Here is a 57671-nt window from a genome sequence, read left to right on the forward strand (position 1 = left end):
CAGGGGAAACCGGTGAGGAACCAGCCGCGAAAGGCTTCCTGGACCACCCACAGCGCCGCAAACGCCAGCGTGTCCGCCAGTGGAGCTTCATTGCGCCGGATCCAGCGTGCCCAGATCCAGGCTGGCAGGGCGAAGAACCAGGCAATTGCCGCCGTAAAGGCCAGCATCAACAGTCCCGCCAGCAGCACGGATGCGCCACCAAAGTGGTGAATGCTGTAGTAAATCCAGCTGGTGCCGGCGCCGAAGAGGCCAAAGCCATAACACCAGCCACGGCCCAGCGCCTGTTTTGGCGACAGGTCGCGCAGACCGAGATAGAACAAGGCCAGGGCTACCAGTGCCAGTGGCCAGATATCGAAGGGGGCCAACGCCAGGGTTGTCAGTGCGCCGGCCACCACGGCCAGCAAGTTACCGGGCCAGCCGGGGGGTGTTATCCAGCGCATTTCAATCCTTAGGGTTTGGGTTTAGCGGGCAATAGGCGTCAGACGAATCAAATGAATCCGGCGGCTGTCAGCATTCAGGATGCGGAAGCGGTAAGGACCTATTTCAGTGATTTCGTTGCGTTTTGGCAAGTGCCCGAATGCACTCATGACCAGGCCGCCCACGGTATCGAATTCATCGTCGGAGAATTCGCTGTCGAAGAACTCGTTGAAGTTCTCGATGGGGGTCAGGGCCTTGATCAGGAAGTCGCCGCTGGGCAGCGGTTTGATATAGCTGTCTTCTTCAACATCGTGCTCGTCTTCGATATCGCCGACGATTTGCTCCAGCACGTCTTCAATCGTCACCAGACCGGCCACACCGCCGTATTCGTCAATCACGATGGCCATGTGGTTATGGTTGGCGCGGAACTCGCGCAACAGTACGTTAAGGCGCTTGGACTCAGGGACAAAGGTCGCCGGACGCAGCAAATCCTTGATGTTGTACTTGTCGCCGTTCTCTTGAAGGATCAGCGGCAGCAGGTCTTTGGCCAGGAGGACGCCCAGGACGTCGTCGTGACTTTCGCCGATCACCGGGTAGCGCGAGTGCGCCGCATCGATGATCGCCGGGAGAAACTCGCGGGGTGTCTGGGTCGCCTTGATGCTGATCATCTGCGAGCGCGGAACCATGATGTCCCGTACCTGCAGGTCAGCCACCTGGATGGCGCCTTCGACGATGGCCAGTGCTTCACTGTCCAGCAGTTTGTTCTGGTGTGCTTCGCGCAGCAGCTCAAGCAGCTCCTGGCGGTTTTTCGGCTCATGGGCAAAGGCCTGGGTCAGTTTACCTAACCATGACTTTTGCCCGTTGCTCGATCGGTCTTCGCTCATAGCGATTTACTCGTATCCCTTGGTAGTTTTAGTGGGTGTTAATCAGCTTCGTCGTCTGCATAGGGGTCAGGGTGACCCAGCTCTGCAAGCAACGTTCGTTCCAGCGCTTCCATCTCTTCGGCTTCTTCATCTTCTATATGGTCGTAACCCAGAAGATGCAAGCAGCCGTGAATCACCAGGTGAGCCCAGTGGGCGTCCAGCGCCTTGCCTTGCTCTGCCGCTTCGCGCTCAACCACCGCAACACAAATCACCAGATCACCGAGTAACGGAATATCCAGGAATTCGTCTGGCACGTCGGCCGGGAAGGACAGAACGTTGGTTGCGTAGTCTTTCTGGCGCCAGGTGCGATTGAGTTCACGGCCTTCGGCTTCGTCGACCAGGCGAATGGTCATTTCCGAGTCGGCAGTACGTTGGCGCAAAGCCAGTTCGCACCATTGGCGGAACCGGGCTTCGTCGGGGGCAGGCGCATCAGTGGCCCGTTGCAGGTCAAGCTCAAGCATCGCGGCGGTAATCCTTTGCAGCGGGCAGTGCGGCCAGCTTGTCTGCAGCTTCCTGTTCATAGCGCCCGTAGGCTTCTACGATGCGCTGCACCAGAGGATGGCGCACGACATCTTTGGACTGGAAGTGGGTGAAACTGATGCCCGGTACATCCTTGAGCACTTCGATGACATGGTTGAGCCCGGACTTGGTGCCTTTTGGCAGGTCAATCTGGGTGATGTCACCGGTGATCACGGCGGTAGAGCCGAAGCCGATACGGGTCAGGAACATTTTCATTTGCTCGACGGTGGTGTTCTGGCTTTCGTCGAGAATGATGAAGCTGTTGTTCAGCGTGCGACCGCGCATATAGGCTAGGGGCGCCACTTCAATGACCTGGCGTTCGATCAGCTTGGCCACATATTCAAAGCCCAGCATCTCGTACAGCGCGTCATACAACGGGCGCAGATACGGGTCGATTTTTTGCGACAGGTCGCCGGGCAGGAAGCCGAGCTTTTCGCCCGCTTCGACCGCCGGGCGCACCAGCAGGATGCGGCGGATTTGCTCGCGCTCCAGAGCATCCACGGCACAGGCCACGGCCAGGTAGGTCTTGCCGGTACCGGCCGGGCCAATGCCGAAGTTGATGTCGTTGCCCAGGATTTCTTTGACGTAGCGCTGCTGGTTGATGCCGCGAGGGCGAATCATGCCCTTTTTGGTGCGCAAAGCGATGCTGGCTTCAGCCACCGGGTTGCTGTCCAGGTCTTCTACTGCTGATTCTTGCAGGAACAGATGCACCATGTCCGGCGAAAGCTCGGAAGCCTTGGTTTCGCGGTACAGGCGGCGCAGCAGGTTTTCTGCGGAGGAGGTCAGTTTGGGGTCGCCGATCAATTCGAATTGATTGCCGCGATTGCGGATTTCGATCGTGAGACGTTGTTCGATCAAGCGCAAATGCTCGTCGAATTGTCCGCACAGATTGGCGAAGCGGCGAGCCTCAAAAGGCTCAAGGAGAAAACGATGTGGTTCGATGGGTGCGTTCAAGGTCGTATTTAGCCGCCCTTAGGCAATTGAGATGAGTTGAAGGATAACGCTAGCAGACCTCGTACGAAAGGACTTCGCTAAATGTTTGACCTTCACTGCAGGAGCGAGCTTGCTTGCGAGCTTTTGAAAGCCAGCAGCTCGCTCCTGCAATATGGAAGGGTTGCTTAATTCAGCAGCGAGCCCCGCAGCGAGTGCGGCTGGGCGGCATCGATGTGTACGTCGGCAAATTGCCCGATCAGTTGCGGGTTGTCGCAGCGGAAGTTGACGATACGGTTGTTCTCGGTTCGGCCTTGCAGTTCACCGGGGTCTTTCTTCGAGTAGTCGGTGACCAGGATCCGCTGGGTTGAACCCACCATCTGTCGGCTGATCTCGAAACCCTGCTGATTCAGGCGATGCTGCAGCGCGTTCAGACGCTCTTTTTTACGCTCCTCCGGCGTCTCGTCAGCCAGGTCAGCCGCCGGAGTGCCGGGGCGCTGGCTATAGACAAAGGAGTAAGAGAAGTCGAAGCCGACGTCTTCGATCAGCTTCATGGTCTGTTCGAAGTCTTTTTCGGTTTCGCCGGGGAAGCCGACAATAAAGTCAGAGCTGATGCAGATGCCCGGTACCGCAGCGCGTAACTTGCGCAGCTTGGACTTGTACTCCAGCGCCGTATGGTTGCGCTTCATCGCAGAGAGAATGCGGTCCGATCCCGACTGCACCGGCAAGTGCAGGTGTTTCACCAGTTCCGGTACCTCGGCGTGGGCCTGGATCAGGCTGTCGGAGAACTCCAGCGGGTGCGAGGTGGTGTAACGAATGCGCTCGATGCCGTCGATCGCCGCCACTACGCGAATCAGTTCGGCAAGGTCCGCCAGGCGGCCGCCTTCGGTCAGGCCGCGATAGCCATTAACGTTCTGACCCAGCAGGGTCACTTCACGTACGCCGTTTTCAGCCAGGTGCAGGACTTCGGCCAGCACGTCGTCGAACGGGCGGCTGACTTCTTCGCCGCGGGTGTAGGGCACCACACAGAACGTGCAGTACTTGCTGCAGCCTTCCATCACCGAGACGTAGGCGCTCGGGCCGTCGATGCGGGGCTCCGGCAGGTGGTCAAACTTTTCTATTTCCGGGAACGAAACATCGACCTGCGGCAGCTTGGTGAGGCGTGCGGCGTCGATCATTTCAGGCAGGCGGTGCAAGGTCTGCGGGCCGAAAACCACGTCGACATAGGGGGCGCGATCACGGATCGCCGCGCCTTCCTGGCTGGCGACACAACCGCCCACGGCAATCACCATGTCGGGATTGGCCAGTTTCAACTCGCGCCAGCGGCCCAGCTGCGAATACACGCGGTCCTGGGCCCGTTCCCGGATCGAGCAGGTGTTAAGCAGGATGACATCAGCGTCTTCAGCGCGCGCTGTGACTTCCAGGGCCTGATGTTCACCCAGCAGGTCGACCATGCGCGAGCTGTCGTACTCATTCATCTGGCAACCGTGGGTTTCGATGTAAAGCTTCTTGGCCATGGGTGTTCATCAAGTGATTCAAAGAACCGCACATTATAGGGGGCATGGCCGCTGCTTCCTAGGGTGGCTATGCTATAGTTTGCGCCCTCTTTTTTATCCTTAGATGTTTACCCGCCCACCATGACCAAACGTGAAGCTCCAATCTACAAGGTGATTTTCCTCAACCAGGGCCAGGTGTTCGAAATGTACGCCAAGCAGATCTATCAAAGTGATCTGTGGGGTTTCCTGGAAGTAGAGGAATTCGTCTTCGGGGAGCGTACGCAAATGGTCGTCGATCCGAGCGAAGAAAAGCTCAAGGCTCAGTTTGAAGGTGTTGTGCGCAGCTTTGTGCCAATGCACTCGATTGTGCGCATCGACGAGGTTGAGCGCCTGGGTACGCCAAAGATCAGCGAAGCACGTGGCATGAGCAACGTGATGCCGTTTCCGTTTCCGATGCCGGAGAAGTAGGGCTCAGGAACCTGTGCCGGCCCTGGAGTGTTGCGGGCAGGTCAGGGTAGCGGTGAGAACGGCGAGCGTCCGTCCGCCGATTGCAGTTCCAGCAAGTACTTGCGGAAAATCTGTCCCAGCACCTGGGTCGCGGTTTCGAGTTGGTCGCGGGGCATTTGCTCCGCCACCAGGTCGGCAGTGTCCAGTGCATCTTCGGCGCCATTGACGGCCGCCATTTTCAGCACGATATACGCCTGAATGTTATTGGCCGGTACGCCTTCGCCCTTGTAGAACATGGTGCCGAGCTGGAACTGGGCCATGGCGTGGCCTTGCAGCGACGCTTGCTCGAAGTAGCTCAGAGCCTTGTTGAGGTCGCGCGGGGTGTTTTTACCGTCGTAATAGAACTCGCCTAACTCGTATTCGGCTTCTGCATCCCCGTCTTTTGCCGCAGCTTCGCATGCAGCCAATGCCTCAGCCAGGTCTTCTGGTTGAGTATTCAGGGTGCAGCGACCCATTGCTGGGATCAACAACGAGTTACCGCCTGCCTGGACAAGCAGCGGCTGTAGGAGCAACAGGCAGCCCAGAGCAAGGGCGCGGCCGGTGCGGTTCATGGGAATCGACGTACCTCTGAAAGGCGGGCAAGCCCGGCCATGGGATGTATAGGCGCGCATTATGAAATAAGCGGAGGCAACCTTACAAAGTCTTTACTCGTTTTTCTGCTGCCTGAGCGCGATATCCATTGATTTAAGACGATTTTGGACAGGCGGCATAAACGAATGAGCCATAACCGGGATAAAAAACCGGCAAGGGGCTAAACCCTGCCGGTTTTGCGGGTTACTTCAGCGCGGCAAATGCGCGTTCCGCAGCATCCAGTGTCAGTTGCAACTCGGCATCGCCATGGGCGATCGAGGTGAAACCTGCTTCAAAGGCACTCGGCGCCAGGTACACGCCCCCTTCGAGCATCAGGTGGAAGAAGCGTTTGAACAGGTCGGCATCGCTGGCCATGACGTCTTCGAAGGTGACGATGTCATCGGCGCTGCTGAAGTACAGGCCAAACATGCCTCCGGCCTGGGTTGTAACAAATGGAATGCCGGCGGCATCGGCACGTTGCTGCAAGCCGTCGAGCAGGCGGGTGGTGTAGTCGCTCAGCTCGGCGTGGAAGCCCGGACGGCTGATCAGGCGCAGCGTGGTCAGGCCCGCAGCCATGGCCAGCGGGTTTCCGGACAGGGTGCCGGCCTGGTACACCGGGCCCAGTGGCGCGATGTGCTGCATGATTTCGCGTTTGCCGCCGAAGCAGCCTACTGGCATGCCGCCACCAATGATTTTGCCAAAGGTGCTCAGGTCCGGGGTTACGCCGTAATGGGCTTGGGCACCGCCCAGGGCGACGCGGAAACCGGTCATCACTTCGTCAAAAATCAATACCACGCCGTGTTTGTCACACAGGCTGCGCAAACCTTGCAGGAAGCCCGGAGCAGGTGGCACGCAGTTCATGTTGCCGGCCACCGGCTCGACAATGATGCAGGCCACGGTGTCGCCGACTTCGCTCAGCAGCTGTTCAACCGCGTCGATATCGTTGAAGGCAGTGGTCAGGGTGTGTTTGGCGAAGTCTGCAGGAACCCCGGCCGAACTCGGTACGCCTTGGGTCAGTGCGCCGGAACCGGCCTTGACCAGCAAGCTGTCCGAGTGCCCGTGATAGCAGCCTTCAAACTTGAGAATGTTGTCGCGACCGGTAAAGCCACGGGCCAGACGAATGGCACTCATGGTGGCTTCGGTGCCGGAGCTGACCATGCGCACCATTTCCATCGACGGCACAATCGAGCACACCAGATCGGCCATTTCGGTTTCCATGGCCGTCGGAGCGCCGTAGGACAAACCGTGCTCCAGTTGCGCCCGTACCGCATCCAGCACGTCCGGGTGGCTGTGGCCCAGAATCATCGGGCCCCACGAGCCGACGTAATCCACGTAGCGCTTGTTGTCTTCGTCGGTGACGTAGGCGCCTTCGGCGTGCTTGAAGAACAACGGAGTGCCGCCCACGCTTTTGAATGCACGGACAGGCGAGTTAACGCCGCCCGGAATGTGTTTTTGGGCGTTGGCAAACAGGGTTTCGGAACGAGACATGATGGGCTCTCTCTGAATCAGGATTCGGTATTTAAATGCGTAGCAAAGCGTTGAAGGCGCGAGCGCGGCGGGTCACTTCCCGGGTGCTGTCAGCACCAAACAGGCCGTGTACCACTGCCAGCAAATTGGCGCCGTGTTCCACCAATGGCGCTGCGTTATCCAGGGTGATGCCGCCAATCACACAAATCGGCAGGGCCAGTCGCGAGCGTGCCTGATCAAGCACGTCCAGGGTCGCGGTGGGAGCCCCGGGTTTGGTGCTGGAATTGAAGAAGCGGCCGAAGGCGACATAACTCGCGCCTTCCCCGGCGGCCTGCTCGGCCAGTTCAACCTGACTGTGGCAAGTGGCGCCAATGATCGCCTGTCGGCCCAGCAGGGCGCGGGCGGGTGTCAGCGGGCCATCGGTCTGTCCGAGGTGCACGCCGACGCCAAGGCGCGCCGCCAGCTCGGCATCATCATTGATGACCAGGTGCGCCTTGTAGCGCTCACACAAAGTGCGCAAGGCCTCGGCTTCGCGAAGGCGGCGGGCGTCGTCGCTGCTTTTGTCGCGATATTGCAACAGCGTCAGGCCGCCATCGAGGGCCGCCTCGACAAAAGGCAGCAGCTTGCCAGCCAGCAGCTGGCTGTCAGTGATTGCATACAGGCCGCGCAGGGTCATAGGTCGAGCCTCATGGTTACGAACAGAAGTCCAGCGGCAAGCGACGCGGGACAAACTGTCCCTGCCCCAGCTGCTCGGCATCACGCAACGTGCGCCACGTGTAATTGAGTGCGGTTTCTACTGCGCTGACCAGATTTTCGCCGATGGCCAGGCGCCCGGCCAGGGTGCTGGCCAGGGTGCAGCCCGAGCCGTGATAGCTGCCAGGTAAGCGATGGCAGGTAAAGGTGTGACGGCTGCCGTCGCGGCTGTAGAGGCGGTTATGGACTTCGTGTTCATCGCCGTGTCCGCCGGTGATGAGCAGGTGCTGGCAAAAGGGCAGCAGCTTTTCGGCGCATTCATCGGCGCTGCCGTCGGGCAGTTCGGCGAGGATGCGGGCTTCGGGGAGGTTCGGCGTGGCGATGGTGGCCAATGGCAGCAGTCGCTCGCGCATGGCATAGCCCACTTCGTCCTTGCCCAGTCGTCCGCCACCGCCGGCCCGCAGCACCGGGTCACAGACCATCGGCAAGTGCGGGTGGGCCTGAAGCAGTTCGACCACGGTGTCGACCATTTCCAGTGAGCCGAGCATGCCCAGCTTGACGGCCGCAACCGTGGAGTCACTGAGCACGGCATTGGCCTGGGCCAGTACCCACTCGCGATCCAGCACGCGGAAATCGCTGACATTGACGGTATTCTGCACAGTCAGGGCGGTGACCACGGGAGCGGCATGACAACCTTGAACCAGCAGGGCTTCGATATCTGCCTGCAAGCCGGCACCCCCACTGGGGTCATGGCCGGAGAGACAGAGGACAACGGGGCGAGAACTGTAGATATTCATGGTGCGCGAGCTTACCACCAAACGCTTTTTTGGGGCGGCTTGCTCCGCGTCGGTCATCTGGCAGCCAGCAGATTTCATTTGCTGGTAAAAACATCCGGATAAATCGCGCCATGTCCTCTGTAATGGCCGTAATAGAGCCTTCTCTCATAATTTTACGGTGATGTGCATCTGCCACTAATGGCTATGCTAGAGTGACGTCAAATTAATAACAGGTCGTCGGGTCGACGTGCTCTCCAAGGGAACAGGAGCTTGCGCACGTCACCGGGGGCTACCGCTGGGGCTGTATGCGCTATTTGTTCGTGATGTTATTGGGCTGGCTACCGATGCTGGTCAGCGCAGTGGACTTCGATGAAACCACCCAGAGCCTGCCCTTGGGCCGGGTAATGCAAGTATTCGAAGACGTTGACGGTCAGGCGACGCTGGCAGATGTTATCGCCCGGGACGGTCTGTTCCGCAACCATGAGAAAGACTCGTTGAATGCGGGCTACTCGCACTCGGCTTTCTGGCTCAAGGTGGACTTGAGCTACCTGCCGCAGAACCCGAACATCCATCGCACCTGGCTGCTGGAACTGGCCTACCCGCCAATGGATCACATTGATCTGTATCTGGCCGACGCTTCAGGCAACTATCGCCTGGCCGAGCGCACCGGCGATGCACTGCCTTTCGACAGCCGACAGATAAAAGAAAACAATTACCTCTTTGAGCTCAACTTCAGCCCGGGGCAAAGCCAGACCGTGTATTTGCGTCTGGCCAGCCAGGGCTCGGTCCAGGCGCCGCTGACGCTGTGGTCGGCGCAGGCATACCTCGAACAGCAGCCGGTACGGATTTATATCCTGGGCCTGATTTACGGCGTATTGCTGGGGATGCTGGTCTACAACCTGTTTATCTACCTCAGTGTGCGGGACACCAGCTACCTCTATTACATTTTCTATATCGCCTCGTTCGGTTTGTACCAACTGTCCGTCAACGGCGCGGCGGTGCAGTACTTCTGGCCGAACAATCCGTGGTGGGCCAATGCCGCCACGCCATTTTTGATTGGCTCGGCGGCATTTTTCGGTTGCCAGTTCGCCCGCACCTTTTTACACACCGCCTCCCACAGCCGCTGGCTGGACCGTGCCCTGATGTTGCTGATGGCCGTGGGCGTACTGGTCATGGTGCTGGCCCTGACCACCAGCTATGCCGTGTCGTTGCGCCTGGCAACCGGCCTGGCCCTGGCATTCATCGTCACGATCTTCACCTCCGGCGTCGTGGCCTGGGTGCGCGGCTTGCGGGTGGCGCGCTACTTTGTGATCGCCTGGTCGGCCTTTTTGCTCGGCGGTCTGGTCAATACCCTGATGGTGCTGGGCTATCTGCCCAATGTATTCCTGACCATGTATGCCAGCCAGATCGGCTCGGCCATCGAGGTCGGCCTGTTGTCGCTGGCGCTCGCGGACCGGATCAATGCCATGCGTGACTTGCAGGCGCGGACGTTGCAAGAGTCCGGGCAGAAACTGGCCGCGATGAACCAGCAACTGGCCCACACCAACCAGCTTAAAGATGAGTTTCTGGCAACCGTCACCCATGAATTGCGCACGCCAATGAACGGTGTGATCGGCTCTCTGGAGTTGATCAAAACCCTGGACATGGGCCCTGAGCTTGAACTCTACACCCAGACTGCCGAGGGCTCGGCGCGAGAAATGATGCATATGGTCAATGGCATCCTGGCCCTCACAGAGCTGCAGGCCGGCCGGCTTGGCATGCGCGCGCAGTCCTTTGCTTTGAGCGAGCTGGTGCAGAGCCTGAGCGATCAGTACGGGCCGACTGCACGCAACAAGGGGCTGCAATTTTCCTATGAGATAGCGCGCAACCTGCCCGATCAATGGGTCGGCGATGTCGACAAGATTCGTCAGTGTCTGGAGTGCCTGCTGGATAACGCCATCAAGTTCACTCGCGTCGGCGGGGTGATTCTACGGGTCACCGGCAAAACCGCAGGGCCGGGACGCTGGGCGCTGGCCTTGAATGTGATCGACAGCGGAATCGGCTTTGTCCACATTGAAGAGGCCGAGCTGTACCAGAACTTCTTCCAGGTCGATGGCTCCATGACCCGCAGCTACGGTGGTCTGGGTATCGGTCTGGCGATCTGTCGGCGTTTGGTGGAACTGCTGGGCGGGCGCCTGACCCATCACTCGCAACCGGGCCAGGGTTCGCAGTTCCAGCTGTTGCTGGAGCTTGAATCGCCGCTTGAGAGCACGCAGCAGGCTGAGGGCCTGAGCCGAACCCCGAACGAGTGCGTGGTCTTGCTGGTGGAGGACAGCAGCCCCGGCCAGGTAGTACTGCGCGGCATGCTGCTCAAGCTGGGTTATCGGGTGCTGAGTGTCGACAGTGGCGGGGAGGCAATCGATGTTCTGCGTCGCGAACGGGTAGATGCCGTGGTGCTGGGATGCCCGTTGAACCTGGTCTCGGGGACGTCGATGGGCGGCCAGCTGCTGACCCTGGCGGCCTGTGCGAAGCTGCCGGTACTGGCGCTGTTTGAATCTGAAACCGAGGCCCGGCAAGCGCTGCAGCAGGTCGATGGCATCACTGACTACCTGATCAAGCCCGTGCGTTATGAAGACGTGCAGCACCTGATGTCAGAGTGGTTGCTGCAGGGGCCTGAGGGCAAAAGCGCCGGACTTTAGACGCTTATACCCCTTGTGATGATGGTCATGCGTGCTTCACTGGGTCCACCAGATTGATTCTTGGAGCCCGCACCATGAACCTGCATCAGTACGCCGAAACTCACCAGGTCACCAATCAGCCGCCCTCCCTGGACGGCGTCAACCTGTACCGCATCGACCTGCCGCTCCAGCACTGGGGCCGGCACTTCGGTGCGGGCTGGGCGCAATCGCGGATCGATGATTACGGCGCACTGGCAGGTGGCCCCTTGATGGCCGCGGGTTTTCTGGCCAATGAAAACAAACCGGTATTTGTCAGCCATGACCGTTTTGGCCATCGCATTGATCTTGTGGAGTTCCACCCGGCCTATCACGAGTTGATGCGAACCGCGATCGAGCACGGTTTGCCATCGTTGCCCTGGACCGACCCACAGCCCGGCGCCCATGTGGCACGGGCCTGCATGACCTACCTGCACAGCCAGGCCGAAGCCGGCAGCGGCTGCCCCCTGACCATGACCTTTGCCAGCGTTCCGGCCTTGCGCCTGCAGCCGGACATTGCGCAAATCTGGTTGCCGAAAATTCTCGCGACCCATTACGACCCGCGCAATGTCGATATCAGCCACAAAGCCGGTGTGACCATCGGTATGGCCATGACCGAGAAGCAGGGCGGGACCGACGTTCGCGCCAACACCACTCGTGCCTACCCCGTGGGCGCGGCCGGGCCGGGGGAGGCTTATGAACTGCTGGGGCACAAATGGTTTTGCTCGGCGCCAATGTGTGATGGCTTCTTGACCCTGGCGCAAACCGACAAGGGCCTGACCTGTTTCTTGTTGCCGCGCCATCGCCCGGACGGCAGCCGCAACGAGTTCTATATCCAGCGTCTGAAAAACAAACTGGGCAATAGCTCCAATGCCTCCAGCGAAGTCGAGTTTCGCGGCGCGCTGGCGTGGATGGTTGGCGAAGAAGGGCGCGGCGTACCGACGATTATTGAAATGGTTGCCATGACCCGCTTCGACTGCATGGTGGGCTCCAGTGCCTTGATGCGTCAGGCGCTGACCCAGGCCAGCCATCACTGTGCCCACCGGCTGGTGGGTGGCCGGGTGCTGGCCGAACAACCCTTGATGCAAAACGTCCTTGCGGACCTGGCCCTGGAAAGCGAGGCCGCCCTGGCCTTGAGCCTGCGCATGGGCCGCGCGCTGGATCACCTGGATGATGGGCAAGAAGCCCGATTCTCGCGTTTGGTAACGGCGGTGGGCAAATACTGGATCTGCAAGCGGGCCCCGGCCATGATCAACGAGGCCGCCGAATGTATGGGCGGTGCGGGGTATGTCGAAGACAGCATCCTGCCGCGTCTGTATCGCGAGGCACCGGTCAACTCAACCTGGGAGGGATCGGGCAACGTGCAGTGTCTGGACGTGCTGCGGGCCCTGTCCAAAGAGCCGGGGGTGCTGGATGCGTTGTTTGCCGAGCTGGGGGACGGGCATGGCAGCGTGCATCTGGCGCAGCACATCGGGCAGTTGAAAAAAGCCTTCACGGACACCGATGACATTCAATACCGGGCGCGGCAACTGACAGAAGATATCGCCCTGGGCCTGCAGGCCAAATTACTGCTGGAGGCGGGTGACAGTGACGTCAGCGACGCATTTATCGCCAGTCGCCTGCAAGGCAGCGGCCGGGCCTACGGAACTATGCCCCGGGGCCTGAACGTCGCCGCGATTGTCGCCCGCTCAACTGCGCAGCTGTGACGCGCACCAATCTGGTAGTAGTTGCCGCAGGCTGCGATGGGCTGCGTAGTGGCCCTTAGCGCAGCCTGCACCCGCGACGACAAGGCCCTGTGCTTTGATCTGCGATGCAGGCAAGATAAAGGCCTGCCAGTTCAGAAGACAGGATGCTTATTGTGACCGAAGCTTTTATTGTCGTTTCAACCGCTGAAGAGGCCGTAGACCGGCTAGCGGCCCTGCACGAACGCGCAACCGTTGCGTTGAGCCAGGCACTCAAGCGTTACCTCAAGGATCGAGTCGAACCCAGCGCCGAAGAACGAGCCCTGTTCCGCTACCCGGAGCTGCGCCTGACCAACACCATCCATGGCGAAATCCCGACCATTACCCGGGCATACGCCAAGGTTCAACTGCCAGGCACTTACAGCATCACCGTGACCCATCCCGGGGCGTTCCGAAACTACTTGCTCGAGCAACTGGTGCCCTTGATGCGCGACTTCACGGTCGAAGTCGAAGTCGGGGTCAGCCAGCAAAATATTCCTTACCCGTATGTGGTCGAACAGGGCGATGAGCTCGCCGGTTCCGGAGTGACTGCCGCCGCACTGGCGCGGGTATTCCCCAGTACCGACCTGTCTGCCGCGACCGATGCGATTGCCGACGGCCTGTACGACTGGGAAAACACCGATCCGCTGCCGCTGGCCCTGTTTGACGCCGCCCGTGTCGACTTCTCGCTGCGTCGCCTGGTGCACTACACCGGCAGTGACTGGCGCCACGTCCAGCCGTGGATCCTGCTGACCAACTACCATCGCTACGTTGACCAGTTCATCCTGCATGGCCTTGAGCAACTGCGCGACGACCCGCGGTTTGTGCGCATGGTGATGCCGGGCAACGTGATCATCGAAAAATCCATGGACTACGGCGAAGCCCAGGCCATTGCGGCAGGCGTGGTCTGGCATCGCTATCAAATGCCGGCATACCACCTGCAGGCCAATGACGGCCATGGGGTGACCCTGGTCAATATCGGCGTGGGCCCGTCCAACGCGAAAAACATCACCGATCACCTTGCGGTACTGCGACCGCATTGCTGGCTGATGATTGGTCACTGTGGCGGTCTGCGTCAGTCGCAAACCATTGGTGACTACGTGCTGGCACACGCCTATATGCGCCGCGACGGAATCCTTGACCGGGTGGTACCGCCCAATATTCCGATTCCGGCCCTGGCGGAAGTACAGCTGGCGCTGCAGGAAGCTGCGGCCCAGGTCACTGGCGAGCGCGGCGATGAACTGAAAAAACGTCTGCGTACCGGGACTGTCCTGACCTACGACGACCGTAACTGGGAACTGCGCTGGGCCCAGGAGCGTCCGCTGATCAACCTGTCCCGGGCCGTGGCGGTGGACATGGAAAGCGGCACCATTGCCGCCCAGGGTTATCGTTTGCGCGTGCCTTACGGCACCTTGCTCTGCGTCTCGGACAAGCCGCTGCACAGTGAAATCAAGTTGCCGGGCTCGGCCAATGCGTTCTATGAACGGGCTGTGAGCCAGCACTTGAAAATCGGTATCGCTGCCGTGGACTTGATGCGCTGCCAGCTCAACTCGCTGCACTCGCGCAAACTGCGCAGCTTCGACGAGCCACCGTTCCGCTAGTGGCGGCGGGTCATTTAGCGATCAGGGGCCAGGGCTGTTGCACTGAAGCGCCAACAGCCCCTAGCATTGTCTGCCCTGATCGCCAGATGTCCTGTTTGCCATGTCCCGTCCTGTTCGCCCCGCCCCACGCCGCCCGGCACAAAAAGGTTGTGCCCCTCAAGCTGCCAGTCGTCGTGTGGCCAAAGCGCCGCCGGCTGATCCCAAGCTGTATCTGTTCAACAAGCCGTTCGACGTGCTCACCCAGTTCAGTGATGAAGGCGGGCGGGCGACGCTCAAGGACTTTATCCCCATTCCCGGCATTTACCCGGCAGGGCGACTGGACCGGGACAGTGAAGGCTTGCTGCTGCTGACCAACGACGGCCAGTTGCAGGCGCGAATTGCCGACCCCAAACACAAACTGCCGAAAACCTACTGGGTGCAAGTGGAGGGCGAGGCCACGCCCGAACAGCTGCAACAGCTGCGTGACGGCGTGCAACTCAATGACGGCAAGACCTTGCCCGCCGAAGCACGGGCCCTTGAGGAACCGCAGCTATGGCCGCGCAACCCGCCCGTGCGGTTTCGCAAAAGCGTGCCGACTTCATGGCTGGAGCTGGTGATTCGCGAGGGTCGCAATCGTCAGGTGCGGCGCATGACGGCGGCGGTGGGTTTGCCGACCTTGCGCCTGGTGCGCGTGCGCATTGGTGACTGGACGATTGAAGGGCTGGACCAGGGGCAATACAAGGAAGTGCCGGCGCGGCTATAGCGCGCCCGACTCGATCAAACCGATAACCACACTCTTGATGATGAACGCAGCAACGCCCAGGCCCAGCACGAAAAACAGGATAAATGAGCCGAAGCGCCCGGCTTTGGATTTCTTCGCCAGATCCCAGACGATAAAGGCCATGAAAATGATCAGGATGCTGACCAGAATCGTCATCATCCACTCTTCAAGCAGGGCAGGGTCCATCAGTGTTCTCCAGCGTCATCGGGGATAAAAACCGGGAACAGTATACGCCAGGGCATTGCAGCGGATATTGATCCAGGTGCAGACACTTGATCTGCTCCGGGAGCCGGCATGCCAGCTCCCGCAGGCTTTCAGGTGCGCAGGTGGGTCAACGGCAACTCAGTGCTGTTGAGCACTTGATTGAGCACAAAGCTCGAGCGCACGCTGGTCACGCCATCAATGCGGGTCAGGTGGCCCAGCAGCAGTTTTTGATAGTGATCCATATCGGGCACTACCACTTTCAATTGATAGTCCGCGTCCATCCCGGTTACCAGGCTGCATTCCAGTACCTGGGGCAGGCTGCGGATCGACGCTTCAAAGTTCTCGAAACGCTCTGGCGTGTGCCGGTCCATGCCGATCAGCACGTAGGCAGTCAGGCTTAACCCGAGCTTTTTTCGATCCAGCAACGCGACCTGACGCGCGATATAGCCGTCATCCTCCAGTTGCTTGACCCGCCGCGAGCAGGGAGAGGGAGACAGGCCGATTCGCTCGGCCAGCTCCTGGTTCGAGATGCGCGCATCGCGCTGTAATTCCGCCAAAATACTCAGATCGTACCGGTCGAGTTTGCTCACGAAGACACCCTTTCTCATAACTATTGCGTGAAAGTATCCGCTGTAAGTTAAAAATTGCGCAAGTCATGTTTTATTGAGCAATATTAGCAATCCTTTGCTGCGGTCGCGGGCCTATTCTTAACACCAGAATCACTGCCCGGACATACAGTCCACTGCGGCCCGCCGAATCAGGCCAGCCGCGGCCGCCAGCCCCACAGGGGTGTACCGGCCCCCGGGCTACGCACTGTCCAGAAGACGGCGCGAGGTGAGCCAACATCACGAGTGTTGAGCCAGGACAGAAAAATTCAAAGGGCGACCGACGGGTCGCCCTTTTTTATTGTCCGAAAAAAAGGCGCGCAACTGATAGTCTTTCGCAGAACCGGTTCCCGGTTTTCCAGTCTTATCTATACGCCCTATCCCTCCGCGAGAAACAGCATGAAACCGCACATCTGGCGATTGGCTACAGTTGGCTTGCTTTGCGTGAGTATCAGCGGCCAGGTGTTGGCCGAAGAACAGCGAGGCGATGAAGGTTCTCAGCACGCCCGCCCCGGTAACGGGCAGCAACACGGACAGCCACACGGGCAACAGGGACAGGGCGGCAATAATCAGCCGCGCCCGGAACACAATCAGGGGCGACCCCAGGGCAACCCGGGCAATCAGCCGCGCCCCGAGCACAACCAGCCCCAGGGCGGGCAGTGGCAAAGCCGTCCGCATCAAGAGCCCAACGGTCCCGGCCGACCGGGCCAGCCCGGCCACAACCTGCCGATCCAGCCCCGGCCCGATGCCGTACACCAGAGCCAGGCGCCGAACCGTGGTGGCAATCAGAACTGGCAAGGCGGCGGGCATGGCTCACGGCCGGGTAACAATTTTGGCCCCGGCAACAATCATCCCAACGATCAACGCTGGGCAGGTCGGCCCAGCGGCCATGGCAATGGCTGGGGCGCCGGGCCGCAATACCGGCCGGGTTATATCGTCGACCGATTCCCGGGCCAGCACTGGCAGGTACCTTATCGCGGTCAGAACTACTTCTTTTCCGGTGGTTACTGGTATCGCCCACAAGGCCCGCGTTACATCGTGGTGCAACCGCCTTACGGGATTCGCGTAGGGTATTTGCCCGACTATGCGCGGGAACTATGGATCGGCAGCACCTTGATGTTCCTGGCGGCGGGGGCCTATTACCAGTATCAGCCTGCAACCCAGGACTACATCGTGGTTCAGCCGCCCGTGACACAGCCGCAACCGCAGCCGGTAAGCAATGGTTATGACGTGGTGGCCTACCCGGCGAACGGCCAGAGCCCTGCGCAAATCAACCAGGATCGCTACGACTGTTACCGTTGGGCTGTGCAACAAAGCGGCTTTGACCCGGCCCAGGTCACCTATGCGCCTTCACCGGCAGTGGTTCAAACCTACCGGCAGGCGCAAGGCAACTGTCTGAGCAGTCGCGGCTACCAGGTCAACTACTGAGGGGTTGCCCTGGGCTTGACCACTTCCTGGGGGTCGGCGTGCACCAGCACTTCGGCCCGCGGGTAGGCTTTTTCGATTGCCGCTGCCGCTCTGTCACTGATGGCGTGAGCCTCTGACAGGCTCAACTCTCCCGGCAATTCCAGGTGCAGCTGCACAAACCAGATACTGCCGGAAATTCGCGTGCGCAGATCGTGGGCGCCCAGAACCCCGGGCACGCTGCAGGCCAGCTTCAGCATGTTATCGCTGACGTCGGTCGGTAACTCCTGGTCCATAAGCACCGCAAAACTCTCACGGGCGATCTGGATAGCGCTCCAGAGGATGTACACCGCAATCCCCAGACCAAACCAGGCATCAAGCTGCGGGAAACCGACGCTGGCCAGCACCAGTGCCACTAAAATACTGCCATTGAGCATCAGGTCGGAGCGGTAGTGCAGCGAGTCCGCCCGCACTGCATTGGAGCCCGTGGCCTTGATCACGCGGTGTTGCAGGATCAGCAGGGCCACGGTCATCACCAGGGAAAATATAATCACGCCAATCCCGATCCACGGCGCGCCCAACGGCTCCGGATTTTTCAGGCGCTCGAAGGCCTGAAAAGCGATCAGCACCGCACTCACCCCGATAAACAATGCCTGGGCCATGCCCGCCAGCGATTCGGCTTTGCCGTGGCCATAGCGGTGATCGTCGTCAGCCGGGCGCAACGCGTAATGCACGGCGAGCAGGTTGAGAAACGAGGTCACGCCATCGAGGAGTGAGTCGGTCAACCCGGCGAGCATGCTGATCGAGCCACTGAGCCACCAGGCGATGGCCTTGGTCACGATCAGAAGACTCGCCACCGCCACCGAAGCGCGGGTGGCCAGGCGTAACAGGCGAGCGTGTTCCGGGCTACTGGTCATGGGCCATCCTTATCTACGGGCTTCAGGCTGCGGGGATCAAACCGTACATGGCCAACTGTTGCACGCTGCCTTTGTGCTGGATCAGGCGCGGGTCGTCCAGCGGGAAGCTGCGGCCCAGTTCACTTTCGAGAATGGCCTGGAGCTTGCTGTTGTCCACTTTGCCATCTGCGCCTATGGCTTCGCGCAGTTTTTCCGGAGCAATTTGCGCGGTTTTACCCGGCGGGAAATAAATCGCTCCGGTGGCGAAGTCGACCCCGAAAGCGATCAGGCCCGGAATCACATAAAACAGCAGGCCCACGGCATCGAGCACGGCAATCATGGGATCGATCTTGCCGTCGATCTGGCCGCGTCTGTCAGGGAAGAAAATACTGCCGCAAGCAGTTAATTGGCTGAGCAGGGCTGCAACCACCACGCCGCCAATCACACGGGAAGACATACGCATACAAAAGACCTCGAAGAAGCTTGAAGAGTCGAAACCGGGATTAAGACCGTGCTTAATGCCGAACTGTTCGCCGTTATACTCGTCGCTCTGTTCTGGAGCCACCATGATTTCTCTGCCGATTGATGAAGTTTTACCCGCGCTGCGCCAGGCCTTGCGTGAACGCCACGAAGCGGTGCTCGAAGCACCCCCCGGCGCCGGTAAAACCACCCGTGTTCCGCTGGCCCTGTTAAACGAGCCCTGGCTCGCCGGGCAGAAGATTCTGATGCTCGAACCCCGGCGTCTCGCGGCCCGTGCGGCAGCTGAGCGTCTGGCCAGCGAACTGGGGGAAAAGGTCGGCGAAACCGTCGGATACCGGATCAGGTTAGACAGCAAGGTGGGGCCCGCCACCCGCATCGAAGTTGTCACCGAAGGCATCCTCACCCGCCGCTTGCAGCACGACCCGGCGCTGGAAGGCGTGGGCTTGCTGATCTTTGACGAATTCCATGAGCGTAGTCTGGATGCCGACCTGGCCCTGGCTTTGAGCCTCAACGGCCGCGAGCTGTTTCGCGATGAACAGCCGCTGAAGATCCTGCTGATGTCCGCCACCCTTGACGGCGAGCGGCTGGCCAGTTTGCTGGACGACGCGCCGGTGCTGCGCAGCGAAGGGCGGATGTACCCGGTGGCCATGCGTTGGGGGCGGCCGTTTGTGCCCGGTGAGTTTATCGAGCCGCGGGTGGTGCAAACGGTGCTCGATGCAATCAATGATGACAGCGGCAGCCTGCTGGTGTTTTTGCCCGGTCAGGCCGAAATTCGTCGGGTCCATCAACAATTGGCTGACGCGCTGGCTTCGCGCAGCGACATCCTGCTCTGCCCGCTGCACGGTGAACTGGACCTGAACGCGCAACGTGCGGCGATCGAGCCCGCTCCCGGGGGCATGCGCAAAGTGGTGCTGGCGACCAACATTGCCGAGACCAGCCTGACCATCGATGGCGTGCGGGTCGTGATTGATGCCGGGCTGGCGCGGGTGCCGCGCTTTGATCCCGGCAGCGGCATGACCCGTCTCGACACCCAGCGCATCTCGCGGGCCAGCGCCACCCAGCGCGCCGGCCGGGCCGGGCGTCTGGAGCCCGGCGTCTGTTATCGCCTGTGGTCCGAAGACCAGCATGCACAATTGGCCGCCTATGGCAGTGCCGAAATTCTCCAGGCCGATCTGGCCGGGCTGGCGCTGCAACTGGCGCGCTGGGGGGTAAACCCGGAGCAACTGATCTGGCTTGATGGGCCACCCGCGGCAAGTTATGCACAGGCCCGGCAATTGCTGGAACGCCTGGGCGCCTTGCGCGACGGGAAACTCACGCCCCACGGCGAAGCCATGGCCGAGCTGCCTGCGCATCCGCGCATTGCTCATTTGTTACTGCGCGGGCAAGACCTGGGACTGGCCGACATGGCCTGCGATGTAGCGGCGCTGCTGGGCGAACGCGATATTTTGCGCGGCGCCGGGGCCGATGTGCATAGCCGGCTGACCTTGCTCTGGGGCGAAAGCCGCGCCGCGCGGGGCGGGCAGGGCGGTGTGCAGCGGGCCAAACAACTGGCCCGGCAGTATCGGGGCTACTTGCGCGGCAAAGCCACGCAACCGGTCGCAGATCCCGATCACCCACGCTGGCTGGGGGCCTTGCTGGCGCTGGCCTATCCCGACCGCGTCGCGCAACAACGCAAACCCGGGGGGGCGGAGTATCGGCTGGCCAATGGTCGGGCTGCGTTGTTCAGCGAGGTCGACGGCCTGATGAAGCAGCCCTGGCTGGTGATCGCCGACCTGGGCAGCCGTCAGGGGCAACGTGAAGAACGGATCTACCTGGCGGCCGAGTTTGATCCCGGGTTGCTGGACAACGTGCTCAGCGAGCAGGTCAGCGTTGTCGACCAGCTCGACTGGGACGAGCGTGAAGGGGTGTTGCGTGCCGAACGCCAGCGCAAGGTCGGTGAGCTGGTGCTCAGCCGTGAGCCGTTAACCGGGCTGGACGCAACTGCGCGCACCCGGGCGCTGGTCAATCTGGTTCGGCGCAAGGGGCTGGAGTTGTTGCCCTGGAACCCTGAGCTGCGCCAGTGGCAGGCGCGGGTAATGCTACTGCGCCAGCTGGATCTGAGCGCCCAAGGGCAAAGCGAATGGCCGGATGTGAGTGATGCAGCGCTGCTGGCTTCCCTTGAGGAATGGCTGGCGCCGTATCTGGAGCGCGTCTCGCGTCTGAGTCATTTCGCCAGCCTCGACCTGTCCAACATAGTGCATAACTTGCTCAAATGGCCCTTGCCCCAGCGGCTGGATGAGCTGGCGCCGCATCACATCAAAGTGCCGTCGGGGTCGTCGGTACGGCTGGACTACAGCGAACACCCGCCGATTCTGGCCGTGCGCCTGCAAGAACTGTTCGGCCTGGCAGATACTCCGCGCATTGCCGGTGGCCGGCAGGTAGTCAAGCTGCACCTGCTGTCGCCGGCGAGGCGTCCGGTGCAAGTGACTCAGGATCTGGCCAACTTCTGGCGCAGCACCTACATCGAAGTAAAAAAAGATTTGAAGGGGCGCTATCCGAAACTATCACGCGACGTTCGCCAAGCAGCTTGATCGCGCAACGTTCACTTGTTGACATTTTTATTGAAAATCAATCGCTTAACGTTCATCATTGACACTTATTCTCATGAGGTGTTTTTGTGGCTGCGTTCGAAAATTTGGCTCACCTAGGCCGGTTGGTGGTAATACCGCACGTTCCAGAAGCTTTTGCGGATCTTCATTTTGGCCAAAAGCCAGCTGGTTCACTACCTGTCACAATCATTGGCGTAGATAGTTCAGTTCATGGCTACCAAGCAAACGAGTTGCTAGGTGACGCAGTATCCCGAAGCATCTTCAATCTGCCTTTTCTGTTTCATCGCAATGGTGAACCTTGGATCGAAGCTAACTCATACATGCTCAAACTTGTTAAAGACAAGCATGAGAAAAGCCGCCCTACAGACGAGGCGAGGCGTAAAGCAAGTCGTCTGCTTGATTATTTGATCTTCTGCGAAAGCAATAATATTGATTGGCTAAATTTTTCTGGAAAGCGGATCACTCAAAGACCAACCTATCGATATCATCGCCACCTTATAGACATGCCAGAGCGCGGTGCGCAAGTAGCGAACCAGTATACCGGGGTGGTTTATAGTTTTTATAAGTTTGTAGCTAGTAACTGGCATGAGATTGATATCGCGCGTGTGGATACGGTGCGGGTGATAAATTTTTATATCGAAAATGCATACGGTATATCTAGAAAAATTACCGTGGAAAAAAGAAGCCAAACCCAAAGCTATAATCGAACCAAAAATGTCCCAATGGGATTTGTGGACGATGAAGGTGAATGTTTGAGGCCTTTGACAAACGTTCAGCTCGCTAATTTAGTTGATGTTATCACTGCGGATAGTTGGAGTGCCCAGGAGCGTTTGATAATGCTATCCTCGTTGATGACCGGGGCCAGAAAACAAACTGTGTTAACTCTTCGCGTCAAGCATGTTGAGGCTTTGGAAAACAGCAAGCCTCAATCTGATGGGTCTTATCTTCTGAATGCCGGGCCAGGAACAGGGATTGATACGAAAAATAGTAAGTCTCAGGCTTTGTACGTACCGAAGCAGTTGGCCGAAGACTTAATAGCATACGTCAGAAGTCCATATGCAAAAAGACGACGGCAAAAGTTCCAGGCGGCTTATGCGTTGAAATACCCGAATCTTGAAGCTATTGCAGAAGATGAGATGTACGTGTTTCTTTCCGAGCAGAGCAATTGCTATTACATGGCAACCACTGACCCTCGCTATCCTTTTGCCAAATCTCGGCCCCTGGGTGCGGTGACCGACAATCTAAAAAAGAAACTCATGCGTAGTACTTCTTCGGAGTTTCCAAAGGACTTTACATATCACTGGCTGCGAGCAACATTTGCGTATCAGTTGTATCAGCATTTAACGCCAAGGTTAAAAGATGGAACATTACAACCTGGAGACGAAATTTCGATTATTCAGTCGCGCTTGCATCATGAGCGCCGAGAAACGACGGAGAACTACCTGAAGCTCTTTCTGATGACCCCTGAAAAAATTCGCGCTCAAGAAGATTACGAGGATTCCTTGTTCAAACTCTCTAGCTATAGTGATTTGATACTGGTTGATAATAATGGTAAATAACTTAAAAGCCAGAGAAATCCAAGTCATTGATTTATCGTACATGGGTAATCAGGCAGACATTCTCCACCCTGAATTGCTAGCGCTCAAGCTTACTCATCGAGTAAGCCCATTCGATATAGGTGTGTGCGCTTATACTGTTCGAGGGAAAGTGAGTAAACTCACTGGGGGAGTTTCTGTAGATCCAGATTCGCTCGTTGCCAGCAGACGGAATCTAATAATAGCCTTGCTTGATAGCTATTATGTTAAGGGGCTAGGGCACAAAAGTATCGAAACCGATTTCAAATACGTTTATTACGGAATTATCTGGTGTGACGCGAATGGGCACAGCGATGTATTTTGTAATCCCGAGTCTGCCAGACTCTCATATTTTGATTATACGAACTATCTCTTCCAGGCGATTCTCAAGCCAGGGGGCATGGCTCCCTTAACCGCTGGGCAGCGACAGCAAGCGTTAAGGCGGACGATTCAACTGCAGTTTCCTAACGATTACGAATATATCATAGCGGGAGTTTCGAGTGTCAAGCATCGAAGGGAGGGCTTAGAGCCTCCTGAGGATGATGATGTGAAAAAATACATCGATATTGTCCTAAATATCGCACTGACTTTTTCTAGATTCTTAGTGAGCGTGACTCCATTCCCAATGCGATTTGAAACCAAGGAATACCATACTCATTTTTTTCCTGGTACTGGTAGGTATATTACGCCTTATTCAGAAGGGGAGTATGGTTATTCTGCGTATAACTATCGCGATGGGCGGCTCTTATCGCTTGAAGAACTACGACACGCTAAGCCAGGCGCGAGGTTACCCGATATTCGCGAAACGCTTGATCGTGCACAAAAACTTATCGATAGCTGCAATGCTGACTCCCATCATTATTTCCGGATGCGTCTAGCAGCACTCGCGATGAGAGCATATGCGTGCCTGATAAACCTTGTTGTAGGTGCCAACTCTGGAGAGGTAATTAAGTTTCTTTACGATGAGGCGGTTGAACTTGTTAAGTCGCCACTAAAAAAGGAGCTTACCGCTACTAAATTGAGGGCGAAGGGGCTGAAGGTTAAGTATTCCATCGGGCGGGGGCCGGGTATGCAGCTCTTGCGTGAATATCTAAAGTTTCGAGACTGGATTCTGGATGGTTGCGAATGCGAATATCTTTTTTTCAATGTGCTGGATAGATCTGGTAATTCCTCCGACGATTTTGCAATGTTAGAAGGCAATTTCTCGACTAAGTTTTACAATCAACTTCAAGGAGTTTTTGTTCCTGAGGATTCCAAGAATATTCCTCCACTATTGGTTCGGAAATTCAAAAGCCTCACGCTACACCAGCTCAAACACTCGCCACTGTTGGTGAGTGCGGTAATGAATCACAGTGAGGGCACAAATGCACAGTCGTACTCCGGAACGACGGCGACCAATCAGAAAGCAGAATTCGGAAATTACTGGGCTGCAGTGAAAAAAGCTGCCGAAAGGGTCAAAAACGCAGGCCAGAAGGTAGGAACGCCAATCGCGGTTGGTCACTGTGATGAAATGAATAATCCACGCAAAGACATCCCTATCGTTGCGATTGAGCCCGATTGCAACACCCAATATGGATGTTTGTTCTGTATTCATTATCTTGTTCACTCTGACGAGACTGATATCCATAAGCTAATGAGTTTTAAGTATGTTATCGACGTAGTTAGAGAGAATGCGCCAAATTTTGAATATTCAGAGGAAACATTCAAAGATGTGGCGATCCGCATAGACGCTATTCTGAATGCAATTGCTGCAAGGTCGGAAGCGTCAGCTAAATTGGTCTACTCAATGAATGAACGAGTTTTTGATTTGGGAAGAATCACTCCCTTCTGGGAAAGACGCCTGCAGCGTTACGAAAAAATGGGAATCTATATCTGATGGCCGAGTTTTTTGATGATCTGGATGCGAGCGTATTGAATTTCGAGTCAGTATCGCGGATTCCGGTCGACCCTACCTGGCGACCAGCCGACGATTTTGTTATTTGTCGAGACTCGAGTGGAAAGGTCACGGCTGCCTATGGCTGGACTAATTGGGATTTCAATCCTATACGATTGAAAGCAAATACGGTTTCAACCATCGGCTTTGATACAATTTTTGAAAGATATGATCCAGATCAGCAATCGCTCATTCATGAAGTACGGTATCTCTTATTTTGTCTGCTATTCTACGTCAACAGCGGGCAGCTTGGCCGAATAAGTGCGGGCATGCTTTATTCATATTTTATGACTTTGCGTACTGCTGCGCGTTTTTGCTATAGCATGAAAGACAATCCGTTAGTAGGTATCATTAGTCTGCAAGAGTTGTTCACTAATCCGGCGTATCTGAATGCCTATAAGCATTGGATGGACAAGGATGATGTAGGCGCAACTCGTCGCAAATTGACTAGTGCCCTAATTTCCCACATGGTTGCTGTTGGTGAGGAGCGGCTGGGTTACAAACTTCATGGAGTTTTCGACATTGATTTTGGGGGTGATTTTGATACTCAGCAACACCCTGTGATTCCTACTAGAATTTATCTTGATGTGATTAACTCTTTGGGGGAGTGGATGGATGTTCTGTATATCCATAGATATCCCCTTGAGCAGTTTTTGAACTGTTTCGAACATGAAGGTTATGGGTATACGGTAAATCATCAAAAAGTAATTAATAAGGATGTTGCATTTTTTCAGCCGGAGTTTGCCCAAGCAATAAAGCGTCATAAACTTAAAAATGTGTTTACTGGTGACTTATCCTGCGAGGGTCGGGGCGTCCTGTCATCGGCTATTCTGAAAATTCAGTGGATTTTGAAAAATGTCATACACGTTTACACGGGTATGCGTGATCAAGAAGTAATGCGCTTGCCTTATAACTGTCTTGCGGAAGAGGAAGTAGTTCCCGCTACTGAAGACGAGGAAGGCATTGTTCGTGATAATCCTATGATGGTAAATGTGATTTCAAGCACCACAAAATTTACGGGATACCGTAAGTCAGCGGCTTGGTTAGCTACGGATGAGGTCGTACGAGCTGTGGAGGTTGCGCGCGCCCTTTGTCGCTCAATCTCTCGTCTGTTTGGGGTAAATCACGAGGATATGCCGCTATTTCTTAATCCAGCGATTATTAATAGAGCTGATACGAAAATCGGTGTGCCGACATGGAACGAAGTGTCCAAGCCTAAGTTTTTGCTGACCCGCTATATTATTCAGGCACATGATATGGAAGAACTGCAGGCTAGTGATCCCACTCGGCATTTTGCAGGCGATAATCGTTTTAAAGTCGGAATGCCTTGGCGGCTTACCAGTCATCAGTTTCGCCGATCACTGGCTTTCTACGGAAGCAGCAGTGGTTTCATTTCACTTCCGAGTCTTCGCAAGCAATTCAAGCATTTGTCTACTCAGATGACACGGTATTACGCAAATAATTTTGAAAGACTGAAAACCATCTTCGGTTATTACGACGAGAAATTAGACGATTTTGTTTTGCCAAAAAACCACGTCCTGTTTGAGTATCAGACAGGCATCCCAATGAATATTGCCTACGATCTGCTATCTCATGCATTTGGTGATGAAGCTCCGTTATTCGGAGGTGTTGGTACCTATATCTCAAACCAGCGTGGGAAAATGGCAAAGGGGGAGATTCATCTGGTTGATCTTAGAGAAGAAACTGAAAAGCAGGCTGAAGATGGAAAGATCTCCTATCGGCCAACCTTTTTGGGTGCATGCACCAAAAACGGTAAATGCGAGACGTATCTCCTCGGCGAAATCACCCCCTGCCTGAGCTGCAAGGACGGGATCCTTGAGAAGGATAAGCTGGAGAGTGCTATCCGCGATGATGAAGCAGATCTGGCAATGTACGAGCTAGGTTCGGGTGAATATCAAGTGGTTGAGGCTGAACTGCTTAGTTTGAAAAAATTCCACCAGCAGTTTATTCCCCTGCGTGAGGTGCATTGAAATGGCGGGTGAAGGAGTTGAAGCTTGTGTCCAGGCATTTGAGCGTTTAAAGACAGGCAAACCGAATCTCGCGGTTCATGTAGGTCTCGACCCCTCGAAGATCACGGCAGGAATCGTCAGCTTCGAAGCTGGTTTTGATCGAGGTTATTTGAAGAAGAAGCGTCCCAGTCATCAGCCGCTTATTGCCCAAATCGAAGCTTATCGCACCAGTTTCGGAACTGTGAGTGCCTCAAAGTCGCAGCAGATTAAGCGTGCAAATGAGAAAGTGGACAAGGCTCGTAGCGAGCTTGAAATTGTCCAGGAGCAGCTATATCACGTTATGTCGCAGAACGTACAACTCGTTGAAAGGGTTCGATTCCTGGAAGTCCAAGCGAAGAAGTACAACAATGTAAAAGAGATCAAAACCTGACCGAAGCGCCGTAAAGCTGTTTTAGGTCAGCCTGAGCATCTATGCGAAACCGCCCCCGCCGTCCGGTTGAGCTATGCAGCGTATTCACTGATCACCTTCTACTCGCGTTCTACTATTCGGAGTCAGCATGACCACGTTGCCAATCGATGCCGCCCTACCGGCCCTTCTAAGCGCGTTGAATGATCGAAATGAGGTCGTTCTACAGGCTCCTCCTGGAGCAGGTAAAACGACTCGAGTGCCGCTTGCTCTTCTTGGCGAGTCATGGCTAGAAGGTCAGACCATTGTCATGCTTGAACCTCGACGTCTCGCGGCGCGCGCGGCTGCTGAGCGAATGGCGGCTGAACTTGGGGAACGGGTGGGCGAAACTGTGGGTTACCGTATTCGGCTTGAGAGCAAGGTAGGGCCGAAAACTCGTATCGAGGTCGTGACCGAAGGCATTCTTGCTCGAAGGCTGCAAGAGGATCCGTCACTTGAAGGCGTGGGCCTGGTCATCTTCGACGAGTTCCATCTTCGTAATCTTGATGCAGATTTGGCCTTGGCGTTGACGCTCAATGGCCGTGAGATGCTACGAGAAGATCTCTCTCTCAAAGTATTGCTGATGTCCGCAACGCTGGAGGGAGAGCGGCTCTCTCGATTGCTCGACGATGCCCCTATTGTCACCAGTGAAGGCCGTATGTACCCAGTTACGACGATCTGGGGAGCTCCGTATCAATCAGGGGATTATCTGGATCAGCGTGTGGTTTCGACATGCTTGGATGCTTTGGAAGGCCAAGGTGGAAGTCTCTTGGTGTTTCTCCCTGGGCAGGCCGAAATACGACGGGTATATCAGTCTCTGAAAGATAGCTTGGGTGACCGAGCAGACGTGCTGCTTTGCCCTTTGCATGGAGAGCTCGAGCTAGGCGCACAACGAGCTGCGATTGACCGACCTCCTGCAGGAAAGCGAAAGGTTGTGCTGGCCACCAACATTGCTGAGACCAGTGTGACAATCGAAGGTGTTCGAGTAGTAATCGACTCGGGACTCGAGCGTGTGCCTCGGTTTGATCCGCGCAGCGGTATGACCAGATTGGACACACAGCGGATATCGAAAGCGAGCGCGACTCAACGAGCGGGACGTGCAGGTCGCCTCGAACCTGGAGTTTGTTATCGCCTGTGGTCAGAGTCCCAGCACGATCAACTGCCGAGCTACGGTTCTCCTGAGGTACATCAGGCCGACCTTGCTGGATTAGCTCTGCAACTGTTCAGATGGGGGGTAAAGCCCACTGATCTGAAATGGTTGGATGTTCCACCTGCGGCTGCCTATTCCCAAGCCTGCGACCTTCTAGTTCGATTAGGGGCTCTGGGTCACGATTGGAAGCTCACGAAGCATGGGCAAGATATGGCGGAACTGCCTGCGCATCCGCGCATAGCCCACCTGCTTCTGCGAGGTCATGCTTTCGGCCTTGGGCATCTTGCATGTGATATCGCCGCTTTGCTGGGGGAGCGTGATATCAAGCGTGGCGCCGGAGCTGATATCCACAGTCGCATTGCAATCGTCTCTGGAGAGCAGCGTGCAGAGCGTTCCGAGCAAGGTGGTGTGCAGCGAGCTAGGCAGCTTGCCAAGCAATACCGTTCATATCTGCGAGGCCCCATTGCTAACCCGGTGACTGATCCTGAGCATCCTCGGTGGGTGGGCGCTCTATTGGCTCTCGCATACCCCGACCGTGTCGCTCAACAACGTCGGCCTGGTGGTGCTGAGTACCGTCTCGCCAATGGCCGTGCAGCTATGTTTACCGAAAGCGATGTGCTGATGAAGCACTCATGGTTGGTGATCGCTGATCTAGGTAGTCGTCAAGGCCAACGTGAAGAGCGTATTTATTTGGCGGCGGACTTCGATGAGGGGCTCTTTAAATCTGTTCTAAAAGAGCAAGTCCGTCAGGTGGACGAGCTGGACTGGGATGAGCGGGAAGGCGTGCTTCGAGCAGAGCGACAGTTGAAGGTCGGAGAGTTGTTACTTTCCTCTGCACCTCTGGCAAACCTTGATGACGAATATCGCGTCCAGGCTTTGATCAATTACATCCGGCGCAAGGGAATTGAACTTTTACCTTGGACTCCTGAGTTGCGTCAGTGGCAAGCGCGTGTGGCGCTTTTGCGGGATCTGGATTTGGAGAAGGGGAGCACAAGTGATTGGCCAGATCTTCGTGACCAGGTGCTTCTGGAATCTCTAGGGGAGTGGCTTGCCCCCTACATCATGAAGATAACCAGGCTCAGCCACTTCGGGCAGATAGATCTTCCATCAATTCTGCGTACTCTTTTGCCCTGGCCATTGCCGCAACAACTTGAAGCGCAGGCGCCTCAGACAATCTCTGTGCCCTCTGGATCGAATATTCGAATCGACTATAGCGAGCGGCCTCCCATATTGGCTGTGAGACTCCAAGAGTTGTTCGGACTAGCAGACACACCGCGAATTGCCAACGGACGGCAGGTACTTAAACTCCATTTGTTATCGCCAGCGCGACGTCCTGTGCAAGTCACCCAGGATTTAGCGAACTTTTGGAAGTCGACGTATGACGAGGTCAAGAAAGACCTTAAAGGCAGATACCCCAAACATTTTTGGCCTGATGACCCTTTGATCGCGGAAGCTACCGCACGAGCTAAACCGAGAGGAACATAGCTAGGCATCAGGCAATTTATAGGTATCGTATTTTAACTCTGCGAAATGAGAGCTTGTTTACCGGTTGGCAGTTGATGGAGCGTGGCGCAGTCAAAGGTCAGCCCCCGAAGGATCAATCCTTCTGCCAATACCGCTGAACCGTCGATGTGGGCAGGCCTAGTTCACGGGCAGCTTCCGCTTGGGTCTTGCCCTGCTTTCTCAGGTTAATCACGGCACTGACGCTCTGGGCGTTCGCTCGAGTGCCACGACCGCGCTTTTTCAACGCGCCATCCTGCATTTGATCCTCCATGATATTGAGCCCCCCCGACTCTATGAAGCAAAGGAGTTCCTTTTGCGCCTTTTTCAACTCGGACTCGGGAGATTCTTTGTCACGGATCGCCAAGCACAACGCCATGAGCGTAAGAAGGTTGATACCGAGCGTCTCGGCCACTTTTACAAGGGTCGGTAGCGTAGCCTGAATTTTCCCTTGTTCCAGCAAGCTTAGGTTGCTCTGGCTGATAGTCCCTGCTAGGGCTTCATAACCTAATCCTTTCAGTTTCCGGATGGTGCGTAGGGTGATGGCTAGCTCTTCCTTCACGTTCAGTATCTCAAAAGGAAGAATAGAGCCACAGTCGTGTAGGCCTACCAAATATCATTTGTTGTTATTGGTGGGCTGCTTCCTTATCATGTCCATTCAATGGGCGGCGCGCTGACCCGCAAATTGGGGATGCTTCAGCAGCTTCCCTATCTGGCTGCCAAATGTATTAGCAGCGTTTATCTAGAGGATCGCCTTGAGCTAAGCCGATCAAAGGTTTGGCAGGGCAAGGACTGGGTTTTTTGCCGTGTTTGTAACTTATAACAGTGAACTGCAGGGGCAATTTAAAGCGCCGGAGAGTGTTCGGATGCTCTGGAGATCAGTGGACATCAGTCGTTGTGAATACTCATTTCTGATCGAAGGCATGGGATGGGAGGATGGATGCATAGGCCCGGTTGCGCATCTCGTCACGGATGTGAGCACCATCCAAATGATGCGCGCAGCAGAGGTTGGTAATTTCCTGAGCGTGAGCAAAATCCATCTTATCCAGCCGCCTGCAAAGAATAATCAGGGCTCATACACCATGGAGCCTCTATCCGATATTCGGATTCAGGCCGGTACCGAAAGGAATCCGGTCTACGAGTTCGTAACGGATGTAGGCCGGATCTACACGAGCGCAAGGCAATGAAGTTCCATGATCAGGAGGACACATGGCTGTGACTCTGGATGATGTCACTTAATCTTTTTACGGCGCATCAGCGGTCGCACTAGGCTGGCATGGAACTGCGAGTGGGCTCGTTAGCTACTGCTGCTACATAAAGAGAAAAATGCTATGAAGCTGCAAATTTATTCAGATTTGCATAACGAATTCTCGCGATTCGAACCTCCTACCAGCGACGCGGACGTAGTGATTCTCGCCGGCGATATTGATATCAAATCGCGTGGAGTCTCATGGGCGAACGACACATTCCAGTGCCCTGTTATCTATGTGTGTGGCAATCACGAATATTACGGCGGCCACATAGGTCACACACTGCGAAAGATGAAAAACGCTGCATTGCCCCATGTGCATGTACTCGAAAACGAGATGCTCATTCTCGATGGCACACGCTTTTTGGTCACAACGGCCTGGACGGATTATTCGGCTACTGGTGATGTGGTTGCGGCAAAGCGCGTTGCTTGGGATTCGATGAACGATTTCTTGGTGATTCGAGCCGACTTGGATTACAGACGCCTGCGTCCAGATGACCTAGTCGCGAAATCAATGAGGGCTCACCGATGGTTAACCCAAGAGCTTAATAGACCTTTCGACGGCAAAACAGTGGTGGTCACACACCATGCACCAGTGTTGGATCATCTGGGTGACGATCACCCCGGACATCTGGCTGCAGCCTATGCGAACGATTGGTCAGAGCTACTTAGTAAGGCTGATCTGTGGATACATGGACACACGCATTTTGCAGCAGACTTCCTTAAGAACGGGTGCCGAGTGTTTTCAAATCCGCGCGGATATCCGGGGCAAAGTACAGGCTTCGATCCTGAGTGCTTGGTAGAGGTTTGATGGTGAGTATTTCTCTGCAGTTCCATGCTTTAGGCTCGTAGTCGCTAGATCAAAACTAGCGGGTATGAGATTGCTCGAACGGTCGATATTTAGAGCGAATTTGAGGGTTGTGGATGGTCACTTTAAATGAAATCTCGCAGCTGCTTTACGGCGTAGGGGAAGAGATGCCTGGCTGGCAGGGCACCCAGGACGAACTAATTGCATTGGCCGCAAACGCCTTCCCTGGCAAAGCCTTCTGTGTTGTGGAGCAGTGGATCCTGATCGACCTCACTGTGACACCTGCGGAGAAGGAAAAACTCACCGGGCTTGGTCTATTGCCCGCGACCCTGTTCGCCCATGAGGTCGTGCTCGATAGCCGTAATCGATTTCAACCCACCATGTGGGTACGCAGTAATTTCGGCGTGTCTTCCAACGCTTACATGTTTGAAACCAAAAATACTGTCTATCTCCTGCTTGGGCCTGGACTGAGAAAAGAGGCTGGCATTGGTGCCGCTTTTTCAATGAAGGTAGGGTGAGCGATGCTGGCCGACGGTGTATTCATGGTCGTTTTGGAGCTTGAGTTGGATGCCTGAAGTAATTGAGCTGGAATTTCATAGTAAAGATGTCAGCGAATTTCAGCTGCACCGTTTGGTGCGAGCAAGCTTTCGCAAATACACGGTGCCTGTCACGGCATTCATCAGCGACGCTTTTATTGCAGATGACACATGCGTCGGGGTGTCCTTCGACCATTCGAAGCGTGACGATGCATACCACAGGGTGGATGGTTCCATTCTTCTCACAGGTAAAATTCAGTCAGCGAGAAAAGAGGGCCGGTTTTGGTTGCTCGAGACTCAAGATGGTAATTACGTCATCACTAGCTTCAGGCGAGACCTGGGCAGAGCTAGCTTTTTGAAGCTTCTCCAGTCCGCCGATAGATCCTAATCGGTAGTATGAAAGCCATCATTTGATAACCTGGTAGGGCCGTGTCATATGCCAGATGAACGATGGTCAGTCGTTAGGGCAATAGCCCATTTTGACGAGTTGCTCGACCAGGTGATCACGACTCGCAAACCAGTTTTCGTTGATGGAGAACGCAGGACTGCGGTGTTCATTTCAATGGAGGAGTGGCTGTCGATTCAGGACAAGCTCATTGCTCGAGCTCCCTCAAACCTCTGAACTTTCGCTTGCTAGGCCTCTTACGGTTTTAGTCTGCTGCGCTCCGAGTCCACCATGCGGAGCGCTTCAAGCGGCATCTGTCCTGTAACGCTCGCCTTAGCTCAGTAACCGAGCTCGTTCAGCAGCTGTTGCAAAAAACCACGGCGCCTACGAATCGCGCACAGGATTAGATAGTCGCGGTCGGTATCGGTTGTTGAAATATGCGTATGCGTCCGGCCAAGTCATCTACCCAGCCCCGCAAAGCTAAGACATGGTGTGCACTTAAATTTAAGTGGGCACCAGTTCTAGCCTTTTAAGCGGGTATTTCATGCAGCCAACACGCCGTTCCTATTCCAAGTCCTTCAAGGCCCAAGTCATTCAAGAGTGTGCACAGCCCGGCGCTTCGATTGCCAGCGTCGCGCTTGGCCATAGCCTCAACGCAAACCTCGTCCACAAATGGATTCGGCTGCAAGCGCAGAAAAGCCCTGCGCTCCCACCTGCATTTATTCCGTTACCCATGCCGCTGGCCGGGGCAAACTCCCATCCAGCATCATCGAATATCTGCGTTGAAATACAGCACCCGCGCGGCACCATCAAAGTGAACTGGCCGACTGAAAGTGCTGCCGCCTGTGCGACTTTTCTTCGAGACCTTTTGCGATGATCCGCATTGACTCCATCTGGCTCGCCACCGAACCGATGGACATGCGCGCAGGCACCGAAACGACGTTAGCCAAGGTGATCGCCGTGTTCGGTGCGGCGCAGCCGCACTGTGCTTATCTGTTCGCCAACCGCCGCGCCAATCGCATGAAAGTGCTGGTGCATGACGGCTTTGGAATATGGCTGGCGGCGCGCCGGTTGAACCAAGGCAAGTTCCATTGGCCTGGCATTCGCCATGGTTCTGAGATGGAACTGGATACCGAGCAACTTCAGGCATTGGTGCTGGGTCTGCCATGGCAACGCGCAGGTTCTGGAGGCTCGATCACACTGCTTTAACGGCTGCCATTAGTCTATCGGTCTATCGCCGCGAAGCGCCTGCTCTGGCAAAATCCGGCGCATGACTTCTTCTCCCAATCTCGACCAAATGTCCCCCGACCAACTGCGTGCTTTGGCAGCGCAGTTGCTGTCGCAAGTCGACACGATGGGCAAGAAAATCAACCGCGACCAAACGCTGATCGAGAAACTGACCCACGAGATCGCCCAGCTCAAGCGTTTGAAGTTTGCCAAGCGCAGCGAGCAGATGAATCCTGAGCAGGCCAGTTTGCTCGATGACCTGATCGATACCGATATCGCAGCGATTGAAGCAGAGCTTCAGGCCTTGCATACAGTGCCAGCTGCGACCGAGAAAAAGCAGAAACCCAAGCGCACTGCATTACCGGCTGAGTTTCCACGCACACTGATGCATCACGAACCGGACAACACTCACTGCCCATGCGGCTGCGCACTCAAGCGCATCGGTGAGGACGTTAGTGAGAAGCTGGACTACACGCCCGGCGTGTTCACCGTCGAACGCCATGTCCGTGGCAAGTGGGTCTGCGATGACTGCGAAACGCTGATCCAGGCACCGGTTCCGGCGCAGGTTATTGATAAGGGCATCCCGACTGCGGGCCTACTTGCACACGTCATGATTGCCAAGTTTGCTGACCATCTGCCGCTTTACCGTCAGGAATCGATCTTCGGTCGAGCAGGCTTGGAGATTCCACGTTCAACATTGGCTCAATGGGTTGGCGTGACGGGCGTGCAGTTGCAACCTCTGGTCGACGCGCTGCGCGAAGTAGTGCTTGGGCAACAAGTCATCCACGCAGATGAAACACCGGTGCAGATGCTCATGCCGGGAACAAAGAAAACTCACCGTTCCTATGTGTGGGCCTACGCCACCAGCCAGTTCTCGGACTTGGCAGCGGTGGTTTATGACTTCAGTCCCAGCCGTGCCGGTGAGCATGCTCGCAACTTCCTGCAAGACTGGAGGGGCAAGCTGGTCTGCGACGATTTTGGCGGCTACAAGGCCAGCTTTGAACTCGGTGTGACCGAGATTGGGTGCATGGCCCATGCACGGCGCAAGTTCTTCGAACTGCACGCCACGAATAAAAGCACGCTCGCCGAGCAAGCCTTGCGCTATATCCAGTTGTTGTACGAAATCGAGAGCGAAGTCCGCGATCTGGGGCCGGATTTACGGCGCCGAATACGGCAAGAAAAAGCCGTCCCAGTGATGAATATGTTGCATGCCTGGATGATCGCTCAGCGTGACCTCGTGCCCGAAGGCTCAGCCATCAGCAGAGCACTCGATTACAGCCTGAAACGCTGGGCAGCGCTGTCGCGCTACCTTGATGACGGGGCCGTACCCATAGATAACAACTGGTGTGAGAACCAGATCCGCCCTTGGGCTCTTGGACGTAAAAACTGGCTCTTCGCAGGGTCGCTACGCAGCGGAAAACGGGCAGCGGCGATCATGAGTCTGATCCAGTCAGCGAGACTGAATGGTCATGATCCGTATGCCTATCTGAAAGATGTACTCACGCGCCTGCCGACGCAGCGCGCAAGTGAGATTAGCGAGCTGCTGCCGCACAGGTGGGCCCCCGTTTAATCGCGCAAGGTGTTTTGGGCTGATGCCTTCCTTGGCATCTACATTTTGCGCCACAACAAAGCAGGAATTGCCCGGATGTAAATTAGCTCGCTGACCAATTCAATCAGCGTTTGAGTAATGACTGCTGCCGCCGCGAGCCCTCTGATTTCATCGGGCAAGGCCAGTGCCAGTGGCAGAACTACCAGTGAATTTCGTGTCGAGCTGCTGAAAGCGACTGATCTTGCCGTGCTGGCCGGCAATTTAAAGGCGCCGGCCACCAGCGCGCCCACCAACGGTGCCAAGAGCATGAAACCAATGTAGACGGGAATAACGGGCAGCAGCTTGTCCATGTCTCTGACCACCGCTGAAATCTGAGAGCCGATCACAACGACCAACACAGCCGCCATAGCCGGTACAGGCATCCAAGTCCATGCATCATTCCAGCCCTCAACGATGCTGGATCTCTTTGCCCCGGCAGCCGTTGCTACCGCCAAGACCAGAGGCAAAGCGATCAGCACTACAAAAGCCTCAATAAATGGGCCGATAGATATGGCTACCGCTGAGTCGTTACCCAGCATGAAGGCCAAGTAAAGCGGCAACAACACAAGCTGTAGCAAAAGTAGCAATGGCGTCGCCGCCAGAGTGAGTTTGGAGTCACCCTTACCGATATGGGTAAACACCACCACATAGTCGATACAAGGCGTCAGCAAAACCAACAGGGCACCCACCAAAATCGCAGGGTGATCGGTTAGCCCCATCGTCAATGCCCAGACCAACAAGGGGATGGCCACGAAGTTGGCAGTCAGCAACGCCGCCATGAAACGCTTATTCGCAAGCCCATTACGGAGATCCAGGAACGGAATCTGTAGAAACATGGCGTACATCAGCACTGCGATGGCGGGTGTCACCATCGCCCCTAGAGCTTGAGACGCATTGGGTGCGAGCAGGCCTCCGATGGCCGCGACAATGACCGCGACGAAGTAAACGGGAATCTGGTTCTTCTCTAGCTGTTCTCTGTCCACGAAATGCCCTTCAAACGCGTGAAATTATTTTCTGAAGACAGGTTAATATCTGTAGCTACTACAGGTTCAAGAAAATGCTTGGGGAGTTTGCATGTCAGGAATCGGGGCGCTGTCGAAATCAACGGGTTGCCACATTGAAACGATTCGCTACTACGAGAAAATAGGCCTTCTACCTCCAGCTCTGCGGTCGACAGGGCGGCATCGAATCTATACCGAAAAGCATCGTTCAAGACTCGTCTTCATCCGGCAGAATCGTGAATTGGGCTTTCCACTCGACGATATCCGAGAACTCATTGCGCTCGCAGCAGATGCTGATCGTCCGTGTGCTGATGCGCTGTCGGTGGTCAAGAAGCACTTGGCAGAAGTAGAGTCGAAGGTCGCCAAGCTCCAGCAGATCCGTATAGAGCTGCTATCAATGGCAAGCAAGTGTGAGTCAACATGCCTAGGTTCGAAAACTCCAGACTGTACGATTGTTGAGTCACTGTTCGAACCTGCTGCTGGGGCTCGCTCTGGTTGCTGCTCCTAAGCAAATCAAAATGCTGGGCGCCCACTGAATTGCGCAAGGTGTGTTGAGCGGACGCTTACCTACGATCCGTGGATTAGGCGGATCGAACGCAATCGCGCCTTACACGCTAGGTATGGGGACAAATTCGATCCATGGGGAGACGACAGACCTTCATGAGGGCTTCGGCGAAGCCCGTATAGCGGTTCGTTCCAAGGATTATGGGGGCGGCTACTGTTGGCTGGAACGTGCGCATATCCTTACGTAACGTCGTACCCTCCTGCATACATAATCCCATGTTTGGATGTTGCGCGTAGGCATCATGACAGGTGGGGTTTCGGGAAGTTTTGGTACAAATAATACGCGTATTTGCAGTGCTGCTATTTTCTAGAGTATGGGTGCCTTGGGGGAACACAGGTCGTGCCAAAATAAGCGCTTTTCAGTTGATGCCTCTCTCCAAAACCGAAATCTCTTCTTGACGAAGATTGACCCGCTGACGATCTTTTGAGTAGTTGCCGCATCCTTTCACCCGCATGGAGAGTCATATGAGCGCTGGTCATAGTCACGGTCAAGCTCGTGCAGGACACGAGAAAAAATTGTGGATCGCTTTGGTGTTAACGACAAGCTTCATGATCGCGGAGGTCATTGGGGCTTTTGTGACAGGCAGCTTGGCGTTGTTATCCGATGCGGCTCACATGCTAACCGATTCCACTGCCTTGGCTATTTCATTGATAGCTATTCAAATTGCCAAACGCGCTGCGGATAAAAAGCGGACATTCGGCTATGCACGATTTGAGATCCTCGCAGCTGCTTTTAACGCGATTTTGTTGTTCATGGTGGCGGTGTACATCTTGTATGAAGCTTATCAGCGGTTTAAAGCCCCGACAGAAATCCAATCGACAGGGATGCTGATCGTCGCAGTGATCGGACTAGTTGTGAACCTTGTTTCAATGCGGTTGCTAATGTCTGCCAGTGCCGAAAGTCTTAACGTAAAAGGCGCGTACCTAGAAGTATGGAGCGACATGTTGGGCTCCATGGGCGTAATAGGGGCGGCATTGATCATTCGTTTTACCGGATTCACTTGGGTTGACTCGATCGTTGCCGCAGCTATCGGCCTGTGGGTGCTTCCCAGAACCTGGGTTTTGCTCAAAGAAAGCATGAACATCCTGTTGCAAGGGGTTCCGGATGGCATCGATATCGCTGAAGTGGATGCGTGCATCAGGGCGGTTGAAGGCGTTGAGGATATCCATGACCTGCATATCTGGGCCCTGACCAGCGGCAAGAATGTCATGAGTGCTCACCTTGTAATCTTGCGTAGCTCCCGAGCTGAGCAAGATATATTGGCTGAGGTGACTCGGCTGATGAGCGAGGTATTCCATATCAGCCATACGACTCTTCAACTGGAAAACTTGCAGTTTCATGCAACGCTTGAAGAAAACGAAGGCATGCAGCACTAGAGCGGGATCTTGCAAACATCTCATGTCGGAGTAGGGGTTGCTGCGATTTACTCAGAACTCAGCGGACATTAAAAAACCTGACCACAGGCGCATGTCCAGTGGTGCAGGGAGGGTTGCACAGGTTTGTTGCGGGAATTTACCCTTGAACCTTTCTAGCCTGTTGCCAAGTGGTCTGTCCGTCGAGGTTTGGGAAGCTCAGCCTGAAAACGGTCATGCTGCCAGGCATGCTTTGAACATCCGCAGTTCCCTGGTGGAGGCTCATGATCGATCGAACAATAGCTAAGCCAAGACCAGTGCCACCTTCAGCACGCGAGCGACTTGTATCAATCCGATAAAAGCGGTCAAACAAGTGCAACAGATGCTGAGGTTCGATTCCTGCTCCAGGGTTGCCTACAAGTAGCGATACCTGTTTGGCATAGTTTTCAATAACAATTGAAATAGATTGTCCCGCAGGGCAATGGCGAATTGCGTTGGACAATAGATTGGATATTGCTCGCTGTATCATTAACCTGTCGCCAATCGTCTTGCCAGTTCCGGTAACATTCAGGGTGATACGTTTCTCTTCCGCAGACAGTGAAAACAGATCGACCACCTTAAATGCTTCATCTTCTAAGGTAATTGTTTCGAACGGGACAAGTGCCGCGGGATGGCTGACCTGAGCTAAGAAGAGCATATCCGAGACAATTCGCGTGACACGCCCCAACTCCTCGGTGCATGACTCCAGCACAGCTTTGTATTCTTCTGCCGGACGCTCCCGAGAAAGGGTAACCTGGGCCTTGCCCATCAAATTGGTGATCGGGGATCGTAATTCATGGGCTAAGTCATCTGAAAATTGCGACAACTGCTGAATACCGCTGTCGAGCCGGTGCAGCATGAAGTTGATGCCATGAGCCAACTCACTAAGCTCCTGAGGCATTTTAACAACAGAAAGTCGATGGTTGAGATCTTGAGCCGAGATCATGGCGGCGACCTTCCGGAACTCTCTCAGTGGAGAAAGTCCTTGTTGTACTACGGCCCAAGCACTTGCTCCGATGAGTATTAGTAAAAGCGGTAGTGCAATAATCGTCGACCTAAGGTACGCGCTGAGCAGCGCTTCATCGTTCGCACAATCCATCGACAGCAATACGGGAACGCTTACACCGTTCTTTAATGGGATGAGCTTGGATGCGGTAAGGAAGTGTCGACCTTCACCATCTGAATTGGTGGAATAGGACACCTTGTCAACGGCAGCAGTCGCAGCTTTCAACTCAGTCCGCGGATCCGACAATCCAGGCCCAAATTTCAGTAAGGGCGTCCTGAGGTTTTTCAGATCATAGATGGTCAGATTCAGATTGTCATGTCCCATGACTTGATCCAGTAACGAATGCGGTTTTGAATTTACGTCGGCCGTGTCATCGTATAGCGAGAGGCTATGTTCAACCTGCTCCATCTTATTGATCAGGCTGTTTTTTGCCAACTTATCCAGCTCATGCGTCAGCGCAAAAAAGGCCAAGACAGCCAAAAAAACTACCAACAACGCCCCCAAGATACTTACTGTCAAACCTAGTCGCATTGACAGGCTGACCGGCTTCATACTCGCGCCTCTAATACGTAACCAACACCGCGAAGGGTGTGGATCAACTTGTTATCGAAGGGGTCATCTATTTTGGCCCTCAGCCTACGGATTGAAACCTCGACAACGTTAGTGTCGCAATCAAAATTCATATCCCAGACCAGTGAAATGATTTGGGTGCGAGAAAGCACTTCTCCAGTCTGGCGCATCAGCAAGTGCAACAGCGCAAACTCCTTGGTTGTCAGATCTATGCGCTGCTCACCGCGAAAAGCACGATGACGTCCTTGGTCTAGTTCCAGGTCGGCTACTTTTAGTACCTGCGGGACAGGTATGTGCTCACTGCGTCGCATCAGGGTTCGTACCCGTGCAAGTAACTCAGGAAACTCAAACGGTTTAACCAGATAATCATCGGCACCCAAATCTAGTCCGCGTATCTTGTCCGCTAGGCGCCCTCGGGCCGTCAACATCATGACCCGGGCATTACTGCTTTGTCGTAGACGTTCAAGAACACCCCAGCCATCAAGTTCGGGAAGATTAACGTCAAGTATCACCAAATCATAAACATGTTGGCGCGCCAGATGTAGTCCATCCGCGCCATTTATCGCACGATCAACAATGTAGCCACTTTCAGTCAGTCCCTGATGTAAGTATTCGGCAGTTTTGAGCTCGTCCTCAACTACAAGGATTCGCATAACATTTCACCTTCTTAATGACTAGAGTTAAAGGGGTTCAGAAAAGTAATAAACGTATACTGTGGTTTTCTGATTGGTATTGTCTTTTTATAGGATTTTCAATCTTCATATGGTTTGAATAACTTACGAGATGACAGCCTTCACTCTAAAGCCTGTAGCTGCTTTAGGGTCAAGCCAAAGCTGCGGTTTTGAGGCGCCAAAGCTAGGGTTGCGACAATCTGTCGCGGGAAATAATCCAGAGGCTATATATCCATAGAGAGCTCATATGAATACCCCAATTCGACAAGTGCGCTTCGGCAGATAATTGCTGAATTTTTGTTTCATCATATTTCCGCCTTAAGTTTTTCTTTTTTAACACCTCCTATATTAGAGCAAAACCTACAGCAGTAGAGCTGGATAACATATTTGTAATTCTTCAGTCACCTTGTTGATAGATGAAGAACTCTACAGTTATCACGTTGAGAAAATTCGCTTTAAAGGAAGTATAAAATTGCGTTGGCTTAGAAAGTTAATTACCCCCTTGCGTACCATAAAATCTTTGTTGGTAATAGGCCTAAGTTGCACGTTTGCACTATCAGGCACGGCTTTTTCCGCTGGTTCGGTTTCACAGGCGCTGACAATGGATCAAGTGCTTCAAATGGCGTTTGCCAACAACCCTGACCTAGCGGCAGCACAGTGGGAAATTGGTATCACTCAGGGAGATCGGCAGCAGGCGAGCTTGATTCCCAATCCTGAGTTGTCTTGGGAGGCTGAGGATACCCGGCGTAATTCGCGCACTACGACGGTGATGATCAATCAGCCGATCGAGCTTGGTGGTAAGCGAGGCGCTAGGATCGAAGTGGCAAGTCGAGCGCAAGATGCAGCCGAGATTGAATTGGAGCGCAAGCGTAATGTTCTACGTGCCGATGTCATTCAGGCGTTTTACAACACATCTACGGCTCAGCAAAGGTTGCTGTTATCACGTCAATCACTTGAGCTCGCACAGCGTGGCTTGAATGTAGCTCAAGGTCGCATCAGTAGTGGCAAGTCATCGCCTGTTGAAGGTACGCGAGCAGAAGTCCAGTTGTCGGAGGTACGCCTAGAGCTGAAACGGGCAGAGCGAGAGGAGGCAAATGCCTATCAACAACTCGCTCGAGTCATTGGTGTGCCTTTGCCGGCGTTTGCGTCTGTAAGTGATTCAAGTCAGCCAATGCCAACTGTACCGGAACCTTCGCTGCTCCTTAATCGCATCGGTCAGACTGCGGAGTTACGGTTGGCAAAGCTGCAAATTGACCAGCGTGAAGCCTCACTTGGCTTGGAGAAAGCCCAGCGCATTCCTGACCTAACCGTAAGTTTAGGTAGCCAATACGATGAACGGGAGCGTGAGCGCGTGAATGTCGTAGGGCTGTCGATGCCCATCCCATTATTCAATCGTAATCAGGGCAATGTGTTGGCAGCCGCCCGCCGAACTGATCAGGCCCGCGACCTTCGCAATGCCAGCGAGTTACGCCTGCGCACAGAAATTCAGACCACTCTAGCTCAGTGGAAGACAGCGAACACTGAAATCACGTCGTTCAATCAAACCATCCTGCCTGCCGCGCAAAGTGCTGTAGATACCGCTACCCGTGGTTTCGAAATGGGGAAATTCAACTTCCTAGATGTGCTAGATGCCCAGCGCACCTTAATCAGCGCGCGCGGCCAGTACATCCAGGCCATTGCCGAGGCGACAGACGCCTGGGTGCGTATCGAGCGAATTTTCGGTGATGTCGACAAGCTCACTCATACCCCTTGAATTTCATATAACACTTTTTTAACCGCTACTCAGCATCGCAGTGCCACGGTAATCCGTGACTGCCCACTGAGCTGCGTAGGGAGTCCCATGGATAAAAAACAAATCCTTGTCACCGCACTGACCCTCACGGTGGGCATATGTGTTGGTTCGCTCTGGATGGGTAGCACGTCAACAGCGTCCACCGGCGTACAGACGCAAGAAGAGCAGGGCCACGATGCTGATCACAGCAACGAGGGTGCGGCCAAGGAGTCAGTTGATGGCGGGCATGAAGAAGGGGAAGCAGAAGAAGGTCACCTGACTCTGAGCGACGATCAGATCAGATCTGCCGGCATTCAGTTAATCGAAGCTAAGGAACAGAGCATCAGCCTCTCATTGCCGTTTCCTGGAGAAGTCCGTTTCGATGAAGACCGTACTGCGCATGTGGTACCCCGGGTTCCTGGTGTCGTCGAGTCGGTACATGTCAATCTTGGCCAAACAGTGAAAAAAGGTCAGCTACTAGCCGTGATTGCCAGTCAACAAATTTCTGATCAGCGCAGTGAGCAAGCCGCAGCGCAACGTCGTCTAGAGTTGGCGCGCACTACCTACGAGCGTGAACGCCAGTTATGGCAGGACAAAATCTCTGCCGAACAGGATTTCCTTCAAGCCCGTCAGGCTCTGCAAGAGGCCGAAATCGCTGTCAGTAATGCCCGACAAAAAATCAGCGTACTTAGTGGCAGCTCGGTGATCAGTGGTGGCAACCGGTATGAGCTGCGTGCACCGTTCGATGGCGTTGTGGTCGAAAAGCACTTGGGCCTTGGTGAGGTTGTCAGTGAAACCAGCAATGCTTTTACGCTCTCGGACTTGTCGCATGTTTGGGTGACTTTTGGCGTTTCCCCTAAGGATTTGAGCAAAGTCCTGGTGGGCAAGTCTGTCACGGTTAGTGCCGCTGAGTTGAATGCGGAAGTTACGGGTGCCGTGGCCTACGTTGGGAGTTTACTGGGTGAGCAGACTCGTACCGCCACTGTCCGTGTGTCCATAGCGAATCCGCAAGGGGCTTGGCGTCCCGGGCTGTTCGTAACCGTACTGGTTGATACCGATACCCGGCTGGCGAAAGTCGCAGTACCAGAAGCAGCAATCCAGACGGTCGAGGATAGGCCAACAGTTTTCGTTCGAACTGATGACGGGTTTAAGGCGCAAGCAGTAGTAATAGGTAGTCGTGCAGCAGGTCTGGCTGAGATCACAGAGGGCCTGGAGCCCGGAGCTCAAGTCGCTGCTGCCGGCAGCTTCATTCTGAAATCAGAACTGGGTAAAGCCTCGGCTGAACACGCCCACTGATCCGCCACTTCCACGAGAAGGTTCTCATGTTCGAACGCCTAATCCAATTTGCCATCGAGCAACGCATAATCGTCCTGCTCGCGGTTCTCCTCATGGCCGGACTCGGCATTGCTAGCTACCAGAAGCTGCCGATCGACGCCGTGCCCGACATCACCAACGTCCAGGTGCAAATCAATACTGGTGCCGCAGGTTTCTCGCCACTGGAGACTGAGCAGCGCATCACTTTCCCTATTGAAACCGCCATGGCAGGTCTGCCGGCACTTGAGCAGACGCGTTCACTCTCACGCTCGGGGCTTTCACAAGTTACGGTGATTTTCAAGGAAGGCACCGACCTATTCTTCGCCCGGCAATTGGTCAATGAACGATTGCAGATGGCAAAGGAACAATTGCCCGAAGGCGTGGAAGCTGTCATGGGGCCGATTTCTACCGGTTTGGGTGAGATTTTTCTGTGGACTGTCGAGGCCCAAGAAGACGCCGTAAAAGAGGATGGTAGTCCCTATACGCCGACCGACCTGAGGGTAATCCAAGATTGGATTATTAAACCTCAGCTGCGCAACGTTCCTGGGGTCGCCGAAATTAACACCATTGGCGGATTCGCCAAGGAATACCAGATTGCTCCGGATCCAAAACGCTTGGCCGCTTACAAGCTGACCCTGACAGACATTGTGACCGCGCTGGAAAGCAACAATGCTAACGTAGGAGCCGGCTACATTGAGCGCAGTGGCGAACAACTACTGATTCGTGCCCCTGGCCAAGTGGCGACCACCGACGACATCGCCAATATCGTGATCGCCAACGTCGATGGCACCCCTATACGTATTAAAAATGTGGCGACCGTGGATATTGGGCGTGAAATGCGTACCGGTGCGGCGACCGAAAACGGTCGTGAAGTGGTACTCGGCACGGTGTTCATGCTGATAGGCGAGAACAGCCGTACCGTCTCTCAGGCCGTTGCAGTCAAGCTAGAGCAAATCAACCGTTCACTGCCCAAAGGGGTGGTTGCGATCACTGTTTACGACCGTACTAACTTGGTAGACAAGGCTATTGCCACGGTCAAGAAGAATCTGATTGAAGGTGCAATCCTAGTAATCGCGATTTTGTTCCTATTCCTAGGCAATATTCGCGCAGCACTGATCACTGCCATGGTCATTCCTCTAGCCATGCTCTTTACCTTCACAGGCATGTTCACCAACAAAGTCAGCGCCAACCTGATGAGCCTGGGGGCTCTGGACTTCGGTATTATCGTCGACGGTGCAGTGGTTATTGTCGAAAATGCTATACGGCGCCTCGCCAATGCGCAGCACCATCACGGGCGCCTCCTCACTCGCTCCGAGCGCTTTCACGAAGTGTTTGCAGCAGCCAAGGAAGCCCGTCGACCACTGATTTTCGGGCAGTTGATCATCATGGTCGTTTATCTACCTATTTTTGCCCTGACCGGTGTCGAAGGGAAAATGTTCCACCCCATGGCGTTCACCGTCGTGATCGCCTTGCTAGGCGCGATGCTGCTGTCCGTAACCTTTGTTCCTGCGGCAATTGCCATGTTCGTGACGGGCAAAGTCAAGGAAGAAGAGAACGTGATAATGCGAGGAGCGCGACGGGCTTATGCCCCCGCGCTGGATTGGGTCATGAGTCATCGATCGCTGGCATTTGCCATGGCATTAGGTGTCATCGCTGCGAGTGGCGTGGTCGCCAGTCGAATGGGCAGTGAGTTTGTACCTAGTCTCAGCGAAGGCGATTTTGCACTGCAAGCATTACGAGTACCCGGTACAAGTCTGACGCAATCGGTGGAAATGCAGCAGCGCCTGGAAAAGCTTGTGCTGGAAAAAGTGCCTGAAGTCGAACGGATGTTTGCTCGAACCGGTACTGCAGAGATTGCTTCCGATCCAATGCCGCCGAACATCTCTGATAGTTATGTGATGCTCAAGCCGAAGGATCAATGGCCTGATCCAAGCAAGTCCCGGGAGACGTTGACAGAAGAGATCCAGAAAGCAGCGGCTGCTATGCCCGGTAGCAACTATGAGCTTTCCCAGCCTATCCAACTACGTTTCAACGAGTTGATTTCAGGCGTGCGAAGTGATGTGGCGGTCAAGGTCTTCGGTGATGACATGGCAGTGCTTAACAGTACCGCTGCGAAAATTGCCGCGTCAATGCAGGGGGTCGATGGCGCCTCCGAGGTCAAAGTCGAACAGACAACGGGGCTACCTGTACTGACCATAAACATAGACCGCGACAAAGCCGCACGTTACGGTCTGAACGTTGGAGACGTTCAAGACACCATTGCGGTGGCTGTCGGTGGCCGCCAGGCCGGGACGATGTATGAGGGAGATCGCCGCTTCGACATAGTGGTGCGTTTATCCGACGCCATGCGTAAGGACGTTGAGGGGTTGTCCACACTGCTGATTCCAGTCCCGGCGCTGCTCAATGGCAATGCCGATCAGATCGGTTTTATTGCCCTTTCAGAAGTGGCGACCCTCGATCTTGTACTTGGCCCGAATCAGATCAGTCGTGAGAACGGTAAGCGTCTGGTCATTGTCAGCGCGAATGTACGTGGACGGGATATCGGCTCATTCGTTAAGGAGGCTAGCATCGCCATTGATCAACAGGTAGAGATTCCGGCCGGTTATTGGGCTACCTGGGGTGGGCAGTTTGAACAACTTCAATCAGCTGCCAAACGCTTGCAGATAGTTGTCCCTGTGGCTCTGCTCTTGGTATTCACTCTGCTGTTCATGATGTTTAACAATCTCAAAGACGGCATGCTGGTATTCACCGGGATTCCATTCGCATTGACGGGTGGTGTTATGGCTTTGTGGCTACGTGATATCCCGCTGTCGATCTCGGCGGGTGTTGGTTTCATTGCATTGTCGGGTGTGGCAGTGCTGAACGGTCTGGTGATGATTGCTTTTATCCGCAACCTTCGAGAAGAGGGACATTCGTTGAGTTCTGCGATCAATGAAGGAGCGCTGACGCGGTTGCGCCCAGTATTAATGACAGCTTTGGTGGCATCCCTTGGCTTTATCCCCATGGCTCTAGCTACTGGAACAGGCGCGGAAGTCCAGCGGCCCCTAGCTACCGTTGTGATCGGCGGAATACTGTCCTCAACTGCGTTGACCCTACTGATACTTCCTGCGTTATATCACTGGGCACACCGTAAAGATGAAGAAGCAGACAGCGAAAAACAAGAAATAGTATAGCAGTTTGTTTTTAAAGCCCGCTGCTGATCCTCATTAGCGGGCTATTTATATCAATGATGACGGATATGTAATCTTAGTGCCACCGTATTGATAGCTTCGTATTGATACTCTAATACCAGTATTTAATATGAGGTGTCGAAATGAAAATCGCACAAATTTACGCTCTTGTAGGAGCATTGATTCTTTCTTCCACTGCATTGGCTGAGGGTGGTGGAGACCGGACTATTGCTAGAGCTACTCAAGCTACCGAGCAGGCTATGGAGAAGTTTTTAGCCAAAGAGCTGAAAAAAACTCCTCCGAAAATGTCAGGCGGTGAGAAGGGCCCGATTAGTAAGTAAATGTAGTGGTGCTACACATAAGCCCCGCCCCGCCCCGATTCCGGTTGCGGGGTTTTTATTGACATGTGAGGTGCAAAAAGTGAAGACTATTAATTATGTTATTTTTATTGTGGTCGCTGCGATCTCTTCAAACGTATTTGCTAAAGATAGTGACAAGGTTTTTGAAAAAAGAATGAGTGCCAACTCCGTAGCTATGGAGCAGTATGCGATTAGGCATGGAAAAAAAATTCCCGTAGCTAAGCAATATAAATATGGAATGAAATTAGATGTTGTGAATGTAGTTAGCATGGTACGACCAGCGGAAGGGTGCGGGGTGATGCCCGCAGCTATGACATACGAAGACTCTGAAGGAGTACTGAATACAGTCAGATACACAGTGGCCGGAACATGCCGTAAAGGTGGTTAGCCTCTACGCTCTTGGCATAGGGGGTCATATTTTTGACGTGCGTCATAAGACATAAAATGTGGGGGGTGTTTACTGCAGGCATAAAAAAGACGCCCCGAAGGGCGTCTTAAAATACATCGTATTTAGATGAGTAATCTAAAAGTGGATGCGGAGCTTCAACTTGACAGCAGTGAGTTCCAGGTTTTTGCAAGGGTGTTACTTACCTGTAGCAGTCTAGCCAGATGCGCTAGCAGATTGCTATGAACTCCAGTTTACTATAGGTGACTTAAGCTAACAGGAAGATGATTGAAAAATTACATTTTTGAAATTTTCCAGCTAAAACGGAACGTTCGTCTAGGACGATTCATCCTGCGCAGATCTTAAAGAATAGCTAATGGATACTCAATAATCACACGAACCTCATCCAGATCCGACTCAAATGTGGTTGCGCGAGTATTAGCTTGCCGTAGGCGGAAAGACATATCTTTCAAGGTACCTGTCTGAACGACATATTTTACTTCGATGTCACGCTCCCAACGTTTCTGGTCAGTAAGTGGGTTTCCATCCGCATCGCGTCTCATGTACGTCGTATTGGCGTTAGAGTAATCAGCATCAGTGCCACGACCGTAACGCGTCATAAACGACAAGCCAGGCACACCATACGATGTCATGTCGAGGTCGTAGCGAACCATCCAAGAGCGTTCTTTAGGTGAGTTAAAATCACTGTACTGAATTGAGTTATCAAGAAAGATTGAGTCCGACTGACGCAGGTAATCGAAGTCGTTATTTCCATTATTTCGCTGATGGGATAGTGCAAGTGTGTGCGCGCCATACTTCACGCCTACTTTACCGCTCCATATGTTATTGTCGAAATCGCCAAGTAATTTTTTTCCTTCATCGACAGCCTTATAATAGTTAAGGCCTCCGAATACGGAAAGCTCATTTGATAATGAGTAGTTTAGCACGGTGCCAGCATAGTATTGATTCCATGCGTCCTTGAGGCGACTGGAGTAAAGACTAAGGGTGACGTTTTTGTTCAAGTTATAATCGCCACCAAAGTAGCCTACCCAAGGCGAGTTAACAGGCCCGGCATAGAAGGTCGCAAAGTTGTCGCGCATGTTGCTCGAAGCTGGCTGGCTCATGGCATGTAGGCGACCGCCCTGAACGGTCAAGCCTTCAATGCTAGTATTTGTTGCTGTGACACCAGTGAAACTTTCCGGTAGTAGTCTTGAGTCGCCAGCAGCCACAACTGGGGTGGATGGGAATACGTCACCGACTTTTACTACGGTGTCAAAGGCGCGAATTTTTGCAGCACCTCCCACTTTTGTGTATTCGTCCCTTGCTTCTCCGTTGCTATTGACTGGAAGGACATCAAATGTACTACGGCCGCCATTACGGCCGCCACCCGTGTCGAGTTTTATTCCAATCATAGCAAACGCATCCACTCCGACACCGATTGTGCCCTGGGTAAATCCAGACTCGAATTTAGTAATAATCGCGTTTGCCCATGCTTCGGAATATCCATTGCCTGTAGGGCTTGACTCACCATTACGATGTTCGCGATTGAAGTAGTAGTTGCGGTTAAGGACGGTAAGACTACTATCCTCTATAAAACCGCCGTTTTTTTCTTCCGCACTCACCATGGGCGGCACAGAGCTGACAATCATTGCCATAGCGGCTATCGAAAATTTTGTATTGTTAATCATTAATCACTCCTTCGGTTCGGCAGAACTAGAAAGCTCTTCGGCTGGAATTGTTGTTTGAAGGAAGCTGGTCGCGCCTCCTGTATCATCGCCGAGTTGTATCGTTGCAATCTGTAGATAACGGGGGCATGATTGAGAAATTACAATTTTGTAATATTCGGCGGCTTTCTTGAAGTGTTCACGCGCGTACCGTGCGATCAACCGTTTACGGTTCTGAGTTTTTACAATGCTAGTTGCTACACTGTAGTGGTCTAATGATTCCGGACACCCATTTAGGCGAGAATGTTCGCCAGAACGAGGTGTCAGATGACCAAACAACGCCGTACCTTTTCCGCTGAATTCAAACGCGAGGCTGCTGACCTCGTACTCAAGCAAAATTACAGCTTCATCGAAGCCAGCCGCTCACTCGGCATTGGCGAGTCGGCTCTGCGCCGTTGGGTTGGCCAGCTTCAGCAGGAGCGCGGCGGAGTCACTCCGACCAGTAAAGCGCTGACGCCCGAGCAGCAAAAAATCCAAGAGTTAGAAGCTCGAATCAACCGGCTGGAACGGGAAAAATCTATATTAAAAAAGGCCACCGCGCTCTTGATGGCCGAGGAACACGAGCGTTCGCGTTAATCGATCAACTGCGGGCTCAAGAGCCTGTTGATCTGTTGTGCTCGGTATTTGAAGTAACCCGATCCTGCTACTACACGTACTGCCGAAAACGTCGATTTCCAGATGCCGAGCGGGTGGTTTTGCGCAGCCGTGTGAACGAGCTATTTACCCAAAGTCGAAGCGCTGCGGGCAGCCGAAGCATCATGTTGATGATGAAAGAGGACGGTATACAAATCGGGCGGTTCAAAGTACGTAAGTTGATGCGGGAGATGAACTTGATCAGCAAGCAGCCGGGCTCCCATGCCTACAAAAAGGCTACCGTGGAACGACCTGATATTCCGAACGTGCTTGATCGAGGGTTCACCGTTGCATCTCCAAACAAGGTCTGGTGCGGTGACATTACGTACGTCTGGGCTGAAGGCCGATGGCAATATCTGGCAGCCGTTATAGACCTTTGTGCCCGCCGTGTTGTGGGTTGGGCATTCTCATCCAAGCCCGACGCTGACTTGGTAATCAAGGCGTTGGATATGGCTTACGAGCAGCGTGGCAGGCCGAAAAACGTATTGTTTCACGGCGACCAGGGCAGCCAATACGGCAGCCGAAGTTTCCGCCAGAGACTCTGGCGATACCGCTTCACACAGAGCATGAGTCGACGCGGCAACTGCCATGATAATGCGCCCATGGAACGGCTATTTCGCAGCCTAAAAACTGAATGGATACCGGCAGCGGGCTACATGAGCGCCGCGCAAGCACAACGGGATATCAGCCGGTTCCTGATGGAACGGTATAACTGGCGGCGACCGCATCAATTCAACGAGGGCCTAGCGCCTGCCGTTGCCGAGGAAAAACTTAACGCAGTGTCCGGGATCAGTTGACCACTACAATATTCTCGGAGAAGCTCTTGCGTTTGTTCAGAGACATGCTCTGTTCCTTAATAGCGAGGCGAGCAAAATAAGCTTGTACTTATGATAGCGTAATGCGATCAGTCCAAGAAGTGTCCGGATGAACTTCGGCTTAACGAACTCTCGTGTAGCAGTGGGGATGGGGGGCGCGCGTTATGCATGCTTAGCTGGGAGGAGCATGGGAGCTGCCGCGGGATGATCGAAAAGCCTGTCAACCTTTGAGGCGCATGTGAGGCGAATGTCAACGAGCTCTGTCAATCTGCTGTCGCGAGAGAGAAGGTTTTGTCAATTTTGCGTGGTTAGATTGACAGTCAAGGTGCGTCAACCTACTTTCTGCTGAACTCATGTTTTTCTTGGGGGCTACCGTGTCAATGTATAGAACTGAATTGCGATGCCGGTAACTACTGGCCCGACGATCCGTTGGTGGCCGAACCGACAGCCCGGATCAAACCGCGTAAACCTTGAAGCTCGACCCCTGACCCCATAGACGCGAGCTGTTGTCTTTAAAAGCTCGCTCCTACAGATGCAGATATAGGGGCGCTCAATCAATCGGTAACAGAAGCCGTCCCAGCACCGGCAGGTGGTCGGAAATGGTCAGGGTATCTTCCTGGCGCACATAGCCTTCGATGCGTTGCAGTTTCGGGCTGTAGAACAGGTAGTCCAGGGTGCGGTCAGGGGCTTCGGCACGCGGGTCGTTGGGGAAATGGGTCAGCCACAGTTCACGGTCGATGCCGGTGGCTTCAGGGTTGCTGGGGATCATCGGGTACTTTTCCCACAGCAAGTGCAATTCACTGTCCGGCGAATAACCCGCTCGCAGTTCGGCGGGCAGGCGCAAAAACTGGCCAATCGGCAACAGGTTGAAATCACCGCCAATCAGCCAGGGCGTGCCCTGGCTTTCGAATTTGTCGAGCAACACACCGGTGGCCTGCATTTGAAGGAGCAGGTTGCTGTTGTCCAGGGTCGGGGCATCGAACTGGGTGTTGATGGCAACAATTTGCCCGCCGTCGTTAAGCGGCAGGTAGTTAACCAGCAGCGCAGGTTTTGGCTGGAACTGACGGCTGATGATATTGGCTTCGGCCACGGGCAATTGCAGGCGCTCGGCGTGTTCGATCTGGTAACGGCTGAGGGTGACCAGTTTGCGCCCGACACTCCCCAGAATATGCCAGTCGGGGACGAAGTCAGCCTTCCAGGTAAAGGCCTGGGTGCTGCAGGGGTATAGATCGACCAGGCGCTCCTGCAGCAGCGCGAGCTGGTCTTGATAGTCACTGGCCTTGGCGTTTTCATCGAGCTCTTGCAGCAGTACCAGATCGGGCTGCTCATCGCGTATCACCCGCGACACTTCATCCAGGCTGAAAGCCATGTCTTCACGGGTCGGGCGCAGGTCCGGACCGCTGCCATCAACCAGGTTGTACCAGAACACATAACGTTTGCCTGCCAGGTACTGGACATTCCAGGTCATAACCTTGAGCGCCTGCCCCGGTACCAGCACCGGGGCTGTGGCCGGGCAGACGAGTGCCAGCACCTCTTTGGCATCGGGTCGCCACGTAACGCTGTAAATCAGACTCGCCAGCGCGGCTGCAAGCAGCAGCAAACCTGACAGGATGGGGCGTAATAAACGTGGCATGGGCTCGGCTTAAGACGTAGCGGGAATTGCCGAGGATACCGGACAGCAGTCCGGCACCCAAGGAGAGGTATATAGCGAATCGTCCCTCTTACTTGTCGGATGGTTCGCCGATGAGCATAAACAAGCGATACAGCACGACTGACAAAAACAGCTGCAAAAAGCTGTTGGCACTTTCCAGGGCCAGAGCGAGCAACGGGTTATCGTCCTTTTGGAACAGCGAGAAGCTCAGCTCCTTGAGCATCATCAACGGCCCGAGTACCGCCAGCAAGCAGACAAAAATCCGCCAGAAGTGCCCGCGGCTCATGGCGAAGCTCGATTTCAGGGCGGCCAGTGGTGGATCTCCGCGCAATACCAGGCGGTATTCGGCAAACGCAAACACCACGGTCAGAAAAATCCCGGGAACGAAAAACATCGATAGCCCGAGCACGATCAGCAATGTGCTGATGGCCGCGAGCAGGGCGAATCTGGGCCACAGCGTCAGTGCCTGGGCCAGCAGCTCACGATTGCGCGGGCTTTCGCCACGGCTGCGGGCGTCGAGAAACAGAATCAGCGCGCCGGTGTACAGCGGATACAGAAGCAAACCCACGAGCAGGCCATAGCCGGGCGATGGGTCGGGGCCCACGGCGTTATCCACCATGAGCTGCAGCACGGCCTCAAGGATCACCAGCGGCAAGCACAGCGTCACGATTTGTCCCAGATTGCGCTGGAAGAAGTACAGGGAGTCGCGAATAACAGTCAGCGGATTCATTGTCAGGTATCAGCAGTCAAAAGCGGTGCGTCACTTTAACCGATGCCAGGCGATGGAGAGCAAATGTAAACGTTCTTGTTACGACCCGCCCGGTGTTTGTGAGCACGCCGGGCGGTTTATCCGCGCAAGTCCTCGACAGGCTGGCATACTGCGGCCTTGTTTTTCAGCAGCTGCCCGATTGCCTGGGCACCATGGGGTTTGCCGGTGAAAAGAATTGCGGTCTTCGCAGATGTGCAGAACCTCTATTACACAGTTCGCCAGGCTTATGGCTGCCACTTCAATTACGCGGCGTTGTGGGCTGACATCAGTCAGCGCGGTGAAATCGTCGAGGCCTATGCCTATGCGATCGACCGGGGTGACAGCAAACAGCAGCAGTTTCAGCAGATCCTGCGCAACCTCGGTTTCACGGTAAAACTCAAACCCTACATCCAGCGCAGCGATGGCTCGGCCAAGGGCGACTGGGACGTGGGTATCACCATCGACATCATGGATGTTGCGGCCAATGTCGATGAGGTGGTGCTGGCTTCGGGTGACGGTGATTTCGATCTGCTGCTCGAACGCATTGCCAGCAAGCACGGGGTTGAAACCGTGGCTTATGGGGTGCCTGGCCTTACCGCCAATTCATTGATTCGTGCTGCTGGCCGTTATGTACCGATAGAAGGCAGCTTGCTGCTCAAGTAATTTCCATTTTTTACAGGATTGACCCGGTTTGGAACGCATCGCCGTAATTGACTTTGAAACCACAGGTATCTCCCCGAGCAGCAGCTGCCGGGCGACCGAAATTGCGGTGGTGATTCTTGAACAGGGGCGCATTGTCGAGCGTTACCAGAGCCTGATGAACGCGGGTGTGCGGGTGCCGGGCTTCATCGAGCAACTGACCGGCATCAGCAACGCCATGTTGCGCACGGCGCCATCTGCGCAGCAGGTGATGAACGAGGTCAACGAGTTCGTCGGCACCACGCCTTTGCTGGCCCACAACGCCGCGTTCGACCAAAAATTCTGGGATTTCGAGATGGGGCTCATCAAGCGCACCCGCTTGCAGAACTTTGCCTGCTCGTTGCTGCTGGCCCGGCGTTTGATGCCGGCGGCGCCCAATCACAAGCTGGGTACCCTCACCACCTTCGCCCAGTTGCCCCATACCGGCCAGGCTCACCGGGCCATGGCCGATGCCGAAATGGCAGCCAACCTCACGACCCATCTGGCTGAGCAACTGCGTCAAAAGCACGGCCTGCGAGAGTTGAGCCACGATCTGTTGCGCAGCCTGCAAAAAATTCCTGCCGCCAAAATCAACGAACACCTCAAGCGCTGTCGCGGGTTCTGAAGACCAGGGCCTGTGTAGGCGCGAGCTTGCTCGCGAGCCTTTAGCAGCGGCCCTGTCGCGGCCAAAAGTGTACGGCCACTTTTGGCCGGTTCTGTAACTTAATATTGCCCCTGGCTTTGGCTAAACTCCTCCATCCCCTGCCTTTGCCTTCGAGCTGCCTCCATGCCTGCCGCACGTCGTTTCCCGCTACAACTGATCGGTGCCTTTTTTGCGTTGTATGTGATTTGGGGTTCGACCTATCTGGTCATCCGTATCGGCATCGAGTCCTGGCCGCCGCTGATGATGGCCGGGGTCCGCTTTCTGGTGGCAGGCAGCTTGATGTACGGTTTCATGCGCTGGCGCGGGGCCCCCGCACCGACCTTCGTGCAGTGGCGCGCAGCCGGCATGATCGGTTTTCTGTTACTGGCGTGCGGCAACGGCGGGGTGACGCTGGCCGAACACTCCGGGGTCGCCTCGGGTGTCGCGGCGCTGGCCGTGGCCACCGTGCCGTTGTTTACGTTGCTGTTCGGCTATTTCTGGGGCGCCCGCAATACCCGTCTGGAATGGGCCGGGATTGCCCTGGGACTGATCGGTATCGGCATGCTCAACCTGGGTTCCAACCTGCAGGCCAGCCCGATAGGCGCCGCGATGATTTTGTTTGCCGCCGCCGCCTGGGCATTCGGTTCGGTGTGGAGCCGGCACTTGCCGCTGCCGGCCGGGCCCATGGCCAGTGCCGCCGAAATGCTGGTGGCGGGCGCCGTGCTCTTGATTGGCAGCCTGTTGAGTGGCGAGCGCATGACCCAGATGCCCACTGCCGCAGGCTGGGGCGCATTGCTCTATCTGGTGTTCTTCGGTTCGATCATTGCCTTCAGTGCCTACATGTACCTGCTGAAAAACGTACGCCCGGCGGCGGCCACCAGTTACGCCTACGTCAACCCGGCCGTGGCGGTGATGCTGGGCATCGCATTCGCCGGCGAGACCATAGGTTTCGAGGAGTGCCTGGCGATGGCGGTCATCATCAGCGCCGTGGTGTTGATCGGTTTGCCGCAGTGGCGCAAGCAGAAACCGGTCTGAATTAGGGTAAACTGCGCGCCATTGCAACTTATGCACCCCTGCGCTGACCTTTTTCGACGGTATCCCCATGACATTCGCCACCCTTGGCCTGATCGAACCCTTGCTGCGCGCTCTTGAGACGCTCGGCTACAAGACCCCAACCCCGGTTCAGGCCCAAGCGATCCCCGCAGTGCTGGCTGGCCGCGACCTGATGGCCGCCGCCCAGACCGGCACCGGCAAAACGGGCGGTTTCGCCCTGCCGCTGCTGCAGTCGCTGACCATGGAAGGTCCGAAAGTTGCCAGTAACATGGTGCGCGCCCTGGTACTGGTGCCAACCCGCGAACTGGCCGAACAGGTTCACGAGAGCATCCGCCAGTACGCCGAGCATTTGCCGTTGAGCACCTATGCGGTCTACGGCGGCGTCAGCATCAACCCGCAAATGATGAAAATGCGCAAAGGGGTTGATGTCCTGGTGGCTACTCCGGGTCGTCTGCTCGATCTCTATCGGCAGAAGGCGATCAAGTTCACCCAGCTGCAAACCCTGATCCTCGATGAAGCGGATCGCATGCTCGACCTGGGCTTCTCCGAAGAGCTGCGGGATATCTACCGCGTATTGCCGAAAAAGCGCCAGACCCTGCTGTTTTCGGCGACCTTTTCTGATGCCATCCGCCTGTTGGCCGAGCAGATGCTCGACAACCCGCTGAGCATCGAAGTCAGCCCGCGCAACGTAGCGGCCAGCAGCGTCAAGCAATGGATCATTCCGGTCGACAAAAAGCGCAAGCCGGAGCTGTTCCTGCATTTGCTGCGCACCCAGCAATGGAAGCAAGTGCTGGTGTTTGCCAAGACCCGTAACGGTGTCGATGAACTGGTGGGCAAGCTGCAAGGTCTGGGCATCAACGCCGACGGCATTCATGGCGACAAGCCGCAGGCCACGCGTCAGCGTGCGCTGGACCGGTTCAAGGCCAGCGAAGTGCAAATCCTGGTCGCGACCGATGTTGCCGCCCGTGGTCTGGATATTGAAGACCTGCCGCTGGTGATCAACTTCGACATGCCGATCGTGGCCGAAGACTACATCCACCGCATTGGCCGCACTGGCCGTGCCGGTCAGAAGGGCGAAGCGATTTCGTTTGTCTGCGCCGATGAAGTGAACATGTTGTCGGCGATCGAGATGCTGACCCGTCAGACCTTGCCGCGCCATGAACAACAGGACTTCGAGCCGGAGCACCGCGTGCCCGAGACTGATGCAACCGGTCAGGTGATCAAAAAGCCGAAGAAGCCGAAAAAACCGAAAACCTCAGGCGGTGGCGGCAAGCGCAACCTGGGTAAATGGGTCGACAGCGGCGAAGCTGCACCGGTTGAACCTTCGGTCAAACCCGTGCGTAAAGTCCCTGTGTTCAATACCGGCCCGCGCAAGCGCAAGCCGTAAGCCAAACCTGCTTGTCCGCGACGTCATCGCGGGCAAGCTCGCTCTCGCTCTCGCTCTCGCAAGCGTCAGGCTTTGAGCCAGCTCAAAAGCCCCAACCCTGCGGCCCTGCCACTGGCAAAACAGCCTGTTAGCAAATAGCCGCCGGTGGGGGCTTCCCAATCGAGCATTTCCCCCGCGCAGAACACCCCCGGGATGGCTTTAAGCATCAGGTTTTCATCCATCGCTTCAAACCGCACGCCTCCCGCGCTGCTGATGGCTTCGTCCAGTGGACGGGTTTTTATCAGGTTCAGCGCCAACCCCTTGATTGCCTGAGCCAGCCTCTGCGGGTCGGCAAAGCACTCGGCCGGCGCCAATTCGCGCAGCAGCGCGGCTTTCACCCCGTCTATCCCCAGTTGACTGTGCAGATGCTTGCTCATGGAGCGCGAGCCGCGAGGTTTGGCCAGTGCTGCGGCAATTTTATCCACAGGCTTGCCCGGCAGCAGATCGATCAGGATGGTGGCCACCCCCTGTTGATTGATCGC

53 protein-coding genes (2 of these 53 running past the window's edge) are annotated in these 57671 nt (G+C 55.1%); 32 read left to right on the forward strand and 21 right to left on the reverse strand.

Annotation, left to right across the window (positions count from 1 at the left end; genetic code table 11):
• From lnt to miaB, 5 genes are all read right to left on the reverse strand, one after another.
• Positions 1–440: the start of an apolipoprotein N-acyltransferase gene (gene lnt, locus B195_RS03015; protein WP_003444151.1), read on the reverse strand. 1084 nt of this gene lie to the left of the window's left edge; the window shows 440 of its 1524 coding nt (coding positions 1–440); the start codon lies at positions 438–440; its stop codon lies off the left edge, out of view.
• 21 nt (positions 441–461) lie between these two features.
• Complete coding sequence (locus B195_RS03020; RefSeq protein ID WP_003444149.1) at positions 462–1301, reverse strand: HlyC/CorC family transporter; 840 nt, start codon at positions 1299–1301, stop codon at positions 462–464.
• Positions 1302–1339: 38 nt separating this feature from the next.
• On the reverse strand, positions 1340–1801 hold the full coding sequence (gene ybeY / locus B195_RS03025; RefSeq protein ID WP_003444147.1) for an rRNA maturation RNase YbeY: 462 nt from the start codon (positions 1799–1801) through the stop codon (positions 1340–1342).
• A complete protein-coding gene (locus B195_RS03030) occupies positions 1794–2813 on the reverse strand; it encodes a PhoH family protein (RefSeq protein ID WP_003444145.1) in 1020 nt (339 codons plus the stop codon). The genes ybeY and B195_RS03030 overlap by 8 nt, the downstream gene beginning before the upstream one ends.
• Before the next feature lie 164 nt (positions 2814–2977).
• Complete coding sequence (gene miaB, locus B195_RS03035) at positions 2978–4306, reverse strand: tRNA (N6-isopentenyl adenosine(37)-C2)-methylthiotransferase MiaB (RefSeq protein ID WP_003444143.1); 1329 nt, start codon at positions 4304–4306, stop codon at positions 2978–2980.
• A 120-nt stretch (positions 4307–4426) separates the two neighbouring features.
• Between miaB and B195_RS03040 the strand changes: the two genes are divergently transcribed.
• The gene (locus tag B195_RS03040; protein WP_003444141.1) at positions 4427–4753 is read left to right on the forward strand and encodes a DUF1820 family protein; all 327 of its coding nucleotides are present in this window, start codon (positions 4427–4429) and stop codon (positions 4751–4753) included.
• Between the two features lie 41 nt (positions 4754–4794).
• On the opposite strand, the gene B195_RS03045 is transcribed toward B195_RS03040, so the two are convergent.
• The 4 genes from B195_RS03045 to B195_RS03060 all read right to left on the reverse strand — a co-directional run bounded on the left by B195_RS03045 (position 4795) and on the right by B195_RS03060 (position 8319).
• On the reverse strand, positions 4795–5343 hold the full coding sequence (locus tag B195_RS03045; protein ID WP_003444140.1) for a tetratricopeptide repeat protein: 549 nt from the start codon (positions 5341–5343) through the stop codon (positions 4795–4797).
• Positions 5344–5566: 223 nt separating this feature from the next.
• Positions 5567–6850, reverse strand: a complete 1284-nt coding sequence (gene hemL, locus B195_RS03050) for a glutamate-1-semialdehyde 2,1-aminomutase (protein WP_003444137.1) — start codon at positions 6848–6850, stop codon at positions 5567–5569.
• Positions 6851–6881: 31 nt separating this feature from the next.
• Positions 6882–7505, reverse strand: a complete 624-nt coding sequence (gene thiE, locus B195_RS03055) for a thiamine phosphate synthase (RefSeq protein WP_003444135.1) — start codon at positions 7503–7505, stop codon at positions 6882–6884.
• Positions 7506–7521: 16 nt separating this feature from the next.
• Positions 7522–8319, reverse strand: a complete 798-nt coding sequence (locus tag B195_RS03060) for a hydroxymethylpyrimidine/phosphomethylpyrimidine kinase (RefSeq protein ID WP_003444128.1) — start codon at positions 8317–8319, stop codon at positions 7522–7524.
• Positions 8320–8603: 284 nt separating this feature from the next.
• Between B195_RS03060 and B195_RS03065 the strand changes: the two genes are divergently transcribed.
• The 4 genes from B195_RS03065 to B195_RS03080 all read left to right on the forward strand — a co-directional run bounded on the left by B195_RS03065 (position 8604) and on the right by B195_RS03080 (position 15055).
• Entirely contained in the window at positions 8604–10976 is a 2373-nt protein-coding gene (locus B195_RS03065) for a hybrid sensor histidine kinase/response regulator (RefSeq protein ID WP_003444126.1), read from the forward strand.
• A gap of 74 nt (positions 10977–11050) precedes the next feature.
• Entirely contained in the window at positions 11051–12697 is a 1647-nt protein-coding gene (locus tag B195_RS03070) for an acyl-CoA dehydrogenase family protein (protein WP_003444124.1), read from the forward strand.
• Positions 12698–12840: 143 nt separating this feature from the next.
• Entirely contained in the window at positions 12841–14313 is a 1473-nt protein-coding gene (amn, locus tag B195_RS03075) for an AMP nucleosidase (RefSeq protein ID WP_165439584.1), read from the forward strand.
• 175 nt (positions 14314–14488) lie between these two features.
• The gene (locus tag B195_RS03080; RefSeq protein WP_003444118.1) at positions 14489–15055 is read left to right on the forward strand and encodes a pseudouridine synthase; all 567 of its coding nucleotides are present in this window, start codon (positions 14489–14491) and stop codon (positions 15053–15055) included.
• Here B195_RS03080 and B195_RS03085 read toward each other — a convergent pair.
• Together B195_RS03085 and B195_RS03090 are read right to left on the reverse strand one after the other, a co-directional pair.
• On the reverse strand, positions 15050–15259 hold the full coding sequence (locus B195_RS03085; protein ID WP_003444116.1) for a DUF2788 domain-containing protein: 210 nt from the start codon (positions 15257–15259) through the stop codon (positions 15050–15052). The genes B195_RS03080 and B195_RS03085 overlap by 6 nt on opposite strands.
• Before the next feature lie 128 nt (positions 15260–15387).
• Positions 15388–15885, reverse strand: coding sequence for an Lrp/AsnC family transcriptional regulator (locus B195_RS03090; protein WP_165439585.1), 498 nt, complete (start codon positions 15883–15885; stop codon positions 15388–15390).
• 396 nt (positions 15886–16281) lie between these two features.
• Here B195_RS03090 and B195_RS03095 point away from each other — a divergent pair, with 396 nt between their 5' ends.
• Positions 16282–17310 carry a DUF6515 family protein gene (locus tag B195_RS03095; protein WP_003444113.1) on the forward strand — a complete coding sequence of 343 codons (1029 nt, stop codon included), beginning with the start codon at positions 16282–16284 and terminating at the stop codon, positions 17308–17310.
• Here B195_RS03095 and B195_RS03100 read toward each other — a convergent pair.
• Complete coding sequence (locus B195_RS03100) at positions 17304–18203, reverse strand: cation diffusion facilitator family transporter (RefSeq protein ID WP_003444111.1); 900 nt, start codon at positions 18201–18203, stop codon at positions 17304–17306. The genes B195_RS03095 and B195_RS03100 overlap by 7 nt on opposite strands.
• Positions 18204–18225: 22 nt before the next feature.
• Complete coding sequence (locus tag B195_RS03105) at positions 18226–18645, reverse strand: hypothetical protein (RefSeq protein WP_003444109.1); 420 nt, start codon at positions 18643–18645, stop codon at positions 18226–18228.
• A 103-nt stretch (positions 18646–18748) separates the two neighbouring features.
• Here B195_RS03105 and hrpB (B195_RS03110) point away from each other — a divergent pair, with 103 nt between their 5' ends.
• The 6 genes from hrpB (B195_RS03110) to hrpB (B195_RS03135) all read left to right on the forward strand — a co-directional run bounded on the left by hrpB (B195_RS03110) (position 18749) and on the right by hrpB (B195_RS03135) (position 29807).
• On the forward strand, positions 18749–21232 hold the full coding sequence (gene hrpB / locus B195_RS03110) for an ATP-dependent helicase HrpB (protein WP_003444107.1): 2484 nt from the start codon (positions 18749–18751) through the stop codon (positions 21230–21232).
• An 86-nt stretch (positions 21233–21318) separates the two neighbouring features.
• Positions 21319–22809, forward strand: coding sequence for a site-specific integrase (locus B195_RS03115; protein ID WP_037001584.1), 1491 nt, complete (start codon positions 21319–21321; stop codon positions 22807–22809).
• Complete coding sequence (locus B195_RS03120; protein ID WP_003444104.1) at positions 22799–24700, forward strand: hypothetical protein; 1902 nt, start codon at positions 22799–22801, stop codon at positions 24698–24700. Before B195_RS03115 ends, B195_RS03120 begins: the two co-directional genes overlap by 11 nt.
• Complete coding sequence (locus B195_RS03125) at positions 24700–26748, forward strand: hypothetical protein (RefSeq protein ID WP_003444102.1); 2049 nt, start codon at positions 24700–24702, stop codon at positions 26746–26748. Before B195_RS03120 ends, B195_RS03125 begins: the two co-directional genes overlap by 1 nt.
• A 1-nt stretch (position 26749) precedes the next feature.
• The gene (locus tag B195_RS03130; RefSeq protein ID WP_003444099.1) at positions 26750–27157 is read left to right on the forward strand and encodes a hypothetical protein; all 408 of its coding nucleotides are present in this window, start codon (positions 26750–26752) and stop codon (positions 27155–27157) included.
• A gap of 127 nt (positions 27158–27284) precedes the next feature.
• Positions 27285–29807: an ATP-dependent helicase HrpB gene (hrpB, locus tag B195_RS03135; RefSeq protein WP_003444096.1), complete on the forward strand. Its 2523-nt coding sequence runs from the start codon at positions 27285–27287 to the stop codon at positions 29805–29807.
• A gap of 112 nt (positions 29808–29919) precedes the next feature.
• On the opposite strand, the gene B195_RS03140 is transcribed toward hrpB (B195_RS03135), so the two are convergent.
• A complete protein-coding gene (locus B195_RS03140) occupies positions 29920–30384 on the reverse strand; it encodes a helix-turn-helix domain-containing protein (RefSeq protein ID WP_165446502.1) in 465 nt (154 codons plus the stop codon).
• A 244-nt stretch (positions 30385–30628) separates the two neighbouring features.
• Here B195_RS03140 and B195_RS03145 point away from each other — a divergent pair, with 244 nt between their 5' ends.
• From B195_RS03145 to B195_RS03185, 7 genes are all read left to right on the forward strand, one after another.
• Positions 30629–31009 carry a hypothetical protein gene (locus B195_RS03145; RefSeq protein ID WP_169870192.1) on the forward strand — a complete coding sequence of 127 codons (381 nt, stop codon included), beginning with the start codon at positions 30629–30631 and terminating at the stop codon, positions 31007–31009.
• Between the two features lie 144 nt (positions 31010–31153).
• Positions 31154–31882, forward strand: coding sequence for a metallophosphoesterase family protein (locus B195_RS03150; protein WP_003444078.1), 729 nt, complete (start codon positions 31154–31156; stop codon positions 31880–31882).
• Between the two features lie 113 nt (positions 31883–31995).
• Positions 31996–32397, forward strand: coding sequence for a hypothetical protein (locus tag B195_RS03155; protein ID WP_003444076.1), 402 nt, complete (start codon positions 31996–31998; stop codon positions 32395–32397).
• A gap of 49 nt (positions 32398–32446) precedes the next feature.
• Positions 32447–32803, forward strand: coding sequence for a hypothetical protein (locus tag B195_RS03160; RefSeq protein ID WP_003444074.1), 357 nt, complete (start codon positions 32447–32449; stop codon positions 32801–32803).
• Positions 32804–33344: 541 nt separating this feature from the next.
• Positions 33345–33677 (forward strand): transposase, encoded by a 333-nt coding sequence (locus tag B195_RS03175; RefSeq protein ID WP_003444070.1) that lies wholly within the window; start codon positions 33345–33347, stop codon positions 33675–33677.
• Positions 33674–34009: an IS66 family insertion sequence element accessory protein TnpB gene (gene tnpB / locus B195_RS03180; RefSeq protein WP_002556009.1), complete on the forward strand. Its 336-nt coding sequence runs from the start codon at positions 33674–33676 to the stop codon at positions 34007–34009. Before B195_RS03175 ends, tnpB begins: the two co-directional genes overlap by 4 nt.
• 61 nt (positions 34010–34070) lie before the next feature.
• Positions 34071–35597: an IS66 family transposase gene (locus B195_RS03185; RefSeq protein ID WP_003444068.1), complete on the forward strand. Its 1527-nt coding sequence runs from the start codon at positions 34071–34073 to the stop codon at positions 35595–35597.
• A 38-nt stretch (positions 35598–35635) separates the two neighbouring features.
• Here B195_RS03185 and B195_RS03190 read toward each other — a convergent pair whose 3' ends face one another.
• Positions 35636–36598 carry an arsenic resistance protein gene (locus B195_RS03190; protein ID WP_003444066.1) on the reverse strand — a complete coding sequence of 321 codons (963 nt, stop codon included), beginning with the start codon at positions 36596–36598 and terminating at the stop codon, positions 35636–35638.
• A gap of 91 nt (positions 36599–36689) precedes the next feature.
• On the opposite strand from B195_RS03190, the gene B195_RS03195 reads away from it, so the two are divergent.
• From B195_RS03195 to B195_RS03205, 3 genes are all read left to right on the forward strand, one after another.
• Positions 36690–37124, forward strand: coding sequence for a helix-turn-helix domain-containing protein (locus B195_RS03195; protein ID WP_003444064.1), 435 nt, complete (start codon positions 36690–36692; stop codon positions 37122–37124).
• Positions 37125–37474: 350 nt separating this feature from the next.
• Complete coding sequence (locus B195_RS23035; RefSeq protein WP_228795940.1) at positions 37475–37579, forward strand: hypothetical protein; 105 nt, start codon at positions 37475–37477, stop codon at positions 37577–37579.
• Between the two features lie 66 nt (positions 37580–37645).
• Positions 37646–38557 carry a cation diffusion facilitator family transporter gene (locus B195_RS03205; RefSeq protein ID WP_003444062.1) on the forward strand — a complete coding sequence of 304 codons (912 nt, stop codon included), beginning with the start codon at positions 37646–37648 and terminating at the stop codon, positions 38555–38557.
• Between the two features lie 136 nt (positions 38558–38693).
• Here the strand turns inward: B195_RS03205 and B195_RS03210 are convergent, their stop codons facing one another.
• Together B195_RS03210 and B195_RS03215 are read right to left on the reverse strand one after the other, a co-directional pair.
• The gene (locus B195_RS03210) at positions 38694–40130 is read right to left on the reverse strand and encodes a heavy metal sensor histidine kinase (protein WP_003444060.1); all 1437 of its coding nucleotides are present in this window, start codon (positions 40128–40130) and stop codon (positions 38694–38696) included.
• Positions 40127–40801 carry a heavy metal response regulator transcription factor gene (locus B195_RS03215; RefSeq protein WP_003444058.1) on the reverse strand — a complete coding sequence of 225 codons (675 nt, stop codon included), beginning with the start codon at positions 40799–40801 and terminating at the stop codon, positions 40127–40129. The genes B195_RS03210 and B195_RS03215 overlap by 4 nt, the downstream gene beginning before the upstream one ends.
• Positions 40802–41348: 547 nt before the next feature.
• Here B195_RS03215 and B195_RS03220 point away from each other — a divergent pair.
• The 5 genes from B195_RS03220 (at position 41349) to B195_RS03240 (ending at position 47821) form a co-directional block, all read left to right on the forward strand.
• Positions 41349–42572 carry a TolC family protein gene (locus B195_RS03220; RefSeq protein WP_228795938.1) on the forward strand — a complete coding sequence of 408 codons (1224 nt, stop codon included), beginning with the start codon at positions 41349–41351 and terminating at the stop codon, positions 42570–42572.
• A gap of 87 nt (positions 42573–42659) precedes the next feature.
• Positions 42660–43886, forward strand: a complete 1227-nt coding sequence (locus B195_RS03225; RefSeq protein ID WP_003444054.1) for an efflux RND transporter periplasmic adaptor subunit — start codon at positions 42660–42662, stop codon at positions 43884–43886.
• A 26-nt stretch (positions 43887–43912) separates the two neighbouring features.
• Entirely contained in the window at positions 43913–47077 is a 3165-nt protein-coding gene (locus B195_RS03230) for a CusA/CzcA family heavy metal efflux RND transporter (RefSeq protein ID WP_003444052.1), read from the forward strand.
• 140 nt (positions 47078–47217) lie between these two features.
• Positions 47218–47415 carry a co-regulatory protein PtrA N-terminal domain-containing protein gene (locus B195_RS03235; RefSeq protein WP_003444050.1) on the forward strand — a complete coding sequence of 66 codons (198 nt, stop codon included), beginning with the start codon at positions 47218–47220 and terminating at the stop codon, positions 47413–47415.
• Positions 47416–47494: 79 nt separating this feature from the next.
• Complete coding sequence (locus B195_RS03240; protein ID WP_083912792.1) at positions 47495–47821, forward strand: DUF2790 domain-containing protein; 327 nt, start codon at positions 47495–47497, stop codon at positions 47819–47821.
• Positions 47822–48180: 359 nt separating this feature from the next.
• Here the strand turns inward: B195_RS03240 and B195_RS03245 are convergent, their stop codons facing one another.
• Positions 48181–49506 carry an OprD family porin gene (locus B195_RS03245; RefSeq protein ID WP_003444046.1) on the reverse strand — a complete coding sequence of 442 codons (1326 nt, stop codon included), beginning with the start codon at positions 49504–49506 and terminating at the stop codon, positions 48181–48183.
• A gap of 303 nt (positions 49507–49809) precedes the next feature.
• Here B195_RS03245 and B195_RS03250 point away from each other — a divergent pair.
• Positions 49810–50972 (forward strand): IS3 family transposase gene (locus B195_RS03250; protein ID WP_085994787.1). Its coding sequence is split into 2 segments (ribosomal slippage): positions 49810–50065 and positions 50065–50972, totalling 1164 coding nucleotides; the frame shifts between segments, so codons are not numbered across the junction.
• 568 nt (positions 50973–51540) lie between these two features.
• Here B195_RS03250 and B195_RS03255 read toward each other — a convergent pair.
• Both B195_RS03255 and B195_RS03260 read right to left on the reverse strand, forming a co-directional pair.
• Entirely contained in the window at positions 51541–52623 is a 1083-nt protein-coding gene (locus B195_RS03255; RefSeq protein ID WP_003444041.1) for an endonuclease/exonuclease/phosphatase family protein, read from the reverse strand.
• Between the two features lie 88 nt (positions 52624–52711).
• Positions 52712–53371, reverse strand: a complete 660-nt coding sequence (locus B195_RS03260; RefSeq protein WP_003444039.1) for a YciC family protein — start codon at positions 53369–53371, stop codon at positions 52712–52714.
• A gap of 204 nt (positions 53372–53575) precedes the next feature.
• Here B195_RS03260 and B195_RS03265 point away from each other — a divergent pair, with 204 nt between their 5' ends.
• The 4 genes from B195_RS03265 (at position 53576) to B195_RS03280 (ending at position 57150) form a co-directional block, all read left to right on the forward strand.
• The gene (locus B195_RS03265; protein ID WP_003444036.1) at positions 53576–54052 is read left to right on the forward strand and encodes an NYN domain-containing protein; all 477 of its coding nucleotides are present in this window, start codon (positions 53576–53578) and stop codon (positions 54050–54052) included.
• A 28-nt stretch (positions 54053–54080) separates the two neighbouring features.
• Complete coding sequence (locus tag B195_RS03270; protein WP_003444033.1) at positions 54081–54692, forward strand: PolC-type DNA polymerase III; 612 nt, start codon at positions 54081–54083, stop codon at positions 54690–54692.
• 162 nt (positions 54693–54854) lie between these two features.
• Entirely contained in the window at positions 54855–55745 is an 891-nt protein-coding gene (gene yedA / locus B195_RS03275; protein WP_003444031.1) for a drug/metabolite exporter YedA, read from the forward strand.
• A gap of 67 nt (positions 55746–55812) precedes the next feature.
• A complete protein-coding gene (locus tag B195_RS03280; protein ID WP_003444029.1) occupies positions 55813–57150 on the forward strand; it encodes a DEAD/DEAH box helicase in 1338 nt (445 codons plus the stop codon).
• 65 nt (positions 57151–57215) lie between these two features.
• On the opposite strand, the gene B195_RS03285 is transcribed toward B195_RS03280, so the two are convergent.
• Positions 57216–57671, reverse strand: the end of a protein-coding gene (locus B195_RS03285; RefSeq protein ID WP_003444027.1) for a TIGR03862 family flavoprotein. It continues 780 nt past the right edge of the window; only the last 456 of its 1236 coding nucleotides appear in the window; its start codon lies beyond the right edge, outside the window; it ends in the stop codon at positions 57216–57218.

It is taken from the genome of Pseudomonas sp. Lz4W (genome assembly GCF_000346225.2).
Lineage (GTDB): Bacteria > Pseudomonadota > Gammaproteobacteria > Pseudomonadales > Pseudomonadaceae > Aquipseudomonas > Aquipseudomonas paraversuta.

Bases quoted from the DNA above. Each gene is read 5' to 3' on its own strand.
- B195_RS03260 (WP_003444039.1), bottom strand. From the start codon at position 53,371: ATGAATCCGCTGACTGTTATTCGCGACTCCCTGTACTTCTTCCAGCGC.
- B195_RS03060 (WP_003444128.1), bottom strand. From the start codon at position 8,319: ATGAATATCTACAGTTCTCGCCCCGTTGTCCTCTGTCTCTCCGGCCAT.
- B195_RS03100 (WP_003444111.1), bottom strand. From the start codon at position 18,203: ATGACCAGTAGCCCGGAACACGCTCGCCTGTTACGCCTGGCCACCCGC.
- hemL (WP_003444137.1), bottom strand. From the start codon at position 6,850: ATGTCTCGTTCCGAAACCCTGTTTGCCAACGCCCAAAAACACATTCCG.
- B195_RS03070 (WP_003444124.1), top strand. From the start codon at position 11,051: ATGAACCTGCATCAGTACGCCGAAACTCACCAGGTCACCAATCAGCCG.
- B195_RS03125 (WP_003444102.1), top strand. From the start codon at position 24,700: ATGGCCGAGTTTTTTGATGATCTGGATGCGAGCGTATTGAATTTCGAG.
- B195_RS03255 (WP_003444041.1), bottom strand. From the start codon at position 52,623: ATGCCACGTTTATTACGCCCCATCCTGTCAGGTTTGCTGCTGCTTGCA.
- tnpB (WP_002556009.1), top strand. From the start codon at position 33,674: ATGATCCGCATTGACTCCATCTGGCTCGCCACCGAACCGATGGACATG.
- hrpB (WP_003444096.1), top strand. From the start codon at position 27,285: ATGACCACGTTGCCAATCGATGCCGCCCTACCGGCCCTTCTAAGCGCG.
- B195_RS03245 (WP_003444046.1), bottom strand. From the start codon at position 49,506: ATGATTAACAATACAAAATTTTCGATAGCCGCTATGGCAATGATTGTC.
- B195_RS03040 (WP_003444141.1), top strand. From the start codon at position 4,427: ATGACCAAACGTGAAGCTCCAATCTACAAGGTGATTTTCCTCAACCAG.
- B195_RS03085 (WP_003444116.1), bottom strand. From the start codon at position 15,259: ATGGACCCTGCCCTGCTTGAAGAGTGGATGATGACGATTCTGGTCAGC.
- B195_RS03225 (WP_003444054.1), top strand. From the start codon at position 42,660: ATGGATAAAAAACAAATCCTTGTCACCGCACTGACCCTCACGGTGGGC.
- B195_RS03195 (WP_003444064.1), top strand. From the start codon at position 36,690: ATGTCAGGAATCGGGGCGCTGTCGAAATCAACGGGTTGCCACATTGAA.
- B195_RS03150 (WP_003444078.1), top strand. From the start codon at position 31,154: ATGAAGCTGCAAATTTATTCAGATTTGCATAACGAATTCTCGCGATTC.
- yedA (WP_003444031.1), top strand. From the start codon at position 54,855: ATGCCTGCCGCACGTCGTTTCCCGCTACAACTGATCGGTGCCTTTTTT.
- B195_RS03210 (WP_003444060.1), bottom strand. From the start codon at position 40,130: ATGAAGCCGGTCAGCCTGTCAATGCGACTAGGTTTGACAGTAAGTATC.
- B195_RS03185 (WP_003444068.1), top strand. From the start codon at position 34,071: ATGACTTCTTCTCCCAATCTCGACCAAATGTCCCCCGACCAACTGCGT.
- amn (WP_165439584.1), top strand. From the start codon at position 12,841: ATGCTTATTGTGACCGAAGCTTTTATTGTCGTTTCAACCGCTGAAGAG.
- B195_RS03175 (WP_003444070.1), top strand. From the start codon at position 33,345: ATGCAGCCAACACGCCGTTCCTATTCCAAGTCCTTCAAGGCCCAAGTC.
- B195_RS03045 (WP_003444140.1), bottom strand. From the start codon at position 5,343: ATGAACCGCACCGGCCGCGCCCTTGCTCTGGGCTGCCTGTTGCTCCTA.
- B195_RS03020 (WP_003444149.1), bottom strand. From the start codon at position 1,301: ATGAGCGAAGACCGATCGAGCAACGGGCAAAAGTCATGGTTAGGTAAA.
- hrpB (WP_003444107.1), top strand. From the start codon at position 18,749: ATGATTTCTCTGCCGATTGATGAAGTTTTACCCGCGCTGCGCCAGGCC.
- B195_RS03105 (WP_003444109.1), bottom strand. From the start codon at position 18,645: ATGCGTATGTCTTCCCGTGTGATTGGCGGCGTGGTGGTTGCAGCCCTG.
- B195_RS03205 (WP_003444062.1), top strand. From the start codon at position 37,646: ATGAGCGCTGGTCATAGTCACGGTCAAGCTCGTGCAGGACACGAGAAA.
- B195_RS03090 (WP_165439585.1), bottom strand. From the start codon at position 15,885: ATGAGAAAGGGTGTCTTCGTGAGCAAACTCGACCGGTACGATCTGAGT.
- B195_RS03065 (WP_003444126.1), top strand. From the start codon at position 8,604: ATGCGCTATTTGTTCGTGATGTTATTGGGCTGGCTACCGATGCTGGTC.
- B195_RS03120 (WP_003444104.1), top strand. From the start codon at position 22,799: ATGGTAAATAACTTAAAAGCCAGAGAAATCCAAGTCATTGATTTATCG.
- B195_RS03235 (WP_003444050.1), top strand. From the start codon at position 47,218: ATGAAAATCGCACAAATTTACGCTCTTGTAGGAGCATTGATTCTTTCT.
- ybeY (WP_003444147.1), bottom strand. From the start codon at position 1,801: ATGCTTGAGCTTGACCTGCAACGGGCCACTGATGCGCCTGCCCCCGAC.
- B195_RS03215 (WP_003444058.1), bottom strand. From the start codon at position 40,801: ATGCGAATCCTTGTAGTTGAGGACGAGCTCAAAACTGCCGAATACTTA.
- thiE (WP_003444135.1), bottom strand. From the start codon at position 7,505: ATGACCCTGCGCGGCCTGTATGCAATCACTGACAGCCAGCTGCTGGCT.
- B195_RS03155 (WP_003444076.1), top strand. From the start codon at position 31,996: ATGGTCACTTTAAATGAAATCTCGCAGCTGCTTTACGGCGTAGGGGAA.
- B195_RS03130 (WP_003444099.1), top strand. From the start codon at position 26,750: ATGGCGGGTGAAGGAGTTGAAGCTTGTGTCCAGGCATTTGAGCGTTTA.
- B195_RS03095 (WP_003444113.1), top strand. From the start codon at position 16,282: ATGAAACCGCACATCTGGCGATTGGCTACAGTTGGCTTGCTTTGCGTG.
- B195_RS03160 (WP_003444074.1), top strand. From the start codon at position 32,447: ATGCCTGAAGTAATTGAGCTGGAATTTCATAGTAAAGATGTCAGCGAA.
- B195_RS03280 (WP_003444029.1), top strand. From the start codon at position 55,813: ATGACATTCGCCACCCTTGGCCTGATCGAACCCTTGCTGCGCGCTCTT.
- B195_RS03230 (WP_003444052.1), top strand. From the start codon at position 43,913: ATGTTCGAACGCCTAATCCAATTTGCCATCGAGCAACGCATAATCGTC.
- miaB (WP_003444143.1), bottom strand. From the start codon at position 4,306: ATGGCCAAGAAGCTTTACATCGAAACCCACGGTTGCCAGATGAATGAG.